51 protein-coding genes (2 of these 51 running past the window's edge) are annotated in these 57671 nt (G+C 72.0%); 27 read left to right on the forward strand and 24 right to left on the reverse strand.

The window, feature by feature from the left end; translation table 11 throughout:
• The 5 genes from nuoL to ABGB21_RS02970 form a co-directional block, all read left to right on the forward strand.
• A protein-coding gene (gene nuoL / locus ABGB21_RS02950) for an NADH-quinone oxidoreductase subunit L (protein WP_347656508.1) crosses the window boundary here: on the forward strand, positions 1–289 show its 3' end. 1628 nt of this gene lie to the left of the window's left edge; the window shows 289 of its 1917 coding nt (coding positions 1629–1917); the start codon falls outside the window, past its left edge; its stop codon occupies positions 287–289.
• A gap of 82 nt (positions 290–371) precedes the next feature.
• Positions 372–1907: an NADH-quinone oxidoreductase subunit M gene (locus ABGB21_RS02955; RefSeq protein ID WP_347656510.1), complete on the forward strand. Its 1536-nt coding sequence runs from the start codon at positions 372–374 to the stop codon at positions 1905–1907.
• A 61-nt stretch (positions 1908–1968) separates the two neighbouring features.
• Positions 1969–3525 (forward strand): NADH-quinone oxidoreductase subunit NuoN, encoded by a 1557-nt coding sequence (gene nuoN, locus ABGB21_RS02960; RefSeq protein ID WP_347656582.1) that lies wholly within the window; start codon positions 1969–1971, stop codon positions 3523–3525.
• Between the two features lie 68 nt (positions 3526–3593).
• A complete protein-coding gene (locus ABGB21_RS02965; protein ID WP_347656512.1) occupies positions 3594–4625 on the forward strand; it encodes a polyprenyl synthetase family protein in 1032 nt (343 codons plus the stop codon).
• Between the two features lie 59 nt (positions 4626–4684).
• Positions 4685–5461, forward strand: coding sequence for a DUF1963 domain-containing protein (locus ABGB21_RS02970; protein WP_347676243.1), 777 nt, complete (start codon positions 4685–4687; stop codon positions 5459–5461).
• Here ABGB21_RS02970 and ABGB21_RS02975 read toward each other — a convergent pair.
• Positions 5427–6635, reverse strand: a complete 1209-nt coding sequence (locus ABGB21_RS02975; protein WP_347656515.1) for an MFS transporter — start codon at positions 6633–6635, stop codon at positions 5427–5429. The genes ABGB21_RS02970 and ABGB21_RS02975 overlap by 35 nt on opposite strands.
• A gap of 152 nt (positions 6636–6787) precedes the next feature.
• Between ABGB21_RS02975 and ABGB21_RS02980 the strand changes: the two genes are divergently transcribed.
• On the forward strand, positions 6788–7570 hold the full coding sequence (locus ABGB21_RS02980; protein ID WP_347656517.1) for a helix-turn-helix domain-containing protein: 783 nt from the start codon (positions 6788–6790) through the stop codon (positions 7568–7570).
• Positions 7571–7680: 110 nt separating this feature from the next.
• Here the strand turns inward: ABGB21_RS02980 and ABGB21_RS02985 are convergent, their stop codons facing one another.
• Positions 7681–9840: a PhoX family phosphatase gene (locus ABGB21_RS02985; protein WP_347656519.1), complete on the reverse strand. Its 2160-nt coding sequence runs from the start codon at positions 9838–9840 to the stop codon at positions 7681–7683.
• Between the two features lie 290 nt (positions 9841–10130).
• On the opposite strand from ABGB21_RS02985, the gene ABGB21_RS02990 reads away from it, so the two are divergent.
• Both ABGB21_RS02990 and ABGB21_RS02995 read left to right on the forward strand, forming a co-directional pair.
• Positions 10131–10646: a sigma-70 family RNA polymerase sigma factor gene (locus ABGB21_RS02990; RefSeq protein ID WP_347656584.1), complete on the forward strand. Its 516-nt coding sequence runs from the start codon at positions 10131–10133 to the stop codon at positions 10644–10646.
• Positions 10643–11335, forward strand: a complete 693-nt coding sequence (locus tag ABGB21_RS02995) for a zf-HC2 domain-containing protein (protein WP_347656521.1) — start codon at positions 10643–10645, stop codon at positions 11333–11335. Before ABGB21_RS02990 ends, ABGB21_RS02995 begins: the two co-directional genes overlap by 4 nt.
• Before the next feature lie 331 nt (positions 11336–11666).
• Here the strand turns inward: ABGB21_RS02995 and ABGB21_RS03000 are convergent, their stop codons facing one another.
• The 4 genes from ABGB21_RS03000 to ABGB21_RS03015 form a co-directional block, all read right to left on the reverse strand.
• On the reverse strand, positions 11667–12269 hold the full coding sequence (locus ABGB21_RS03000) for a DoxX family protein (RefSeq protein WP_347656523.1): 603 nt from the start codon (positions 12267–12269) through the stop codon (positions 11667–11669).
• Positions 12270–12482: 213 nt separating this feature from the next.
• The gene (locus tag ABGB21_RS03005) at positions 12483–12980 is read right to left on the reverse strand and encodes a GNAT family N-acetyltransferase (RefSeq protein ID WP_347656525.1); all 498 of its coding nucleotides are present in this window, start codon (positions 12978–12980) and stop codon (positions 12483–12485) included.
• Between the two features lie 97 nt (positions 12981–13077).
• Positions 13078–14688 carry a glycosyltransferase gene (locus ABGB21_RS03010; RefSeq protein WP_347656527.1) on the reverse strand — a complete coding sequence of 537 codons (1611 nt, stop codon included), beginning with the start codon at positions 14686–14688 and terminating at the stop codon, positions 13078–13080.
• Positions 14685–16178, reverse strand: a complete 1494-nt coding sequence (locus tag ABGB21_RS03015; protein ID WP_347676245.1) for a glycosyltransferase family 4 protein — start codon at positions 16176–16178, stop codon at positions 14685–14687. The genes ABGB21_RS03010 and ABGB21_RS03015 overlap by 4 nt, the downstream gene beginning before the upstream one ends.
• Positions 16179–16568: 390 nt before the next feature.
• On the opposite strand from ABGB21_RS03015, the gene ABGB21_RS03020 reads away from it, so the two are divergent.
• The 3 genes from ABGB21_RS03020 (at position 16569) to ABGB21_RS03030 (ending at position 19580) form a co-directional block, all read left to right on the forward strand.
• The gene (locus ABGB21_RS03020; protein WP_347656531.1) at positions 16569–17603 is read left to right on the forward strand and encodes a glycosyltransferase family 2 protein; all 1035 of its coding nucleotides are present in this window, start codon (positions 16569–16571) and stop codon (positions 17601–17603) included.
• Complete coding sequence (locus tag ABGB21_RS03025; protein WP_347656532.1) at positions 17593–18729, forward strand: glycosyltransferase; 1137 nt, start codon at positions 17593–17595, stop codon at positions 18727–18729. The genes ABGB21_RS03020 and ABGB21_RS03025 overlap by 11 nt, the downstream gene beginning before the upstream one ends.
• 107 nt (positions 18730–18836) lie before the next feature.
• Entirely contained in the window at positions 18837–19580 is a 744-nt protein-coding gene (locus ABGB21_RS03030; RefSeq protein WP_347676247.1) for a hypothetical protein, read from the forward strand.
• Positions 19581–19604: 24 nt separating this feature from the next.
• On the opposite strand, the gene rarD is transcribed toward ABGB21_RS03030, so the two are convergent.
• The 4 genes from rarD to eccE form a co-directional block, all read right to left on the reverse strand.
• The gene (gene rarD / locus ABGB21_RS03035) at positions 19605–20537 is read right to left on the reverse strand and encodes an EamA family transporter RarD (RefSeq protein ID WP_347656534.1); all 933 of its coding nucleotides are present in this window, start codon (positions 20535–20537) and stop codon (positions 19605–19607) included.
• Entirely contained in the window at positions 20534–21028 is a 495-nt protein-coding gene (locus ABGB21_RS03040; RefSeq protein WP_347676249.1) for a GNAT family N-acetyltransferase, read from the reverse strand. Before ABGB21_RS03040 ends, rarD begins: the two co-directional genes overlap by 4 nt.
• Before the next feature lie 112 nt (positions 21029–21140).
• Positions 21141–21527 carry a phage holin family protein gene (locus ABGB21_RS03045; RefSeq protein WP_347656536.1) on the reverse strand — a complete coding sequence of 129 codons (387 nt, stop codon included), beginning with the start codon at positions 21525–21527 and terminating at the stop codon, positions 21141–21143.
• A gap of 235 nt (positions 21528–21762) precedes the next feature.
• Positions 21763–23634, reverse strand: a complete 1872-nt coding sequence (eccE, locus tag ABGB21_RS03050) for a type VII secretion protein EccE (protein ID WP_347676251.1) — start codon at positions 23632–23634, stop codon at positions 21763–21765.
• A 100-nt stretch (positions 23635–23734) separates the two neighbouring features.
• On the opposite strand from eccE, the gene eccB reads away from it, so the two are divergent.
• The 3 genes from eccB (at position 23735) to ABGB21_RS03065 (ending at position 26008) form a co-directional block, all read left to right on the forward strand.
• On the forward strand, positions 23735–25129 hold the full coding sequence (gene eccB, locus ABGB21_RS03055; RefSeq protein ID WP_347676253.1) for a type VII secretion protein EccB: 1395 nt from the start codon (positions 23735–23737) through the stop codon (positions 25127–25129).
• 243 nt (positions 25130–25372) lie between these two features.
• The gene (locus tag ABGB21_RS03060) at positions 25373–25690 is read left to right on the forward strand and encodes a WXG100 family type VII secretion target (protein WP_347656539.1); all 318 of its coding nucleotides are present in this window, start codon (positions 25373–25375) and stop codon (positions 25688–25690) included.
• Between the two features lie 24 nt (positions 25691–25714).
• The gene (locus ABGB21_RS03065; protein WP_347656540.1) at positions 25715–26008 is read left to right on the forward strand and encodes a WXG100 family type VII secretion target; all 294 of its coding nucleotides are present in this window, start codon (positions 25715–25717) and stop codon (positions 26006–26008) included.
• A 262-nt stretch (positions 26009–26270) separates the two neighbouring features.
• Here the strand turns inward: ABGB21_RS03065 and mycP are convergent, their stop codons facing one another.
• A complete protein-coding gene (mycP, locus tag ABGB21_RS03070; RefSeq protein ID WP_347656541.1) occupies positions 26271–27503 on the reverse strand; it encodes a type VII secretion-associated serine protease mycosin in 1233 nt (410 codons plus the stop codon).
• A 215-nt stretch (positions 27504–27718) separates the two neighbouring features.
• Between mycP and ABGB21_RS03075 the strand changes: the two genes are divergently transcribed.
• Both ABGB21_RS03075 and ABGB21_RS03080 read left to right on the forward strand, forming a co-directional pair.
• Complete coding sequence (locus tag ABGB21_RS03075) at positions 27719–30268, forward strand: SseB family protein (RefSeq protein ID WP_347656542.1); 2550 nt, start codon at positions 27719–27721, stop codon at positions 30266–30268.
• On the forward strand, positions 30265–30630 hold the full coding sequence (locus tag ABGB21_RS03080) for a hypothetical protein (protein WP_347656586.1): 366 nt from the start codon (positions 30265–30267) through the stop codon (positions 30628–30630). The genes ABGB21_RS03075 and ABGB21_RS03080 overlap by 4 nt, the downstream gene beginning before the upstream one ends.
• A gap of 19 nt (positions 30631–30649) precedes the next feature.
• On the opposite strand, the gene ABGB21_RS03085 is transcribed toward ABGB21_RS03080, so the two are convergent.
• From ABGB21_RS03085 to ABGB21_RS03095, 3 genes are all read right to left on the reverse strand, one after another.
• On the reverse strand, positions 30650–31594 hold the full coding sequence (locus ABGB21_RS03085) for an alpha/beta hydrolase (protein ID WP_347656543.1): 945 nt from the start codon (positions 31592–31594) through the stop codon (positions 30650–30652).
• A 257-nt stretch (positions 31595–31851) separates the two neighbouring features.
• Positions 31852–32541 carry an HD domain-containing protein gene (locus tag ABGB21_RS03090; RefSeq protein ID WP_347656544.1) on the reverse strand — a complete coding sequence of 230 codons (690 nt, stop codon included), beginning with the start codon at positions 32539–32541 and terminating at the stop codon, positions 31852–31854.
• Positions 32542–32615: 74 nt separating this feature from the next.
• Positions 32616–33347 carry a hypothetical protein gene (locus ABGB21_RS03095; protein WP_347656545.1) on the reverse strand — a complete coding sequence of 244 codons (732 nt, stop codon included), beginning with the start codon at positions 33345–33347 and terminating at the stop codon, positions 32616–32618.
• Positions 33348–33386: 39 nt separating this feature from the next.
• Here ABGB21_RS03095 and ABGB21_RS03100 point away from each other — a divergent pair, with 39 nt between their 5' ends.
• The gene (locus ABGB21_RS03100) at positions 33387–34013 is read left to right on the forward strand and encodes a helix-turn-helix domain-containing protein (RefSeq protein ID WP_347656546.1); all 627 of its coding nucleotides are present in this window, start codon (positions 33387–33389) and stop codon (positions 34011–34013) included.
• A gap of 96 nt (positions 34014–34109) precedes the next feature.
• A complete protein-coding gene (locus tag ABGB21_RS03105) occupies positions 34110–35321 on the forward strand; it encodes a C45 family peptidase (RefSeq protein ID WP_347656547.1) in 1212 nt (403 codons plus the stop codon).
• Positions 35322–35448: 127 nt separating this feature from the next.
• On the opposite strand, the gene ABGB21_RS03110 is transcribed toward ABGB21_RS03105, so the two are convergent.
• Entirely contained in the window at positions 35449–37761 is a 2313-nt protein-coding gene (locus ABGB21_RS03110; protein ID WP_347676256.1) for an immune inhibitor A domain-containing protein, read from the reverse strand.
• Positions 37762–38205: 444 nt separating this feature from the next.
• Positions 38206–40170, reverse strand: coding sequence for an acetate--CoA ligase (gene acs, locus ABGB21_RS03115; protein WP_347656551.1), 1965 nt, complete (start codon positions 40168–40170; stop codon positions 38206–38208).
• Between the two features lie 248 nt (positions 40171–40418).
• Here acs and ABGB21_RS03120 point away from each other — a divergent pair, with 248 nt between their 5' ends.
• Entirely contained in the window at positions 40419–41186 is a 768-nt protein-coding gene (locus tag ABGB21_RS03120; protein ID WP_347656553.1) for an oxidoreductase, read from the forward strand.
• 13 nt (positions 41187–41199) lie between these two features.
• Here ABGB21_RS03120 and ABGB21_RS03125 read toward each other — a convergent pair whose 3' ends face one another.
• The 3 genes from ABGB21_RS03125 to ABGB21_RS03135 form a co-directional block, all read right to left on the reverse strand.
• Entirely contained in the window at positions 41200–42000 is an 801-nt protein-coding gene (locus tag ABGB21_RS03125) for an HAD-IB family hydrolase (RefSeq protein ID WP_347676258.1), read from the reverse strand.
• A gap of 826 nt (positions 42001–42826) precedes the next feature.
• Positions 42827–43789 (reverse strand): GNAT family N-acetyltransferase, encoded by a 963-nt coding sequence (locus ABGB21_RS03130; protein ID WP_347676260.1) that lies wholly within the window; start codon positions 43787–43789, stop codon positions 42827–42829.
• 21 nt (positions 43790–43810) lie between these two features.
• On the reverse strand, positions 43811–44302 hold the full coding sequence (locus ABGB21_RS03135; RefSeq protein ID WP_347652855.1) for a hypothetical protein: 492 nt from the start codon (positions 44300–44302) through the stop codon (positions 43811–43813).
• A 71-nt stretch (positions 44303–44373) separates the two neighbouring features.
• On the opposite strand from ABGB21_RS03135, the gene ABGB21_RS03140 reads away from it, so the two are divergent.
• Positions 44374–44928, forward strand: coding sequence for a GNAT family protein (locus ABGB21_RS03140; RefSeq protein WP_347676262.1), 555 nt, complete (start codon positions 44374–44376; stop codon positions 44926–44928).
• Between the two features lie 80 nt (positions 44929–45008).
• On the opposite strand, the gene ABGB21_RS03145 is transcribed toward ABGB21_RS03140, so the two are convergent.
• The 3 genes from ABGB21_RS03145 to ABGB21_RS03155 form a co-directional block, all read right to left on the reverse strand.
• A complete protein-coding gene (locus ABGB21_RS03145; RefSeq protein WP_347676264.1) occupies positions 45009–48434 on the reverse strand; it encodes a S8 family serine peptidase in 3426 nt (1141 codons plus the stop codon).
• Positions 48435–49073: 639 nt separating this feature from the next.
• The gene (locus ABGB21_RS03150) at positions 49074–49628 is read right to left on the reverse strand and encodes a hypothetical protein (RefSeq protein WP_347676266.1); all 555 of its coding nucleotides are present in this window, start codon (positions 49626–49628) and stop codon (positions 49074–49076) included.
• Positions 49629–49802: 174 nt separating this feature from the next.
• Positions 49803–50855, reverse strand: coding sequence for an alpha/beta hydrolase (locus tag ABGB21_RS03155; RefSeq protein WP_347652851.1), 1053 nt, complete (start codon positions 50853–50855; stop codon positions 49803–49805).
• 385 nt (positions 50856–51240) lie between these two features.
• On the opposite strand from ABGB21_RS03155, the gene ssd reads away from it, so the two are divergent.
• The 7 genes from ssd to ABGB21_RS03190 all read left to right on the forward strand — a co-directional run bounded on the left by ssd (position 51241) and on the right by ABGB21_RS03190 (position 56388).
• Positions 51241–52308 carry a septum site-determining protein Ssd gene (gene ssd, locus ABGB21_RS03160; RefSeq protein ID WP_347652874.1) on the forward strand — a complete coding sequence of 356 codons (1068 nt, stop codon included), beginning with the start codon at positions 51241–51243 and terminating at the stop codon, positions 52306–52308.
• Positions 52305–53546, forward strand: coding sequence for a TadA family conjugal transfer-associated ATPase (locus ABGB21_RS03165; RefSeq protein WP_347652850.1), 1242 nt, complete (start codon positions 52305–52307; stop codon positions 53544–53546). Before ssd ends, ABGB21_RS03165 begins: the two co-directional genes overlap by 4 nt.
• Positions 53543–54385, forward strand: coding sequence for a hypothetical protein (locus ABGB21_RS03170; RefSeq protein ID WP_347652849.1), 843 nt, complete (start codon positions 53543–53545; stop codon positions 54383–54385). The genes ABGB21_RS03165 and ABGB21_RS03170 overlap by 4 nt, the downstream gene beginning before the upstream one ends.
• A gap of 203 nt (positions 54386–54588) precedes the next feature.
• On the forward strand, positions 54589–55209 hold the full coding sequence (locus ABGB21_RS03175; protein ID WP_347652873.1) for a type II secretion system F family protein: 621 nt from the start codon (positions 54589–54591) through the stop codon (positions 55207–55209).
• Between the two features lie 29 nt (positions 55210–55238).
• The gene (locus tag ABGB21_RS03180) at positions 55239–55409 is read left to right on the forward strand and encodes a DUF4244 domain-containing protein (RefSeq protein WP_347652848.1); all 171 of its coding nucleotides are present in this window, start codon (positions 55239–55241) and stop codon (positions 55407–55409) included.
• Positions 55406–55774, forward strand: a complete 369-nt coding sequence (locus ABGB21_RS03185; protein WP_347652847.1) for a TadE family type IV pilus minor pilin — start codon at positions 55406–55408, stop codon at positions 55772–55774. Before ABGB21_RS03180 ends, ABGB21_RS03185 begins: the two co-directional genes overlap by 4 nt.
• 257 nt (positions 55775–56031) lie before the next feature.
• Entirely contained in the window at positions 56032–56388 is a 357-nt protein-coding gene (locus tag ABGB21_RS03190; RefSeq protein ID WP_347652846.1) for an Rv3654c family TadE-like protein, read from the forward strand.
• 32 nt (positions 56389–56420) lie between these two features.
• Here the strand turns inward: ABGB21_RS03190 and ABGB21_RS03195 are convergent, their stop codons facing one another.
• On the reverse strand, positions 56421–57455 hold the full coding sequence (locus tag ABGB21_RS03195; protein ID WP_347652845.1) for a questin oxidase family protein: 1035 nt from the start codon (positions 57453–57455) through the stop codon (positions 56421–56423).
• A 133-nt stretch (positions 57456–57588) separates the two neighbouring features.
• A protein-coding gene (locus tag ABGB21_RS03200; protein WP_347652844.1) for a hypothetical protein crosses the window boundary here: on the reverse strand, positions 57589–57671 show its final stretch. 520 nt of this gene lie beyond the right edge of the window; 83 of the gene's 603 nt are visible here — the last part of the coding sequence; its start codon lies beyond the right edge, outside the window; the stop codon is at positions 57589–57591.

Here is a 57671-nt window from a genome sequence, read left to right on the forward strand (position 1 = left end):
GCCGGCCGGCGTACTGGTGACCGCGGCCCGGCGCAACCTGTACACCGACGCGTTCAACGTCGCGGTCTTCGAGAAGCCGGGCATCTTCCTCACCCGGGCGCTGGTCTTCCTCGACAACCGGGGCGTCGACGGGCTGGTCAACGGGCTCGCCGCCGCGGTCGGTGGCGGATCCGGCCGACTGCGCCGGCTGCAGACCGGTTTCGTCCGGTCGTACGCGACGTCCATTCTGACCGGCGCCCTGCTGGTGGTGGCGGCGTTCCTGGCCGTGCAGGCGGGGTGGTTCGCGTGACCCACCTGACCCGACCGGCCGGGCCGATCCGGCCGGCCGGAGTTTTCCGGCCGGGCACTGACGACGGAGGTAAGGCCGAATAATGTCCGACTTCCCCTTCCTCTCGGTGCTCACCGTCGCACCGCTGGTCGGCGGTCTGGTGCTGGTGTTCCTGCCGGCCAGCCGGGGTGAACTCGCCAAGCGCATCGCGCTCGGCTGGTCGCTCGCCGTCCTGGTGCTCGCGGTCTTCATGTGGTTCGCGTTCGACGCCGGCGGCGACCGGATGCAGTTGCGCGAGTCGTACTCCTGGATTCCGCGCTGGGGGGTGAACTTCACCTTCGCCGCGGACGGCATCGCCCTGGTGATGCTGGCGCTGATCGCGCTGCTCGTACCGCTGGTGATCCTGGCCTCCTGGCACGACGCGGACAACCTGAAGCGGTCGGTCCCGGTCTACTTCGCGCTGCTGCTCTTCCTGGAGAGCACGATGATCGGCGTCTTCGCCGCCGCCGACGTCTTCCTGTTCTACGTGTTCTTCGAGGTCATGCTGGTGCCGATGTACTTCCTCATCGGCAGCTACGGCGGCCACCAGCGCCAGTACGCCGCGGTGAAGTTCTTCCTCTACTCGCTGGTCGGCGGTCTGTTCATGCTGGCCGCGGTGATCGGCCTCTGGGCGGTCGGGGGCAAGACCTTCGACTGGCAGGCGCTGACCCAGATCGACATCTCCACCGGCACCGAGCGCTGGCTCTTCCTCGGCTTCTTCGTGGCGTTCGCGATCAAGGCGCCGTTCTTCCCGTTCCACACCTGGCTGCCGGACGCCGGTGGCGCCGCCCCGGCCGGCTCGGCCGCGCTGCTGGTCGGCGTGATGGACAAGGTCGGTACGTTCGGCATCCTGCGCTACTGCCTGCCGCTGTTCCCCGAGGCGTCGAAGTGGTTCGCCCCGTGGGCGATCGCCCTGGCGCTGGTCGGGATCATCTACGCGGCACTGCTCGCGGTCGGCCAGAACGACCTGAAGCGGCTGGTGTCGTACACCTCGATCGCGCACTTCGGGTTCATCGGCGTCGGCATCTTCGCCTTCACCAGCCAGGCCGGCAGCGGCGCGGTCCTCTACATGGTCAACCACGGTCTGGCCACCGGCCTGCTCTTCCTGGTGGTCGGCATGCTGGTCGCCCGGCGCGGGTCCGCGCTGATCAGCGACTTCGGTGGTGCGGGCAAGCTCGTCCCGGTGCTGGCCGGGGTGTTCTTCTTCGCCGGTCTCGCCTCGCTGGCGCTGCCCGGTACGGCGCCGTTCGTCTCCGAGTTCCTGGTGCTGATCGGGACGTACACGGTGAACAAGCCGGTAGCGATCATCGCCACCGCCGGCATCATCCTGGCCGCCGCGTACGTGCTGTGGATGGTGCAGCGCACCACCCAGGGCACCCTGAACCCGGCGTTGACCGGGGTCGAGGGGATGCGCCGGGACCTGTCGGTACGGGAGAAGGTCGTGGTCGCCCCGCTGATCGCGCTCCTGCTGGTCCTCGGCTTCTACCCGAAGCCGGTCACCGACGTCATCAACCCCGCCGTCCAGGCCACCATGGAGCAGGACCTCAACACCCAGGACCCGGCTCCGACCGTGGGCACCGTCCAGGAGGCACACCGGTGAGCCGCCTCCGCACGTCGGGTGCTGTCGTACGGCTCCCAGTCGCGAACGTAAGGAAGGTCCGATAATGGACTTCAAGCTTCCGGCGATCGACTACGCGGCACTCGCGCCGATGCTGATCCTCTTCGGGGCGTCCCTGCTCGGCGTCCTCGTCGAGGCGTTCGTCCCGCGGGCCCGGCGGCATCTGGTGCAGCTTGTCCTCGGCCTGCTCGCCGTGGTCGCCGCGGTGGTGATGGTGGTACTGAACGCCGACAAGCGGCAGGTCACCATCGGCGGCGCGGTCGCGGTCGACGGGCCGACGCTCTTCCTGCAGGGCGCGATCCTGGTGCTGGCCGGCATCTCGCTGCTGCTCATCGGGGAACGTACGGTGCAGCGGGGCGGTGCCTTCGTGGCGCACGCCGCGGTCACCGTCGGGTCGCCGGAGGACAGCCGGCAGGCCGAAAAGGAGGGCGGGCTGACCGAGGTCTACCCGCTGACCCTGTTCGCCGTCTCCGGCATGCTGCTCTTCGTCGCGGCGAACGACCTGCTGACGATGTTCATCGCCCTGGAGGCGTTCTCGCTGCCGCTCTACCTGCTCTGCGCGCTGGCCCGCCGCCGGCGGCTGCTGAGCCAGGAGGCGGCGCTGAAGTACTTCCTGCTCGGCTCGTACGCCTCGGCGTTCTTCCTGTTCGGCATGGCGCTGGTCTACGGCTACACGGTCGGGTCCGGCAACCAGGGCGGCGGGGTCGACTTCCAGACCATCCGGGACGCGGTCGGCAACTCGTCGGCCAGCCCGATCCTGCTGCTCGCCGGGCTGTCGCTGCTCGCCATCGGCCTGCTGTTCAAGATCGCGGCGGCGCCGTTCCACGTCTGGACCCCGGACGTCTACCAGGGCGCGCCGACCCCGATCACCGCCTTCATGGCGGCCTGCACCAAGGTCGCCGCGTTCGGCGGTCTGCTCCGGGTCCTCTACGTCGCGTTCTTCGGCGCGAACTGGGACTTCAAGCCGATCCTCGGCGTGATCGCCGTACTGACCATGCTGGTCGGCGCGGTGCTGGCGGTCACCCAGACCGACATCAAGCGGTTGCTCGCGTACTCGTCGGTGGCGAACGCCGGCTACCTGCTGGTCGGCGTTCTGGCGCTGTCCCGGGACGGGCTATCCAGCACGATGTTCTACCTGGTCGCGTACGGCTTCTCGGTGCTCGCCGCGTTCGGTGTGGTGACCCTGGTCCGGGACGCCGACGGCGAGGCCACCCACCTGTCCCGGTGGGCCGGGCTGGGCCGCCGCTCGCCGCTCTACGCCGGCCTGTTCACCTTTGTCCTGCTGGCCTTCGCCGGTATTCCGCTGACCAGCGGCTTCACCAGCAAGTTCGCGGTGTTCGGGGCGGCGCTGGACGCCGGACAGTCCTGGCTGGTGATCGCCGGTGTGCTGACCAGCATGATCCTCGCCTTCCCGTACCTGCGGGTGGTCGTGATGATGTGGCTCTCCGAGCCGGGTGACAACACCCCGACCGTCTCGCTGCCGGGCGGGCTGACCACCGCGGCGCTGATGATCGGTGTGCTCGCCACCCTGGTGCTCGGGGTCGCCCCGGCGCCGCTGCTGGACCTTGCCAACGGCGCCGCGGAGTTCGTGGGTCGATGACCGGTTCCCCCGCGCCCGCGACGTCACCGCCGGCATCCCCGCACCAGGTGATCGCCGAACCGTGTGGCATGGTTGAGGGCGTGGGGGGAACGGCTGACGGTTTGACGGCGCTCGGGATCGACCTCGTCGACGCACAGGTCGAGGCTTCGGTGACCCGGGTGCTCGGTGCGGTGGAGACCTCGCTGCGCGCCAATGTCACCAGCGCCGACCCGTTGGTGACCGAGGCCGCCCGGCATCTGCTGGACGCCGGCGGCAAGCGGTTCCGGCCGCTGCTGGTCGCGCTCGGCGCGCAGTTCGGGGATCCGGACGCCGCCCAGGTGGTGCCGGCGGCGGTGGTGATGGAGCTCACCCACCTGGCGACCCTCTACCACGACGACGTGATGGACGAGGCCGCGGTGCGGCGGGGCACGCCGAGCGCCAACTCGCGGTGGACGAACTCCGTCGCGATCCTGGTCGGCGACTTCCTCTTCGCCCGGGCCGCGGACATCGCCGCCGATCTCGGCACCGAGGCGGTCCGGTTGCAGGCCCGGGCCTTCGCCCGGCTGGTGCACGGCCAGATCGCCGAGACGGTCGGGCCGCGGGCCGGCGTCGACCCGGTCGCGCACTACCTGGACGTCATCGCCGAGAAGACCGGCTCGCTGATCGCCACCTCGGTACGCTTCGGCGGCATGTTCGGTGGCGCCCCGGCGGCGTACACCGAGGCGCTGGCCGGGTACGGCGAGACCATCGGCATGGCCTTCCAGCTCTCCGACGACCTGCTGGACATCGCCTCCGAGTCGGTGCAGTCGGGCAAGACCCCCGGCACCGACCTGCGGGAGGGGGTGCCCACCCTGCCGGTGTTGTACGCGCTCGCCGCCGACGACGGCGACGCCGCCTCGGTGCGGCTGCGGGAGATCCTCGCCCAGGGCCCGGTCACCGACGACGCGCTGCACGCCGAGGCGCTCGGCCTGCTGCGGGAGTCGCCGGCGATGAAACGCTCCTGGGAGACGGTCCGCAGCTACACCGAGGAAGCCCGCGCCCGGCTCGCCCCGCTGCCGGACGGTGCCCCACGGCGGGCCCTGGAAAGCCTCTGTGACTACATGGCCGACCGCACCAGCTGAGGTGTGAGGACGGGCCCCCTGCCGACGCCGGGGCGGGAGCGCCGTGCTGGGATGTCGGCGTGGATCTCCGAAGCGCACTGGACCGGCTCCGGAACGCCTGCGTCGCACGGTTCGGCGAACCGGCGGGCGTACGGCTGGCCGCGCTGGCCCGGCCCGGATTCGACCTGCGGCCGGCGACCGGCGACAACACCACCGGTCGGTGCGCGTTCGGCGGGCCGGCGCTGCTCGACCCGGGCACCCCGTGGCCGGAGTACGACGGCTTCCCGTTGAGCCTGCTCGCCGTGCTGGACACCGACGCGTTGGCGGACTGGCTCGGCGAACACCTGCCCCGACGGGTCGGGCTGCTGAACATCTTCGGGCTCGAACCGGCGAAGGGTGTGCCGTACCCGCCGGGGATGGACTTCGACGATCCGCGCTGGCTGCGGGTCGTGCCGGCCGACCCGGCGCGGGCCGTGCCGGTGCCGACCCCGGCGGGGGACGCCGCCCTCTTCGACCGGGTGCCGATCCGCGCGGTACCGCTGCTGACCATGCCGGACGTGTGGGGCGAGGCGGTACAGCGCATCGACTTCGGCGACGAACACCCGGTCGCGGTGGCCGACGCGATCGAGGAGTTCTACACCTCCTGTCCGGAGCTGGGCGAGGCGTCGGGCGCCTCGACGTTCGGGTGGCCGGTCGGCGAACTCGGCTCGGTCGGGAGCTGGCAGGACGACCACACCCATCTGTTGAAGCTCTGCGACGGTCCGTCCGAGATCCCGACGCTGTACTTCTCGATCCCCACCGAGGCGTTCCGGGCGGGTGACTTCAGCCGGGCGGTGGTGACGCAGGAGGTGTATTGACCCTCCCTCCCGTTCGCCGGCCGAGCAGCATGAGGGTGGCGGCCAGCAGCATCGCCGCCGCGGCGGTGAGCCACATCGTCGGGTAGTCGAGGTGGCCGGCGATCGTGCCGAGCCCGAGCGGGCCGAGGCAGCCGCCGGCGTACACCCCGGTCTGGGTGATCGAGGTGGCGGCGGCCGGTGCCTGCGGGTGGAGCCGGACCACCGCGAAGTTCAGCAGTCCGGGCCAGGCCCAGCCGATGCCGAAGCCGAGGGTGACGCCGACGACGAGCGGCACGGTTCCGGCGAGGGTGAGCAGGGCCAGCCCGCCGGCGCCGACGACCAGCATGCCGGCGATGACCGCGACGTGGCCGCCGGCGCGGCGGTCGGCCCACCAGCCGGTGCCGACCCGGCCGAGCAGGCAGAGCGCGCCGCCGAGGGTGAGCACCAGGCCGGCGACCGCGGGGGAGAGGCCCCGGGCCACCGCCGAGTCGACGACAAAGGTGCCGAGGGCGTTGGCGGAGGCGGCGGCGAGGGTGGCGGCGGCGCCGAGGAGGACCAGCGCCCCGGTGGGCCGACCGCCCCGCTGCCGGGTCGCCCGGGCGACCGGCCTCCGGTCGACGGGTACCAGCGGCAGGGTGGCCACGGCCAGCCCGGCGGCCAGGACAAACGCCCAGCGCCAGCCGACGGTCAGCGCCACGGCTGGTACGGCGGCACCGGCGAGCAGGGTGGCGGTCGGGATGGCGGACTGTTTGATGCCGAAGGAGAGGCCCTGCCGGCCGGGCGGTACGCCCCGGGCCAGTGCCGTGTTGCTGGCGAGTTGGCCGAGCGCGTTCGCGCCGGCGCCGATCGCGAGCAGGCCGACCAGGGTGGCGTAGGAGCGGGCCAGGACGGCGATCGCGAGGGTGGTGGTCGCGGCGAGCAGGATGCCGGCCCGGGCGACCAGGACCGGGCCGTACCGCTCGACGAGGGCGCCGGACGGGACGGAGGCGAGCGCGCTGACGCCGAAGTAGACGGCGACGGCGAGGCCGAGCCCGGCCGGCGAGAACCTGAGTTCGGCACCGAGTTGTACGGCGAGCCCACCGACCAGGAAGACCGGCAGGACGCAGGCGATGGTGGTGGCGGTGGCGCCGAGGACGGTGCGGGTGGGGTGGGCGAAGGGGGCGGGAGGCGGAGAAGTGAGAGGTAATTCGGCCATTTGCGACGAGCCTACGCGAGCCGCCCGTATGAACCGATCGTGTCGGTCGGTGCACGCACGGTCGCTGTAGATCTGGCATCCTCGATCCGAACGGGCATTTCGTTGGCGCCCGGTTTTTCATATTCTGTAAGTCCCCGGCGGCGGAGGTGGTTGTGCGCGACCCCTTGGCGGAACCTTCGGACCTGATCCGCAGCGTGTCGCGCGCCCTGCGCGTGCTTGAGGCGGTCGGACGGGCACCGAAGGGTCTGACCGTGAAGCAGATTGCCCGGCGTTGCGAGTTGACGGTCGCGACCACGTACCACCTGGTGCGCACACTCGCGTACGAGGGCTACGTGATCAGACGCGAGGACGGCACGTACATCGTCGGATTGGAGGTGGCCGACCGGTACCGCGAACTGGTGACCGCGTTCCGGGGGCCACCGGCGGTCGGCGAGTCGCTCCGGCGGGCCGCCTCGGAGACCGGGTACAGCCACTACCTGGGTCGGTTCGTCGGCGGGCAGGTGGCGGTCACCGCACTCGCCGAAGGGCCCCGGTCGCCGTACCTGGAGGACCTGGTGCCCGGCTTCGACGAGGGCGCCCACGCGACCGCGCTCGGCAAGGCGCTGCTCGCCACCCTCACCCCCGAACAGCGGTTCCGCTACCTGCGGGAGTACGGGATGCGGCCGTTCACCCAGCAGACCCTGACCGCCGCCGACGCCTTCGAGGCCGACCTGGCCGCCGGGGAACGCCGGGGGATGCAGCTGGAGCTGGGCCAGTTCCGGTCCGGGGTCGCCTGTGCGGCCGTACTGGTGGCGCCGGACAAGGACATGGAGCGGCGGACGGTGTTGGCCTGCGCGCTACCGGCGGCCGAGATGATGACCTCGGCCCGGGTGGTCCGGGCGAAGCTGCTCGCGGTGGCCCGCGCCGTCGCCGACGGCCTCGCCACCGAGCTCTGACCCGCCGCCGGCCGGCGCGACCGGAGTGGGCCGGATCCGGGTACGACAACGGCCTCCGGCCACCCGCCGCGACGGGGTGACCGGAGGCCGGAGGTACGGGTCGGGGTGGGTCAGCTGCCGACCACACCGCCGTCGAGCCGCCAGGTGACCACCACGCCCGGCTTGGCGAAGTCCCCGTCCGGCCAGTTCGAGGCGGGGTTCTCCAGCGAGGCGCCGGTGATCTCACCCGGGTGCTGGACCGCCACGAAGACCGAACGGTTGTCCGTGGTGATGAACGGTCCGCACGTCTCGGCACCGACCGGCACGGTGAGGAACTGCTTCAGGTGGCCGCGCTCCGGACCCTCGACCGCGGTGGCGAAGAGCCCGTCGTTGCTGCCCAACGCGTTGCCGTCGGTGGAGATCCAGAGGTTGCCGGAGCCGTCGAACGCCACGTTGTCCGGGCACGAGATCGGCGACACCTTCGTCTTGTCGTAGCCGGCGAAGAACGTCGACGGGTCGGTCGGGTCGCCGCAGACGATCGGCACCGACCAGGCGAACGTCTCCGCGGTGTTGTCGCCCCGGTCCTCGACCAGCTCCAGCACGTGCCCGTGCTTGTTGTTGGTCCGCGGGTTCGCCTCGTCCGGCTTCGGGTTGCTGCCGACACCCCGGTTGGTGTTGTTGGTCAGCGCCACGTACACCTTGCCGGTCAGGTGGCTCGGCTCGACGTCCTCCGGGCGGTCCATCTTGGTGGCCCCGACCGCGTCACCGGCGAGCCGGGTGAAGGTGAGCACGTCCGCCGCGGTCATCCCCGGGACGTACGACGTGCTGCCCCGGACCAGCTTGATCCACCTGCCGCGGCCGTTGAAGGCGCCGTCGGCCGGCACCTTGCCCGAACCGTCGATCTCGTCGGCGCTGGTCTGGTCGAGTTTGGCGACGTACAGGGTGCCGGACTCGAGCAGGCTCAGGTTGTTCTGTCGGGCGGCCCGGGAGTCGCCCTTCATGAACTTGCGGTCCGAGACGAACTTGTACAGGTAGTCGAACCGCTCGTCGTCGCCCATGTACGCCACGACGTGCCCGTCGCGCGCCACGATGACGTTCGCGCCCTCGTGCTTGAACCGGCCCAGCGCGGTGTGCTTGCGCGGGGTGCTCTCCGGGTCGAACGGGTCGACCTCGACGATCCAGCCGAACCGGTGCGCCTCGTTCGGGTGCTTCGCCAGGTCGAAGCGCTCGTCGGCCCGCTCCCACTTCCGGCTGTCGGCGGGGTACCGGGCGGTGGTGCTGATCCCGTACCGGGCCAGCTTCGGCTTCAGTGTCTCCGGGACGCCGTCGCCGCCGACGAAGTACTGGTTGAAGTTCTCCTCACCGGACAGGACCGTGCCCCACGGGGTGATCCCGCCGGCGCAGTTGTTCAGGGTGCCGATCGCGGTCCGGCCCTGCGGGTCGGCCTTGGTCCGCAGCCACGCCGAGCCGGCTGCCGGGCCGGTGAATCCGAAGCGCGTCTCGTGCGCGGTGATCCGCCGGTTGTACGGCAGTCGGCCCTTCCGGACCGGCTTCCACTGCCCGGTGTCGTCGACCCGCTCCAGCTCCACCACGCTGAGCCCGTGCGCCGCCATCGCGGTCCGGATCTGCTCGACGCTCATCGCGTCGAAGGTGGTGAAGTTCGGGAACATCAGGTTCTCGTTGGTGTACTCGTGGTTCACCACCAGCAGCGCCCGCTCGCCCCGACGGTCCAGCGGCAGTACGCCGACGAAGTCGTTGTTGTAGCCGAACTGCTGCGACTGCCGGGACGGGCTCTGCCGGTGCACGTCGAGGCGGGGTGCGCCGGGCAGCACCGGGTCACCCCAGCGGATCACCACCGAGTGGTCGTACCCGTTCGGCACGACCAGGGTGTCGAGCTTGTTCGGCGGGATCGGCTTGAAGGTGAGCGCCCCGTTGCCGGAGCCGTGCCGGGACGGGGTGAAGCTGTCCACCTCCGGCACCACCGGGATGGCGCCGCCCGGGGTGGCGCCGCCCGGGGTGGCGTTGCCGGGGGCGGCCAGCGCGGGCGAGCCGGCCAGCGCGCCGGCGGCGGCACCGCCGAAGCCGAGCACCAGGGCACCGACCGCGCCGGCCCGGACCACGCCCCGCCGGGTCACCTCACCGTTCACGACGTCCCCGAAGTACGGGTTGTCCGACTCGTTCGGCACCGGGTGGTCGCAGGCGTTGCCGCAGCGGTACATGCAGGTCATGGCGCTGCGGCTGCCGTGGCCGGCCGGGCCGAGCAGGGGAAGCAGGCGGGGTCTCTCGCTCATCGTTTTCGAGCCTCTCTGCTGATCGGGGGGAATCCACCCGGCCGGAGTCGGGGAAACGCGGGCGGATGTCAGCCGGACGCTAGGAGGGCGGCGTGATCGCAGCCCGGCCCGCGGGTGAAGCGGAAGTGAACAAGGTCCCAGTCCGCGCAGGTTCGGCCGTTCGGTGTTGAACCGCTCGGCCGTAGGGTCCGTGGGAACGGGCGGGGGCGGGTTGTGCCCGGGCCGGCGTCGGTTCGGGGCACAACAGCCGGGGCCGGTTCTGCCGGGCGGCGCGGAGGCGAGGTGACACCATCGGCGACCAGGACGCGGAGTTGCTGCGCGCCATGCACTCCGAGCACGCCGAGGCGCTGCTCGGGCACGCGCTGCGGCTGATGAACGGTGACCGCCAGCGGGCCGAGGACCTGGTGCAGGAGACCCTGCTCCGGGCCTGGCGCCATCCGGAGGCGATGGACCCCGGCCGTGGCCCGGTCCGGGCCTGGCTGTTCACCATCGCCCGCAACCTCGCCATCGACGCCTGGCGCAAACGCGGCTCCCGGGTCGGCGAGGTGGTCACCGACGATCTTCCCGAGCCGCCGCCGGTGGTCGACGAGGCCGACCGCGCGGTGGAGGCCTGGACGGTCGCGGAGGCGCTCAACCGACTCTCCGCGTCGCACCGGGAGGTGCTGGTGGAGTGCTTCTACCAGGGCCGTTCGGTGACCGAGGCGGCCGCCCGGCTGGGCATCCCGCCCGGCACCGTCAAGTCGCGGACGCACTACGCGCTGCGATCTCTACGTTTGATACTGGCCGAGATGGGGGTGACCGGGTGATGCGGTGCGAACACGCCCATGACGATGGCGCGTACGTGCTCGGTGCCCTCTCGCCCACCGAACGCGCCGCCTACGAACGGCATCTCGCCGTCTGCCCGCCCTGCCGGGAGGCGGTCGCCGAGATCGCCGTCCTGCCGGGGTTGCTGGGTCGGTTGGACCCGGCCAACCTCGACCGGATCGCCACCCCGCCGAACCAGGAGGAGCAGCTGCCGAAGCTGCTCGACGCGGCCCGGGAGCGGCGCCGTCGGGACCGACGTCTCACCCGGTTCCGGGTCGCCGGGGTGGTGGCGGCCGCAGCCGCACTGGCCGCGCTGGCCGGGTTCGGTGCGGCCGGGCCGCTGACCGGCGGTGGCTCCGGCACCGGCGTCGAGGTGCGGATGGTGGCGATGGAACCGGTGCGGGGCGGGGTTCCGGTCACCGCCGAGATCGGCTTCGACGGGACCCGGTGGGGCACCGTGGTGACGATGCGCTGCCAGTACGCCGAGACGGCCGACTACACGAAGGCGTACACCTTCCGGCTGGTGGCGCACGGACCGAACGGCGAGACCGAGCAGGTCGGCTCCTGGCTCGCCGCCCCCGGCGACGACGCCACCTTCACCGGGGTGACCCGGTTCACCCGCTCCGAACTGGTCCGGCTGGAACTGCTCCGGTACGACAACACCCCGCTGCTCGCCTACGACGTGCCCTAGCCGGGACGTCGTACCAGCGGGTCGACCTCGCCCCTGGGGAAGGGACCGGGCTGCTCCGGTGGACGATCCGGAGTTGCTGCTGCCCGGCGAGTTCGGGGCCGCCACCCGGCTGTCATGGTCGGCAGCCTCCAGTACGACGTGATGGCCGGTGCCCCGGCCTCTACGGCCGACACGCTGCACCGGCTCGCCCCGACGTACGACGAACTCGCCACCGCGCTCGGCTGAGCCGGCGAACTGGCCGAACACAGAGTTTCGGCGGACCGCGGGGGGTTGCGGTCCGCCGAAGCGGCTGGGGAGTCGCGGGCCGGCCACCTGGGCGGCCCGGCCGTGTTCAGATCATCCAGCGGTGCCGCTGTACGAAGGGCAGTCGCGCCCACACTCGACCCAGTCCCCAGGTGTGTCCGGAGTACGTCGCGGCGAGGACGATCGCCGCGACCGCGTAGACGATGTGGTAGTCGACCAGCGGGTTGGTGGAGCCGGTCGGCTCGCCGGTGCTGGTGTGCTGGGCGAGCGGGAACTCGGCGAACCACATCAGCACCATGATCAGCGCGCCGGAGACGGCGGCGACCCGCAGCCCGATGCCGGCGATCAGCGCGACGCCGACCGCGAGCATGCCGACCATGAACAGCGTGTTGGCCCACCAGGTGCCGGCGACGGCGTGCGCGACCGACTCGAACGGTCCGACCGAGACCGAGGCGAGGAAGCCCTTGGTCGGTGATCCGCCGTTGATCCACGCCTTCGCGGCCGGGGTCGAGTAGCCGAGGCCGAACGTCTTGTCGAGGAAGGCCCAGAGGAAGACGAAGCCGGTCGAGATGCGGAGCACGGCGAGGGCCCGGGCGCCGGTGTGGCTGAGCATCGCGCCGGGGGAGACGGCCCGCTCCAGCGGGGTCGACACCGTGTCGGTCGGGGGGTGGGTGCTGTGTCGGGTGGTCATCGTTGCCTCCGGGTCACCGTCGTTCTGACACCACCTACTCTCCGCCGGTCGACGCCGTGGCACCCGGGGCGCAGCGCCCCTGTGTCCGGGACCAAGGTCCCGTCCCGGGCCGGGACCTCCGGTCCTGCCGGGGCACGGTCAGCGGACGGAACAGGCTGGCTCGGGCACGGTCAGCGGACGGGACAGCTGGCTCGGGCACGGTCAGCGGACGGACTACCGGGCCGGGGCGCCGCTGAGTTCGCGGCCGTAGCAGACCTCGACGTAGGGGCCGGTGCGGTAGGCCGGGATCTCGACGTAGCCGTGCCGGAGGTAGAGGGCGCGGGCGTCGGTCAGGTCGAGTCGGGTGTTGAGCACCATCCGGCGGGCACCGGCGAGTCGGGCCTGCTCCTCCAGCACCGCCAGCAGCAGCGCACCGCCGCCCCGGCCGCGGAAGGCGGGACGGACGTAGACCCGGGTCAGTTCGGCGCGTTCGGCGTCCAGCATCAGGAACCCGCCGCAGGCGGCGGGTTGGCCGGCGTACCGGCCGACGACGAACTGGCCGGTCGGCGGGGTGAGCAGTGGGGCGTCGTCACCGGCCAGGCCCTGCTCGACCTCGGCCTCGGTGGCGGGCCGCAGCCAGTAGCTGCCGGCCACGTCGGCGTAGTAGTCGCGGCGCAGTCGGGTCGCGTCGGGAGTGTCGACGGCTTCCGGGGTCAGGGTCCAGGTGGTCACCCGGTTTTCTACCCCGGACCGGAGCGGTTGACCAGCGGGTTTCCGTCCGCTGATCGGACCGACGACGTCGGGCGCCGTCCGTCGGCACGCACGCCGGTCAGCGGCGGCGGAGCGTATGGCGGAGCTTTTGGTTGAGCCGGGCGGTGACCCGGCCGGGGGTCACCGGCACGACGGAGATCATCAGCCGGCCGGACTCGTCCCGGACCGGGGTCAGCACGTAGAGACGGGCGCCGCGTCGGCGTACCAGCGGTACCGCCCCGGCGAGCCGGGTCGCCCGCAGCGCGGCGGCGCCGCCGGCACCGTTCGCGCTGTTCGCGCCGAGCGCCCGCGCCGGGTCGAAGGTGCCGATCTGGGCGGAGACGATCCGTCGCCGTCCGGTCGGGCCGGTGCCGTCGAGCAGGTCCGCGGCGCGGAACCGGATCCGTAGCCGGGTGCCGGCCGGGCCGCCGGCGGTGACCACGGTCTGCGCCGGGATCTCCTCGGCGCTCACCGTCAGACCGCCGGTCCCGCCGGTCGCCAGTTCCGGCAGCGGGGTGTACGCGTGCAGCGTCAGCACCCGCTCGCCCCGCTCGTCGCTCTCCCAGCCCAGTTGGGTGACGTCGAGTTTCGCCGGCCACTCCGGCACGGCGGTCACCTCGAAGCAGCTGTCCGGCAGGCCCCGCGCCGGATCCCGGAAACCGGGGTACGCCGCGTACCGGCGGTCCCCCTCGACCACCGTCGACGGCACGCCGACCTCGGCGTCCTGCCGGATCACCGCGAGCAGGTCGTCGAGCTGGCCGTCCCGGGTCAGCGCCAGCCGGATCCGGGTCTCCGCGCCGAGCTGCTGGTTGATGTCGTCGGTGAGGTACGCCCCGACCAGTCGCCCGATCCGGGTGTGGATGGCCTGCTGGGTGTCCCGGTCCAGGCGGAGCAGGTCGTCCTCGACGAGTCGGGCGATCTCGTGGTCGAACCGGCGGGCCATCACCGCGTCCCGCTGGCTGCCCGGACCGATCAGGTCGGCGATGAACTCCATCAGGGTCTCGACGGTGCCCAACCGATCGAGGTGCCGACTCAGGTAGGTGATGTTGGTGGCGCTGAACCGGCGTACCGCGTAGTAGAACTCGTAGTCGGCGAGGACCGAGATGCGGTTGGCCCGGTAGCAGGCCTCCAGGGTGAACGGCAGGTCGCTGGCGATCCGCAGGTCCTCCCGGTAGCGGATGCCGTGCCGGTCCAGCAGCTCCCGACGGAACAGCTTGGTGTTGGCCAGCGACCGCGGCAGCGGAGAGTCGAAGAGGCTGAGGTCGGGCTCGTTACGGGCGAAGATGTCCTGGTAGATGTGCCGGCTGTTGACCCCGACGACCTTGCCGAGCACGACGTCCGAGCCGTACTCGTCGGCGGCGGTCACCAACCGTGCCAACGCTTCCGGGCCGAGGTGGTCGTCGGCGCCGACGAAGAAGACGTACCGGCCGGTGGCGGCGTCGAGTCCCCGGTTGAACGGGCGGGCCGGGCCGCCGGAGTTCTCCTGGTGGATGACGGTGAAGACGTCCGGGTAGCGGGCGGCGAACCGGTCGAGTTCCCGGCCGCCGCGGTCGGTCGACCCGTCGTCGACCGCGACGACCTGCAGCCGGTCCAGACCGATCGTCTGCCCCACCAGCGATTCCAGGCAGCGGGTCAGGTACGGCATGGTGTTGTAGACCGCCACCACGACGCTGACGTCCGGTGTCCTCATCGGAGGTTCGCCTGCCCGGCGGGCGTCGGCGTGACCGGCTCCGTCGCGAGCAGGTCGCGGTAGAGCGTGTCGAGCCGGCGGGCCTGGGCCGCCCAGGTCCAGCCGGGCAGCGGCGAGTCCGGCCCGTTGTAGGCCGCCCGGTAGCGCCCCGGGGCGGCGAGCACCGCTCGGACCGCCCGGACCAGGTCGGCCACGTCCCGGGCCCGGAAGACCTCACCCTGGCCGGTGGCCCGGACCGTCTCCGCCATCGTCCGTACGTCGCTGACCACGATCGGCAGTCGGGCGTGCGCGTACTCGAAGAACTTGGTGATCAGGGCGATCTCGTGGTTGGGCCAGTGGTGCAGCGGGATCAGCCCGACGTCGGCGGAGGAGAGGAACGGCACCACCTGCCACGGCGACACGTACCGCTGGACGTGTACCCGGTCCGCGACGCCGAGCCGGCCGGCGGCGGCGGTCAGCTGGCGGACGTACGGCGCCTGCGGGTCGCCGACGACCAGGGCCAGGTGCACCCCGCCCAGTCGGGGCAGCGCCTCGACGACGGTGTCCAGGCCGCGTTGGACCGCCGCCGAACCGGCGTAGACCAGCAGTGGGGTGGATCCGTCGAGCCCGCAGAGCCGCCGCAGGTCCGGTGCCGCCGCCCCCGGCTCATCCCCGGTCGGCTCGCCGGTGGACGGGTCACCCTCGCCGTCGACGGCGGGGGCGTTGAGGATGACGCCGGGGCGGGCGGGCAGGTGGTACTCCCGGTGCAGGAGGTCGGCGAGGCCCTCGGAGACGGTCACCACCGCGTCGGCGTACGGGGCGTACTCGCGTTCGTAGCCGAGGTGGGCGGGGAGCCAGCGGGCGTTGTCCCGGCGGGGCCGCGCCCCCGGCAGGAACTCGTGCGCGTCCCAGACCAGCCGGACCGGCCGGCCCGCGCCCCGGGCCCGCTCCCGCGCCCGGGCGCCGACACCGAGCATCCGGAAGTCGTGGGCGTGGATCAGGTCCGGGGCGAGGGCGTCGACGACCGGGCCGAAGGCCCGCTCGTAGTTCCACAGCCCCGGTTCGAGGCGCCGCCACGCCCCGTCCCCCTGCACCGCCCGCCAGAGCCGGACCTGGGCGTGTTCCAGCGGTCGACGGGCCAGCCGGGCGGCCCGCAGCGGCAGGCCGCCCCGGGCGAGCAGCCACTCGCGCGGCGTACGCCGAACCGGCCGGGTGGCCGCCGCCCCACCGGCCGGGACGCCGTCGCTCGTCGGGCCGTCGCTCGTCGGGGTGGTGGCGGGGGCCGGGCGGGCGCCGGGCATCGGCAGCAGCCGGACCAGCGCCGGGCCGAGCTGCCAGCGCTGTTCCCGGTCGGTCGGGGAGCAGCCGAGCAGTGTCACGTCCCAACCGGCCTCGGCCGCCGAACGGGCGGTCTTCTGGACCCGGGAGTCGCCCTCCACACCGTTGTCGACGAGCATGACGACGCGGCCACGGGCGCCGCGCACCGCCGCCGTACCGTCATTGGTTCCCATGATTCTCCGATTCCCGGGATACCGACCGAAATCTCCGGCGAGTGTACGGCAACCCATTGAGCGGTGAACCCGGGTGCGCCGGTCCGGCGGACAACTCCGACACGTCATCGTGGAGCCGTGCACCGGTCGTCCGGGCGACATGTTCGCTGTGGACAATATCCGCAGCCCAGCGCCGCTCATGTCACCGAATGGACACCCTCCGGCAGGCTTCTGCTTCCGCGATGTACGGCTATTCGCCGCACAGAATCAACCTTCACGTCGCGGCCGGCCAATAGTGTTTCGGCAGCATTACGCAGCCCTCTCTCGACGCGTAACGGACTGCGCCGGTCGTCGTACGGGGCCGGTCAGGAAATGCACCCCTCGAATTCATGTCGGAGTTGGCAGGTCTTCATGTCCGCTACACCCACCGTCAGCGTGGTGATCCCCACCCGGTCCCGGCCGGAGCTGGTGACCCGCGCGGTCCGCAGCGTGCTCGCCCAGACCGTCGACGACATCGAGGTCATCGTCGTGGTCGACGGACCCGACGACCTGACCCGGGCGGCACTGGTGGCCCTCGACGACCCCCGGGTGCGGGTGGTCGAACTGCCCGAGTCGCAGGGCGCGCCGAACGCCCGCAACGTGGGCGTGGCCGAGGCGCGGGCGCCGTGGACGGCGCTGCTCGACGACGACGACGAGTGGCTGCCGGAGAAGCTCGCTGTGCAGCTCGAACTCGCCAAGGGCGCCCGGGTGCCGACGCCGATCGTGGCCAGCCGACTGGTCAACCGTACGCCGCGGGCCGAGTTTGTCATCCCGCGTCGGCTGCCGGCCGCCGACGAGCCGCTGAGCGAGTACCTGACGGTCCGGCGCGGCCTGTTCCACGGCGACGGCTTCATCCAGACCTCGACGATCCTGGCCCCGACCGAGCTGCTGCGCCGGGTGCCGTTCACCGTCGGACTGCGGCGTCTGCAGGAACTCGACTGGACGCTGCGGGCGCTCAGCCACCCCGACGTCGACCTGGTCATCGCCGCCGAACCGCTGGTCGTCTGGTACCAGGACGAGAACCGGCCACGGATCAGCGACGGACTCTCCTGGGAGCACCAGCTGGAGTGGCTGCGCCGCACCCGGCCACTGCTGACGCCGAAGGCGTACGCTGCGCTCACGATGAGCGTGATCAGTTCGATGGCGGCGCCGACCCGCAGCCCGAAGGCGTTCCGGACCCTGCTCGGCGAGGCCCGCCGGCACGGCCGCCCGGGGCTCATCGACTACCTGACCTTCGCGCAGATCTGGATGATCCCGCCGCAGCTGCGGCGTACCCTGCGGGACCTGGTGCTCGACCGTCGTCGCACCGCCGGGGAGACCGCCGCGGTCGGCACCTCGACCGCCGGCACGGAACCGAGGGCGGGTGACTGGCGTCCGGTGGGCGGAGCGGAGCGTGATGTCCGCTGACCGGACCCTGGTGATCTGGCGGAGTCACCTGCTCGCCGGCTCCGAGACCTTCGTCCGCAACCACGGTGCCGCGTTGACCCGGTGGCGCCCGGTCTACCTGGGCGCGGTCCGGGTCGACTCGGCGGTCGCCGCCGACAGCGACGTTCTCGTCTACCCGGACCGGGTGCGGGACCGGGGGGCTTTTCTCCAGCTCAAGCTGACCGGTGAGTCGCCGCGACTGCGGCACCGGCTGGCCGCGCTGCGTCCCGCCGTGGTGCACGCCCACTTCGGCAACGACGGCTGGCTGGTCAGCGGATCCGCCGGCCGGCTCGGCGTGCCGCTGGTGGTCACCCTGCACGGGTACGACGTGACCCGGCTGCCCGGCGAGCCCGGCTGGCGGGGTGCCCGCTACCGGCGGAACCTGCGGCAGATGTTCGACCGGGCCAGCGTCGTCCTCGCCGTCTCCGGACACATCCGGGAGCGGGCGGTCGCGCTCGGCGCCGACCCGGCGAAGGTACGGGTACACCACACCGGCGTTCCGGTCCCGCCACCACCGGCACCGACGGCGAAGCGGTGGGACCTGCTCTTCGTCGGCCGGTTCGTGGCGAAGAAGGGCATCGACGACCTGGTCGAGGCGGCGGCCCGGCTCGACGTACCCCGACCCCGGCTGTTGTTCGTCGGCACCGGGCCGCTGGAGCAGCCGATCCGGGAGCGGGCCGCCGCGCTCGGGCTGGACGCCACCTTCCTCGGCGCCCAGACCCCGGCGGAGGTACGCCGCCACATGACCGAGTCGAAGATCTTCGTCTCGCCCTCGAAGACCGCACCGAACGGCGAGTCGGAGGGACTGCCGACGACGATCCTGGAGGCGGCGAGCCTCGGCGTGCCGGTCGTGTCGACGTACCACAGCGGGATTCCGGAGGCGGTGCGGCACGAGGAGACCGGCCTGCTCGGGCCGGAGGGGGACCGGCCGGCGTTGGCCGCCAACCTCCGGCGGCTGCTCGCCGACGACGAGTTGCGGACCCGGCTGGGCGAGCAGGCCCGCCGGCACGTGGTGGCGCACTTCGACCTGGCCACCCAGACCGCCCGCCTCGAGGAGCTGTACGACAGCCTGGGCAGCCGCTCCGCGGCCGGCCTCGACCGGCGCTGAGCGTCCCGGTGGCGGTTATCCGGTTGACCGGTCGACTCGGCGCCCGGTAGACACCTGCATCTGCGGCCCGGTCCGGGTCGTGGACGTGGTTCAGCTGGGAGAACGTGATGATCAGGATGTACACCGCCGTGGAGCGGCCGGACCTCTGGGCGCGTGGGATCAACTCCCGGGAGGTGTGGCCGGAGTACAACATGCACGGCAACGTGGCCGACGTGTACTGGGACCATCTCGACAAGGAGCTCGCCGACTTCCAGTTCGTGCTGCACGACGACGAGACCGACGAGGTGCTGGCCGAGGGGCACACCGGGCCGTTCGGCTGGGACGGCGACGACAGCACGTTGCCGGCCGGCTTCGACCCGGCGCTTGAACTGATCTTCGCCGAGCGCCGGTCCGGCGCGCCGGTGAACACCCTCTGCGCGCTGGCCGCCGAAATCCCGCGCGGCAACCGCAGCCGTGGTCTGGCGGCCGAACTGCTGGCCGGGATGCGGACCATCGCGCAGCGGCAGGGGCTCACCCACCTGGTCGCACCGGTCCGCCCCTCCTGGAAGGAGCGCTACCCGCTCACCCCGATCGAGCGGTACGTCCAGTGGCGTCGCGAGGACGGGCAACTGCTCGACCCGTGGATGCGGGTGCATGAGCGGCTCGGTGCCCGGGTCGCCGGCCCGCTGCCGGAGTCGTTCGGGATCACCGCCCCGATCGCCGACTGGGAGTCCTGGACCGGGCTGGTCTTCCCGGACTCCGGCGACTACGTCTTCCCGGAGTGCCTGGCCCCGGTGTCGATCGACCGGGAGACCGGCGTCGGGTCGTACTGGGAGCCGAACGTCTGGATGGTCCACCCGCCGGTGCGGTAGCGGCGCGGACCGGAGCCGGCCGGGTCAGCGGGCGGCGGTGGCGGCGGCCGGCTCCGGGGTGGCGGCGAGCAGCGCGGCGCGGGACCGCCGGACCTGCCGGATCCCGTCCACCGTGAAGACCACCAGGGCGAGCCAGACCAGGGCGAAGCCGGCCAGCCGGGCCGGTGGCATCGGCTCGTGGAAGACGAGTACGCCGAAGATCAGCTGGATGACCGGGGCGAGGTACTGCAGGATCCCGAGCGAGGTCAGGGTGAGCCGGTTCGCCGCCCCGGCGAAGAGCAGCAGCGGGATCGCGGTCGCCGCCCCGGCCAGCATCAGCAGTACGGTGTGCCCGGCCGAGACGTGCCCGAAGGTGGACTCGGCGTGCCAGACCAGCCAGCCGAGGTAGCCGAGCGCGGGCAGCGCCAGGACGGCCGACTCGACGAACATCCCCTCGGCGGCCGGCAGCCCGAGCCGCTTCTTCACCAGGCTGTATCCGCCGAAGCTCGCGGCCAGGGTCAACGCCAGGTACGGCGGCCGGCCGTAGTCGACGGTCAGCACCACGACCGCGCCGCCGCCGATGCCGAGCGCGGCCCACTGTGCGGCCCGCAGCCGCTCACCGAGGGCGAAAACCCCGAGCAGGACCACGACCAGCGGGTTGATGAAGTAGCCGAGTGCGGTCTCCACCACTCGCTCGGAGTTGACGCCGTAGATGTAGGTGCCCCAGTTGATCCCGATCAGGGCGGCGGCGAGCACGATGCCGGCGAACGCGGCCGGCCGGCGGCGCAGGCCGAGCAGGAAGCGCCAGTTGCGGGCGGCGGCCAGCAGCAGGGCGACGAAGAGCACCGACCAGACGACCCGGTGGGCCAGGATCTCGATCGGGCCGGCCGGCTTGAGCAGCCGGATGTAGAGCGGGAAGAACCCCCACAGGGTGTACGCCCCGAGCCCGTAGAGATAGCCGCGTCGTGCCTGGTTCACCGGTCCACCGTAAGGGGCTCGGTGGGATTGGAGCCCTTTCCGGTGAGGGGTGTCACCTGCTGGGGGAAACACTCCATCCACCGCTCGGGGCTGACCAGCGGTTGGAAGCCGAGCGGCGCGTACACCCCGTGCGCGTCGTTGGTGGCGAGCAGGATCCGGCGCAGCCCCAGCCCGGTCAACTCGTCCCGGGCCGTGCCGACCAACCAGCGGGCCAGCCCACGCCCCCGCTCTGCCCGGTCCACGTAGACGTCGCAGAGCCAGGCGAAGGTGGCGCCGTCGGTGACCACCCGGCCGAACGCCACCTGGACGCCGTCGCCGGGGCGGTACACCCCGTACACCCGGGATCCCTCGACCGCCCTGAGCGTCACGTCCCGCGGCCGGCCGATCGCCCAGTACGCGTCGGTGGCGAGCCAGTGGTGCACCCGGTCGACGTCGAGCCGGCCCGGGTCGTCGCAGAGTTGGTAACCGTCGTCGCGGGTCAGGTTCAGCACGTCAGCGACGGTAACGTCGACCTGCCCGGCCGCCCCGGGCCAATTCCCGACCAGTGGTCGGCGCCCGGCGGCTCGGCGCTGGCCACGCCAATCCGCCGGGCGGCCCGGTGGATCAGTCGCGGTCGAGGACCAGGCCGAGCAGCCAGGTGACCAGGCTGACGAAGAGCGCGCCGAGCACCGCCGCCGGCCAGAACCCGTCCACCTCGAACGGCAGCCCGAGCTGCCCGGCGATCCACCCGGTGAGCATGAACAGCAGCGCGTTCACCACCAGCGCGATCAGGCCCAGGGTCAGCACGTACAGGCCGCAGCCGAGGGTCTTGATGATCGGCTGCAGGATCGCGTTGACGACGCCGAAGATGACCGCCACCAGGAGCAGCGTGCCGACCGCGCCGGAGATCGAGTCGGTGTCCAGGGTGATGCCCGGGATGATCAGCGTCGCCAGCCAGAAGGCCACGGCGGTGCTGACCAGCCGGATCAGAGGACCCTTCAGAAAATCCATGCGGGCGATGGTGTCACGAAATCCCCCTATCGGACGAGTCGGTCGAATGGCTGGTCCGTCCGTCCGGGCGCGGTTCGACTCGCCGCCGGGGCACCCCGTGTGGTGCACAGTACGAGCCAGTCGCGGCCACGCTCGTCCGGCTCTCCGGCCTCCGGTGGCTCGTCGCCGGGCCGGTAGAGCAGTCTGGGCAGGGAGCGGTAGAACGGCAGGTCACGCGACCCGGGCCCGTACCGGCTCAGAACCGGGAGGGTGGGCCGATGAGCTGCTGTTCGATCGGGGTGGCGGAGAGCAGCGCCCAGCGCAGCACCCGCCGGTTGATCACCCCGACCATGTCGGCCTGGATCCGGGTCAACCAGCTCGCCGAGTCGCCGAGCCCGAGCGCCAGACCGGCCAACTGGGCCTCGTGCGGCCGTAGCGGTTGCAGCACCACCCGGTCGGCCCGGGACACCGCGAGCACGTCGACCGGGGCCAGTTCGTCGCGTACCACCAGACTGGCCTGCCAGCCCGGCCCGGGCTGGGAGTCGGCGGCGACCGGCCCGACGTCGACGACGACCAGCAGTGGCTGGAGTTGACTGCCGGGCGGGCCGCCGACCGGCCGCCCCGGCGGGATCAGCGCGATCGGCGACCCCGGTCCGCTGGCTCCCCGGACGAACGGCTCCCAGGCCCGCGGCCGGGCGGTCTGCACGACGATCCGGGCACCGAGCGCCATCGCCCGCAACGCGATGAGCTGCGCGGCGCGTACCCCGCCGATCAGCACCACCCGGGTGGTCTCGGCGCGGAACAGCCGGGCGAGCACCGCCGACCCGTGCCGGTTGGCACCGATCATCAGGCCGGCCAGACCGATCGGCAGCTCCAGGGCGTCCACAGCGGACGCCGCCATCGTGGTGTCCGGGTTCGTCGCCATCGGCCCGGCCCCGAGCACACCCAGCGGCAGGGTGGCGGCGACGCCGTCGAGCTGTTCCCCGTCCAGCCGGCGGGCGCGGGCGTGCTGGGTCTGGAGCAGCCGACGCAGCCCCTGGACGGCGGTCGCCAACGCCGGGGCGGTGGTGGCGGCGAGTCGTACCGTCACGTCCACCCGGACCGTCTCGGAGCCGCCGCCCACCCACGGGCCGGCGCTGACCGAGACCGTGGTCGCGGTGGCCGGCAGGGCCATCAGCTGGGGAATGAACCGGCGTCCGGTCTCGGTCCGCAGGTCGGGCCAGCGGCGCAGCCGGAAGGTGGTCTGCACCAGACCACCGAGCTGCACGCCCTGCCAGCTCTCCCGGCCGGCCTGCACGCCGTCGTGGTGGGACAGTTCGGCGAGTACGTCGAGTGCCGCCCGTTCGCCCAGCGCCCGGCTCGGCACCGGCTTGAGCCGGCGACTCACCTTGCGGACCGCGCTGGACAGGGCGCGTCGCAGGTCCTCGTCGGACCAGCCGTCGGCGCGCAGCACCCGGACCGCCAGCAGGACCCGCTCGTGGCCGAGGAGCCGTCCGTCGGTGAGCTGCCGGTACGAGTTCGCCGGGGTGCCTCCGCCGGCGCTCAGCGTCGGTGCGGGCGCCCCGGCGATCAGCAGCTGGATCCGGGTCGGCGGGGTCTCCGGGCTGGCCGCCGGCAGCAGGCTGGCCGGAGAGAGCAGCGTCTGCGGGGTGTCGGTCAGCATCCCGACCTGGTCGCCGAGCTCCAGTACGGCGGTCAGGCCGTAGGCGTCACTGACGATGGCGGCGGCGTCCCCGGCCAGTTCGGCGGGGACCACCGTGGCACCGGGACTGACCAGGTCGAGCAGTGCCTCCGGCGGAGCCGACGCCCGGAGGGTGCGCTGGCGGCCGGAGTAGCGCAGACCGATGCCGATCCACTCGAACAGCCAGCGGCGGCGCAGCCGGATCCAGGTCAGCAGCACCAGGACGAGGGCGACCAGGACAGCACCGGTGACCGCCAGCGCCCCGTGGCCGACAGCGGCGATGACCAGGGCCGCCGCGACCTGCAACGTGACGATCTGCCCGGCCCGTACGCCGAGCGGGCCGGACCGGGTCGGAGTGGACGCCGCCGGTAGCGGTGCCGGTGCCGACCGGTCCAGCCGGTTGCCGCCGGCCGGCCGGGTCCTGTTGTCTGCCGCAGTTACCGTCACCGCGATAGCCTCCCCTGGATGGGCGTCGCCGGTGGGCGTGCCCCCCGCGATTCGCTCAGGGGCCTATCGTATGGGCCGGACAACCGGAGAGGGGGCCCGCATGCCGTCACGGCAGGACCAGTTGCACTCGTACCAGTTCATGGTCCAGCGGGTGGTGGGCGCGCTGGTGATGCGCGAGACTGATCCCGCGCAGTCGCCGTTCCGGCGGGCGGCCGGTGCCACCCTGGCCAGCATGCTGGTCGCGCTGATCGCGGTCGGTGGCGCCGTGCTGTACGGCCTGTTCGTCGGCGGTGGGGCCACCAAGTGGAAAGAACCGAACGTGGTCATCGTCGAGAAGGAGTCGGGCGCCCAGTACGTCTACCTCGACGGCAAACTGCGGCCGGTGGTCAACTACACCTCCGCACTGCTGATCGTCGGCAAGGGCAGCCAGGCCAAGACGGTGTCGGTGTCGCGCAAGTCGTTGGAGGGCGCGACCCGGGGTGCCCCGGTCGGCATCCCCAACGCCCCCGACTCGCTCGCTCCCCGGAACCGGCTGATCACGAAGGAGTGGACGGTCTGCTCCGGGCCGCGGTCCGGCGCCCAGGCGGCACAGTCGGCGCTACTGATCGGCAGGACCGCGCCCGGCGGTACGCCGATGGGCGACGACGCCCTGCTGGCCCTGCACCCCAGTGGATCCCTCTATCTCGTCTGGCACAACCGCCGGCACCTGATCCGGGACAAGCAGTTGGTCGTCAGTGCGCTCGGCCTGAACGGCCACCGGCAGGTGCCGGTGGCGCCGGCCCTGCTCAACGCGTTGCCCGCCGGGGCGGACCTGGCCCAGGTGTCGGTCGCCGGCGCCGGTCAGCCGTCCCAGGTGGTGGCGGACGCCCGGGTCGGGGACGTCTTCTACGTCGAGCCGCCGGGTGGTGTCCGGCAGTACATGGTGGTCAAGACCGACGGTCTGGCCACCATCACCGAGCTGCAGTCCAGCCTGCTGGTCGCCGGGCTCGGGCAGCAGGGTGACCCGGAGCGGATGTCCCAGGGCACGTACGCGAACACCACCAAGTCCGACGACCTGCTCCCGCCCGACGAGGGCGCGCCACCGGCCACGATTCCGAAGATCGTGGCGTCGGAGAGCAGCGTGGTCTGTGCCGACGTCCAGGACGACAGCGGGGTCAAGCAGGTCAGGGTCGGTGCCGATCTGCCGGACCTGGCGAACACGACCGAGACCACCGCCCGGTCGCCGCAGGGCGCCGGACTCGCCGACCACGTCCTGGTGACGCCGGGCAGCGGTGTGGTGGTCGAGGCGGCCGCCTCGCCGGGCGCGACCGGTGGCGCCATCTCGGTCGTCACCGACCTGGGACAGCGGCACGCGGTGGCGAACGCGGACGTGCTGGGCAGTCTGGGGTACGGCGGTGTCCGGCCGGTGCGGATGCCGGCGAGTCTGGTTTCGCTGGTGCCGACCGGTCCCGCGCTGAACCCGGAGGCGGCCCGTAACACGCCGGGGCAGCAATAAACGATGGTGCTCGAATAGGCTGTTCAGCGACGATGTCGGCGGGATCGAGCAGCGTGACGGCACGGGTTGTTCACCCGGTGGGCCCGAAGGGGTACCCAAGAGTTGCTCCCGCCCGCTACCGTCAGCTACAGAACTGAGTGCCGTGCCCGGGCCGGACGCCGGACCGGGTGGGCATGAGCCGGAGGGTCCGCAGTGGACTCCTCGGAAGAGGAAACGAGTCAAGGGAGCGGGGTGACGTCGGGGGTGTCCCAGACGCAGGCAGAAGCCGCAGTGATGCAGCAGACCGCCCAGAAGTTCGAGCAGGTGGACCAGTCGCTGCAGAGCATGCTCAGCGGTCTGATGAACCAGCTCGAGGTGCTGAACAGCGCGTGGCGCGGTGCTGGTGGCCGCTCGTTCGAGCAGGTCAAGCAGCAGTGGGCGCAGCACCAGGAACAGATGCACCGTGCGCTTCGCGAAACCGCGGGCGCGATCCGTACGTCCGGCCAGCAGTACGACGCGTCGGACAGCGAGGCGTCCAGCCGGATGTCCGCCACCAACTCCGGCATCACGCTGCCGCTCTGATCTCACTGGGGAGGGATGATTCCGATGAATGACGGCGTACTTGTCGTCCAATTCCCCGCGTTGCAGCAGGCAAGCGCGGACATCCAGAAGGCGATCAACACGCTCGACTCGCAGCTCGACCAGCTGGAGAGCGACGCGGCGCCGCTCGTCTCCACCTGGGAGGGTGAGGCGCAGCAGGCGTACCAGGTGCGCCAGGCCAAGTGGCGCCAGTCGCAGCAGGAGCTGTCCAGCATGCTGCGCGACATCAAGATGGCGCTCGACGAGTCCGCGCAGGACTACCTGAGCACCGAGAAGAAGAACACCAGCCTGTTCCAGTAAGGGACAGCGGCGGTACGAACCGTCCGAGGATGCCCCGGGGGCGCACGTCCAGCGCCGCACCCCCGGGGCACCTGTTGTTCCGGGGTCCGGAAGCTTGTTCCAGGGCCGGAAAGCGACGCCCGGACCGGAAGCTTGTGCCAGGGCCCGGAAGCGACGCCCGGACCGGCCGACCGACCCGGCGGACGAAGCCGGGTGGCCGGACGGCACCCCGGCCGGCCCCCCGGGCTCCGCGAGCTACGCGGGTTCGGCCGATGCCGGCCAGCTACGCAGGGTCGGCCGACGCCGCGGCGTCGGCGGGTTGCGCCGGGTCGGCCGGCCGCCAACCACGGCGGATGCCCCGCGGCACCACCACCGCCAGCAACAGCGCCAATCCGGCGACCGTGCCGGCCAGTCCGGCGACCCAGAGCGCCCGCTCCTGGGCGACCGACCGTCGCTGTGCCCGGGCCACCTCGGCCGGGTCCTCTTGGTGCGGAGGCAGCCCGGCGGCCACCGGTCGCGCGGCCGGCGGCGGGGTGTCGGTGACCGCCCGGTACGGGTTCAGTACCCCCGCGCCGAAGGTGTCCCGGTCGCCACCCGCCGGGTCCGCCGTCGCCACCAGCCGCTCGGCGACCTGCTTGGCGGTGAGGTTCGGCAGGTACTCCCGGACCAGCGCGGCGGTGGCCGCCACGTACGGGGTGGCGAAGCTGGTGCCGTTGTCGATCTTGTGGCCGCGTTCCGGTGTCGCCACGATCACGTTGCCACCCGGGGCGACGAGATCGACCCAGTCACCACGCTGCGAGAAGGGCGAGATCTGGCCGTCCTCGCCGATCGACCCGACGCCGATCACCCCGTCGTAGGCAGCCGGATACGGACGGGGGTTGCCCTTGTCGAAGTCGTTGCCGGCGGCGGCCACCACCACCACGTCGTTCTCCAGCGCGGACGCGATCGCGGCGCGGATCAGCGGGTCGTCACGGTGGAAGGTGACCGAGAGGTTGATCACGTCAGCGCCGTTCTGCACCGCCCATCCGATGGCGGCGGCGAACTCGGCCGGGGTGGCCGTCTCGCCTCTCTCCTCGCCGTCGACCTGGCGTCGTTCGCTGACCCGTACCGGAAGGATGTCGACGTCCGGAGCGAGGCCCCGCAGGCCCATCCCGTCGGTCGGCTTCGCCGCGATGATGCTCGCCACGCCGGTGCCGTGCCCCACACAGTCCCGGCTGCCGTCGAGGCCGGGGACCAGATAGTCCCGGCCCACCTCGACCCTGCCCCGCAGCTGGGGATTCGTCTTGTCGACCCCGGAGTCCATCACCGCGACCGTGACCCCTCGGCCGGTGGCCAGCGGGGCCAGGCGTTCCGGCGAGTAGCGTTTCTGGGCCCAGGGCACGACGCTGCTCGGCCGGGGCGGCTGCTCGTTGCCGTCACAGCCCGGCAGGGTGCGTAGCGCCGTCGGGGGCAGGGGGGCCGCGACGGCCGGCCCGGCGGAGAGCAGCGGTACCGACACCGCGATGACAGCGCCCACCAGGGTGAGTCGTATTCTCCGGCCAGGCATCACTTGCCTCCGAATCGGTTCGGTCCGCCACTGGGTCGGTACGCCGTCGGTTCGGGTCCGCCCACCGGATGCTATCGGTGGATCGCCGAGCGCGGGATCCACCGCCAGCCAACCATTGTGATCATGTACCTACCTTGTAGGTTGTACGCGACGCTGATGGCCTGTTCGGCGAAGTGGAGGTGGCCGTGACGGAATGGGAGGCGGCCACCGATACCGAGGCCGCGATGCGGGACGCGCTCCGGGCAGGTGACCAGGAGCTCTACTTTCGGATGCTCGCCCGGACCGAGCTGCTGCTGCCGGTCTCCGCCGACGCGCTCGCCGGTCGGGCCCCGATGGGGTGGGGGACCTGGACCACCGGTGGCCGTACGCACGTACTTGCCTTCACCTCGGCCACCTCGTTGCAGACGTGTCTGGCCGAGAGTGCCGGATCGTTCCGACGGTTGGCATATCCGGAGTTGGCGGGTGGTTGGCCGAACCCGGAATGGTGGCTGGCCGTCAACCCGGGGCTGCCGATCGAGGGATACCTGCCCGCCTGGTTCGTCTCCCAGCTCGGCCGCGGGGACGTCCGGCTGCCGGGCCGGACCCGGGCCCGGCTGGAGCAGGTCGAGCGGGTCGCCCGCGCCCGGGCCACCGCGTCGGTCCCCCGGCGTACGCCCGGTGGCGGGCCGACGGTCGCGGATCGCCCGGTCGGTCCGGCCAACCCGTTCCCGGAACCGCCCCAGTCCACGCAGCCACTCCGGGCGTCGGAGCCGCAGCGGCCGTTCCGTCCGGCGGAGGTGCCGCACGCCCGGCCCGCGCCGCGGCGGCCGTTCCGCCCAGCGGAGGTGCCGCCCTCCCCGCCGCCGTCGGAGGCGCCGCCGCAGTCGTTCGGTCCGGCGGAGTCGCTGTACGCCCCGCCGCCGTCGGAGGCGCCGTCGCAGTCGTTCGGTCCACCGGCGGTGCCGCGGTCGTTCCGCCGGCCGGATCCGGCACCGACCCTGGTCGACCCGGCCTCCACAGCCGCGACCCAGCAGCCCACCACCGTGCCGGTGATCGCCCCGAGGACGGATTCCGGCGACTGGAGCAGCCCGCAGAGTCCGGCGGAACCCACGGTCGGCTGGATGACGCCGGTGCGTCGTCCCCACCCCACCGAACCGGCAGGTGCCGGAGACGGCGTACCGACGCCGCCCCCGCCGACCCCGACGCCGTTCGAGTCGTCTCCCGCTGTCACGTTCGCCGGTTCCGCCGAGCAGGTCGGCGAACCGACGGCGGCACCGGAGCGGTCGCCCGACCTGTCACTCTTCACTCCGGTCTCCCGGCGGCCCGTCGAGGACGTCGACCCGGCCCGGTCCGCCCAGGCACGACCGGACAGCGGTGCGGAGCAGCCCGACCAGGCGTGGCCGGCCAGCGGTGCGGAGCAGCTCACCCAGGCCTGGTCGGTCGGCGGCGTGGAGCAGGCCGTCCCGGAGTGGTCCACCGCCCGGTCGGAGCAGCTCACCCAGGCCTGGTCGATCGGGGAGACCGAGCAGGCGACGCAGCCGTGGTCGGCCGCCGACCCACCGGCGGTCCCGCCGAGCCCCATGGCAGAGCCGAGCCCCGCGCCGGCGGCGAGCCCGGTGGCGGGACCGGTGGCGGGACCGAGCCTGGTGCCGGCGGCGAACGGCACGGTGCTGCCAGCGTCGGAGACCGGACACCCGGCAGCCGCCGGGCCGGATCCCGCGGACCCGCCGAGCGGCGGCGCGACCGCCCCGGAGGCGCCGTCGGCCCGTCGGCTGCCCGTCGACTTCGTGCCTGCCAACGACGTCGAGCGGAGCCTGCTCGACGCGGCGGGCGGCGGCAGCACCGACACGTTCCTCTCCACCCTGCTGCTCGCCAAGGTGCTGCTCCCGGTCGCCTACACGTCGGCGGACGGCAGCCGACCCGGCGACGACGGGTTCGAGTGGCGTACCGAGACGCTCGACGGTGAGTCGTACGTGGTGGTCTTCACCTCGCCCGAGCGGCTCGTAGACCACCTACCGACCCCGACCCAGACGGTCGAGGTGAAGTTCGTCCAGCTCATCCGGCGTTGGCCGGACGAGGCGTGGTCGTTCGCCGTCAACCCGGGGACACCGGTCGGGGCCAAGCTGCCGGGCAGCGAGATCGTCGCCCTGGCGAACTGGGCCGCCGAGGTCGGGCTCGGCGACGACCCCGAGGCGGCCGAGTCGACGGCGACGGCACCGGCCGAGGAGGAGACGCCCCGGTCGACGTACGCGCCGGCCCGGGAGGATCCGGGACGCCCGACCATGATGCAGAAGGCGATCGCCCCAAGCCAGCTCGCCTACTACCTCGACCGGGGCTACGACCGGGTCTCCGGCTTCGTACACCGGGCCAACGAGGTCGCCCACCTGCGTACCCCGACCAAGCTGTACGCCGCGCTCGGTCTCGGGTACCCCAACTCGCCGTTCTCCCGGGACGCCGACGAGGTGTACGTGCTGCGCTGGCCGGCGCACCGGCCCAGCCTCTACCGGATCCCGTACGGCGGGCAGAACGAGGCGGCGATGCGGGCGATGGAGGGCTGGGTCATCGAACGGCCCCCGTTCCGGGGCAACGGTTTCGCCCCCGGCGAGAGCAGCGATGTGGTGGCCGAGTTCAAGGTGGACAGCGTCCGACTGCCGCACGGTGCCGAACTGTGGCGGGTCGGCGCGGACGGCACCGAACGCCTCGTCGCCACCCTCGACTGTGACCAGCCGCGCTGGCGTCGGGCCGGGGAGGACTGATGCGGGACGGCTACGTCGCCCAGTGGCGGGGACGGGAGTACGAGGCCAGCCCGGACGGCGACGACGTACGGGTCTACCAGGCCGAGCCGGGCGAGGGGTTCAGCGAGGTCCGGGCGGGCCGCTTCGTCCGGGTGGTGCCGGCCGCCGAGGTCGACGACCTGGCGTACGTCCGGACCCGGTGCACCTGGCAGGGGCAGCCGTTCATCGTGCTGGCCCGACACGAGAACTGGCTACGTGTCGAGTACACCGGCGGACGGTGGCCGGTCGCCGAGGCGATGGGTCTGGAGCAGTTCGACTTCGGCGTCTACCAGGGCTGGGCGCCGGCGGCGGAGGTCACCGACCTGCGCGAACACCGCGCCTGAGCCGGCGGCGGGCGGCCGGTCACGACTTGGCCCAGCGGAGCACCTCGCCGAGCACCAGGTCGGTCGCCTCGACGTGCGGGAAGTGGCCGACGTCGTCGAGCAGTCGCCACTCGTACTGCGCCGAGACGTAGCGGCTGGAACCCTGGGCGGTACGCGGCAGCGACGCCTGGTCGAGCGCGCCGTGCAGCTGCAGGGTCGGGGTGACCAGCGGCTGCTGCATCAACTTGACGAACCGGTAGCCGTGCAGCCGCAGCACCGAACGGAACGCCCACCGGTAGCCCTCCATCGCACAGAAGGCCGCCTGCGGGATCTGCATCGCCTCCCGGCAGCGTTCCGCGTACGCCTCGAATCCCGGGCTGTCGACCCAGCGCGGGCCGCCCCAGCGGCGCAGGAAGTAGCCGACCAGCGCCGCGTCGTCCCGGGTCAGCACGTGTTCGTACCGGGGGATCTGGAACTTGAGCGCCGGGGTCGCGGCGGCGAACTGACCGCGCGGGTCGGCGAAGATCCCGGCCCGCAGCCGCAGCGGATGTGGTGCGGCGAGCACCACCAGGCGCCGTACCAGGCTCGGGTGGAAGGCTGCGGCGGTCCAGCCGATCATGCCACCGGCTCCCGAGCCGACCAGTACGGCCGACCGCTCGCCGAGGGCCCGGATCAGGCCGGCGACGTCGGCGGCGAGCGTGTAGCCGTCGTACCCCCGGGGTGGCTTGTCGCTGGCGCCGTACCCCCGCAGGTCGACCGCGACGGCCCGGTAGCCGGCGTCGGCGACCGCCGGCAGCATCTCGTGCCAGGCCCACCAGTGCTCCGGGAAGCCGTGCAGGAACAGCACCAGCGGCCCGGTACCGACCTCGACGACGTGGAACCGACTGCCGTTCGCCCCGACGAAGCGGTGGGTCCACGGTCCCTCGACCAGTACGCAGGACTCGTCCACCACCCGCTTCCGGCCACCCGTGCTCCGCTCGCTCATGTTCGACAGCCTAGGCCCAACCCTGGTCGACGCCGCCGGTGTGACCGATGGTTCAGGGAATCGTCGGGGAATTCACCCCAGGTCGGGGCGGTCGGGCCAGGGTTCGCGCGGCTCCCACGTCGATGTCTGCGCCGCCGGTCACCGGCCGGCGAGATCGGTGCCACCTGGCCGGGGGGAACGATCCGGCCGGGTCCCTCCGGCCCCGGCCGGACCATTTCCGCGACCTCGAGGTCCTCGCGAAGTCGGTTACGGCGCGGCTACCGTGACAGGTGACGATCGGCGTCCCGCTGGTACCCGTCGTAGTCGTTCCAATGTGGGGACTGGGTCATCAGTTCTTCCCAGCTCGGCCAGATCGCCCTGGTCTCTTGGCGAACGAGTTCGCCCGGCATGCTGAACGGCGGGGCTTTCTGTGGCTTGTCGAGCGCCTGGCCGACGATCGTGTCGTGGAGGACGGCGGCGGCGTGCAGCCGGGGGAGTACGGCGTGGATGCGGTCGGCGTAGCCGGCGGGTAGGGGATACGACCCGTCGGGGCCGAGGTCGAATCCGGCGCCGGCGCTCACCAGTGCGATCTCCGGACGCTTCCGGATGGCGATGTCGTAGTGCGTGTGCAGTGCGATCGCGTCCCAGACGACTGCCACCTTCTCTTGTGCCAGCCCCTGCTCGGTGAGGAAGCGGGCGGCCAGGTCGGCGCCGTCGAGGTCGAAGGGCTGGTCGCCGTTGCCATCGCGGCTGAGTCCGGCGTCGTGCAGCAGGCAGCCGACGAAGAGTAGTTCGTCGTCGTAGTCGCGGTCGGGTCGCAGACCCTGCTGTTCGCCGAGAAATCGTCCGTAGAGGTAGGTGCGCATGCTGTGGTTGAAGATGGCCGGGTCTTCGATGCTCCGGACGAAGCGAAGCGTGCTTGCCGCGACATCGGTGCGCGGGAACGGCAGTTGTCCGTATTGATCCATCAGGTCACCCTCTCCGGGGGTATGGCGTTGTTTGTTCGGTCCTTGGAGGTGCGTTCACGGAAGGGACTTCCGAGTCATCCGGTCGCCGGTCGGGGATCCACCCGCCGAGATCGTGGGACCTTGTTCGGGCGGATCAGGACGGTGCCGTAGGTGACGATCCACACCACCCACAGCAGCCAGCCGACCAGGCCGAAAAGGCCGAGCGGACCCGCTCGGTCGACGACGAGTGGCGCGAGGGTGGCCGACGTGAACAGCAGTGCCGCGGACAGCAGCCCCAACGTGCCGTGCCACCGCCGGATGAGGTTGGCGCGCCGGCCGGCGATGGAGAGCCCGATCAGGGCGAGGGCCAGGAACGTACCGTTGAGGGTGAACAGACAGTCGTGTAGCGACCACAGCAGCCCTGTCGTACCGGCGTCATCGGTGGTCGAGGACGTCAGCGCGAGACGGATGGCCACAACCGCGGCGAAGGTGGCGTTCTGCAGCACCAGACCGGCGAATCCGAGCAGTGACCAGGCCTCGCCCCGGTCACGCTCCGACTGCCACAGCACGGTTACCGCACCCGCGCCGAAGAGCGTGGCCATGATCCATGCGGCGGGGGTGAGGGCGGTGGTGAGACCCACGATGTGGGTCCGGTCGCTGAAGAACGCGTCGACCTCGTCGATGCCGGCACCGGTCTGTGGTAGGCCCGCGGGTACGGCGATCAGGTTGGCCACCACGATCATGGTGGCGAAGCCGATCGCGGCGATGCCGCTGAGCCGGTGGAAGCCGATGCTCGACGGTACTGCGAACTTGGCTTTACTTGACATGTATTCACTATAACCAACGTAAAGTGATAGGAGGCGAGCATGACCGCCGAGCCCGGCCGGCGGCGCTACGAGTCCGTACGCCGCACGACGCAGGCCCAGCAGACGCGCGCCGAAATCGCCCAGGCTGCCCGTCGACTCTTCGTCGCCCACGGTTGGGCGGGTACGACCGTCCGCGAGGTGGCCCGCGAGGCCGGCGTCTCGGTCCCGACGGTGTATGCGGCGTACGGGAACAAATCCGGCCTGGCCCGGGCGCTGGCCGACGCGGCCGACCTGTCGGCTGACGCGGCGCGGATGCTTGCCGAGCTGGAGGCCCCGACGGCGACGCCGGAGCGACAACTCGCCGCGATGGCCGGTTACGACCGACGGCTGTTCGAACGTTCGGGCGACGTCATCACGCTGGTCCGCGAAGCGGGTCGTACCGAGCCCGAGTTGGCCACCACCTACCTCGATGGCCGCAGACGGGGTGACGAGACCCGGGTACGGGTCTTCTCGTCGTGGTCGCCCGGGGTGCTCCGCCCCGGCCTGGACGTACCGACCGCCGTGGACATATACGCGGCGGTCTGCAGCATGGACGTCTACGCCGTCCTGACCGCCGAGCGCGGCTGGGCCCCGGATCGTGTCGAGCAGTGGTGGGGTGGGGCGCTGGCCCGGGAACTGCTGAGCTGAGGGAAGACGGGTGGGCACCAACCACGGCTCCAGGGCTGAGCCGGCGGTCAGGTAACGGGGATGACGGCCCGTGGGCCGGTTGACTACGGTGCTGCCATGACTGCCGCCCGCCGGATCACCCACCCCGACCTGCCGGTACCGCTGATCCGGGTGCAGGGGCCACCAGGGGAGTGCGGCATCGGGTACGGCGCCGTGGCGCGGGACCTGGTCGGCGCCAACCTCGACTTCTACCTGCGCCGGTTCTCCGACGAGGGCGGGCTGGACAGCGCGGCGGTCCGGTCCGCCGGTGCGGCGTTCCGGGAGGCCACCGTCCGGCACCATCCCCGGGTCGCCGACCTGCTGGACGGGGTCGCGGAGGGGGCCGGCGCCCGGGTCGACGAGATCTACGCGCTCAACGCCCGGACCGAACTGATCTACGGCAACCACCGGGAGACCGGTCAGACCGCGTCTGGGCAGCCCTCGGCCGGGCCGGCGACTGCGGCGCGTCCCTCGCCGGAGTCGGCCCCGGACGTCGGCGGATGCACCTCGGTCGGGGTGCTCGGTACCCACACCACCAACGGCCACCTGCTGCTCGGCCAGAACTGGGACTGGCACCCCGACCAGCGGGACGTGATGCTGCTGCTCGCCACCCGGGACGAGCGGGGGCTGACGGTGCTGACCCTCACCGAGGCCGGCATGGTGGCCAAGACCGGGTTGAACTCGGCCGGGGTCGGGGTCTGCGTGAACATGCTCGGCTGCGACCGGGACGGACTGCCCGGCGACGGCGCCGCGCCCGGGGTGCCGTACCACGTGCTGCTGCGGGCGGCGTTGGAGGGCGACAGCCTGGCGGAGGCGTTGAAGGCGGCCTGCCGGGGCACCCGGAACAGTTCGATCAACCTGCTGGTCGGGCAGGCGGCGGAGGCCGGCGGCGAACTGGTCGACCTGGAGCTGGTGCCCGGGGACGCGGGCTGGTCGCATCCGGTCGACGGGCTGATCACCCACGCCAATCACCTGGAGACCGGGCTGCCGGTCTACGACACGATGAAGGACTGGGGTGGCTCGTCGCTGTTCCGGTCGGCGCGGGCCCGGCGGCTGCTGACCGCGAAACTGGCCGACGGCAGGATCGGCGCGGACGACCTGATCAGGCTGTTCCGGGACCACGCCAGCCGGCCGCAGAGCATCTGCCGGCACACCGACGAGCGGTATCCGCCGGCGGAGCGTTCCGAGACGGTCTACTCCGTCCTGCTCGACCTGGACGAGCGGCGGTTCGGGATCGCCGCCGGTCCGCCCTGCGCGCACGACTACGGGTGGCTGGACCTGGAGTTCTGAGCCCGGTCCCGCCGCGGCTCTGCTGACCCGGCTCCAGCGCGGCTCTGCACCATCTGCGGCTCTGACGAGACCGGGGCCGGGAGCGCGATGCGCTCCCGGCCCCGGTTACCGACCGGTGACTACCGGATCAGTTGGTGACCTTGATGATCGCCAGGTCGGTGATGAGCCGGTTCTCCAGAATCAGCTCGATCTTGGTGCCGGTGCCGGCGACCTTGACCGAGTTCATCGGGTTCTGCGGCGACCAGTAGCGGTCCGGGTTCGAGTCGCTGAACGTCGTCACCGGGTTCAGCTTCGGCACCGTGACCGCCTGCCCGTTCAGGTGGAACGTCTGGGCGGGCTTGGTGAACTTGCTGAAGGTGGCGTCGTAGCTGCTCCGCCGGTTGGTGATGTTGCCGACGCCGGGGACCGTGATCGGGCCGGGCCGGACGTCGACCGGCAGGTTCAGACCGAAGCCCGGGTGGTCGATCGTGTCGTTGTCCTCGTACGCGTAGTTCACGTACCAGACGAGCAGGCCCTGGTGGTTCTTGAACCGTTCCACGAAGTCGGGCTTCGAGTTCTGCCACCCGAAGTTGTACGGACCGGTTTCCAGGGTCTTGTCGTACCCGTAGTAGGTCCGGTACTCCGCGATGTAGAACTGCGGACGGTCCTCGACGATCGAGCCGGTCGACCGGGTGAAGCCGCGGGTGGTCCACTCCGGCTGCTCGGTCTCGGCGTTGTCGGTCCAGACCGTGGCGCCGTTCTTGACCAGGGAGATGTTGTCCAGGAACGCGCCGGCGAGGTTCGTGCCGGTGTCGCTCTGGTACCGGTAGCGGAACTGAACGGTCTGCCCGGCGTACGCGGAAAGGTCGAGGTTCAGGTCGACCCACTGGCCGCCCGAGGAACCGTCGATACCGGTCTCGTTCTCCTCGATCAGCGGGTGGCTCAACTTGGTCCAGTTGGACCCGCCGTCGGTCGACACCTCGGCGAAGAGGTAGTCGAAGTTCTCCTCGATCTGGTACCACAGCTTGGCCGCGAGGGTAGCGCTGGTGGCCCCGGTGAGGTCGAGCGTCCTGGTCAGCGTGTTGTTCGAGTTGTCACCGGTGCCGCCCCACCACTCGCGTTCACCCTCGAACGGCGTGTTGAGCGGAATGGTGACCTCCTGGTCCGGCAGGTTCACCACGACCGCCTGGGCGAGACCGTCGGTGTCGCCGGCCGCTCCGAGCGTCGCGTACGTGGTGCCGCTGTCCCAGTCCACCGTGGAATAGTTGAGCCAGCCCAGGTACAGCTTCGACCACGGGTCCATGTAACCCGGGGTGGAGCCGATGTCCTGCTTGCCGTGGTTCAGCCAGGAGCCCGAAGCCATCAGGCTCCAGAACCCGACCCCGTTGTCGCCGCCCTGGGTGTCGTACAGGTCGGGCAGGCCCAGGTCGTGGCCGTACTCGTGGGCGAACACGCCCAGACCGCCGTTCTCCGGCTCCGTGGTGTAGTCACGGATCCAGAGCCCGGAGTCACCGATCTGCACACCACCGGCCTTGTTGAAGTCCGGGCCCGCGCTGCCGGCCAGGTCGGTGAAGGCGCCCCACCGGTGCGACCAGATGGCGTCCTCGCCCTGGGCGCCGCCGCCGGCCTCTTCGCCCTCACCGGCGTGTACCGCCTGGAAGTGGTCGATGTAGCCGTCGGCCTCGTTGAAGTTGCCGTCGCCGTCGTGGTCGTACCGGTCCCAGATGTCGAACTGGGCCAGGTACTGCTTGATCTCCGCCTGGGTCTTGCCCGCCGCGACCTGGGACTCGTACCAGGAGGTGGCGGTGTCCTTGATGAAGTTCCAGTAGCCGTCCCGCTCGGGGATCTCGTTGCTGCCGTACCGGGCCTCGTTGAACGGGACCTTGACCCACTCGCTGACGTCGCCGCCGACGGTGTAACGGCCACCGGACTGCTTCAGGTAGAAGTCGGCCATCGACTCCTTGCCCTTGGCGTACATCAGGTCGAGGTACGACTGCCGGTTGAAGTCCGACCTCCAGATGGTGCTGTTGTCGTCGGTCGGGCTGCCGTCGTAGACCCGGTCCCTCGGCGGGATCTGGTTGTGTACCGGGCCGTCGGTGCCGCCGGTCCGTGGGTCCTTCTGGTTGCCGAACTCGACCAGGATGGTGAAGATCGGGTCGACCTTCGCCGGCTGCTGGTACTCGACGAACCGGTCGGACTTGATCTGGATGACCTTCGACCCGTTACGGGTCTGCAGCTTGGCCTTGCCGGAGAGCAGGGCGGCGATGGCCTCCTTGCGGACCTGCTGGTGCTCCTCGGCGAGCGGGTCGGGCAGGTTGTCGGCCCGGTGGGCCGCACCCTGGGGCTCCCGGTCGGCCGGGGCGGGCGCCGCCGGGGCGGCGGACGCCGGAACCCCGACCGCGCCGGCGGCCAACAGCGCGGCCGTGGCGCCAGCCAGGCCGGCCGTGACTCGTCTCCTCAAAGGTCCTCCTCCTTTGTGGAAGTGTTACAGGACAGGCCGGCTCATGGCGGGCACTGTCATCAGACGCGATCCCCACCCTTGCAGATACGTGGATCCCTGTCACGGGTCAAGAATGTCGATGCCCAGCTTCCCGATCTACGTCTAATCAGGGCGAAAACGTTCTAAGGGGTGCCGATTTTTCTGCTGGTCAATGTCACGATTGTGAAACGGAAGGAACCCGATCATCCGCCCGTACGTCAATTGGCGTTCCGCACCGTCTCCCTAGCCGGCCGGTGGATGTCGGCCAGCCGGGCGGTGGACGACGGATGGCCGGCCCGAGCGGCCGACGGACCGGGACGGGCACGCCGCCACACCGGACGGTGACGACAGGCCGGGAAACCAACAACGGGCGGACCCGCTGGTCGGGTCCGCCCGTTGTGGGGGGTGTAGCGCGGCGCTCAGGCGTCAGTCCTCGTCGGACTTGCCGGTCTGCATGCCGGAGGAGATCAGCTCCATCACCGAGGAGTCCTGCAGCGTCGTGACGTCGCCGAGCGAGCGGTTCTCCGCCACGTCCCGGAGCAGCCGGCGCATGATCTTGCCGGACCGGGTCTTCGGCAGCTCCGGCACCAGCATGATCTGCCGAGGCTTGGCGATCGGCCCGAGCGTCCTGGCGACATGGTTGCGCAGCTCGGCGATGAGCGCCGGACCGGCGTCGCCGTCGGTGTCGACGTTGCCGCGCGGGATGGTGAAGGCGACGATCCCCTGCCCGGTGGTCGGGTCGGTCGCGCCGACCACCGCCGCCTCCGCCACCGACGGGTGCGAGACCAACGCCGACTCGACCTCGGTGGTCGAGATGTTGTGCCCGGACACCAACATCACGTCGTCGACCCGGCCGAGCAGCCACAGATCACCGTCGTCGTCCTTCTTGGCCCCGTCACCGGCAAAGTAGAGACCGTCGAACCGGGACCAGTACGTGTCGACGAACCGCTGGTCGTCACCCCAGATGGTGCGCAGCATCGACGGCCACGGCTCACGCAGCACCAGGAAGCCGCCGCCGCCGTTCGGCACCGACTCCGCCTGGTCGTCGACCACGTCCGCGCTGATCCCCGGCAGCGGACGCATCGCGCTGCCCGGCTTGGCCGCGGTCACCCCGGGCAGCGGGGAGATCATGATCGCCCCGGTCTCGGTCTGCCACCAGGTGTCGACAACCGGGCACTCGCCCCGGCCGATGTTCTCCCGATACCAGATCCACGCCTCCGGGTTGATCGGTTCACCGACGCTGCCGAGCAGCCGCAGCGAGGAGAGGTCGTACTGCTTCGGGATGTCGTCGCCCCACTTCATCATCGTGCGGATCAGCGTCGGCGCGGTGTAGAGGATCGTCACCTTGTGCTTCTGCACCAGCTCCCAGAACCGGCCCCGGTGCGGGGTGTCCGGGGTGCCCTCGTACATCAGCTGGGTGGCGCCGTTGGCGAGCGGGCCGTACACGATGTAGGAGTGCCCGGTGACCCAGCCGATGTCGGCGGTGCACCAGTAGACGTCGGTCTCCGGCTTCAGGTCGAAGACCGCGTGGTGGGTGTAGGCGGTCTGGGTCAGGTAGCCGCCGGTGGTGTGCAGAATCCCCTTCGGCTTCGCCGTGGTGCCGCTGGTGTAGAGGATGAACAGCGGGTGCTCGGAGTCGAACGCCTCGGCGGTGTGCGCGGTCGAGGCGGTCTCCACCGTCTCGTGCCACCAGACGTCCTTCTCCGACCAGGCGACCTCCTGCCCGGTACGACGTACCACCAGCACGTGCTCGATGCTCGGGCAGCGGGCCACGGCCTCGTCGACGGTCGCCTTGAGCGGCGACGGCTTGCCCCGGCGGTAGCCGCCGTCGGCGGTGATCACCAGCTTGGCGCTGGCGTCCTGGATCCGGTTGGTCAGCGCGTCGGCGGAGAAACCGCCGAAGACGACGCTGTGCGTGGCGCCGATCCGGGCACAGGCGAGCATCGCGACCGCCGCCTCCGGGATCATCGGCAGGTAGATCGCCACCCGGTCGCCGGCGGTCACCCCCAGCTCGGTCAGCGCGTTCGCGGCCTGGCTGGTCAGGGCCAGCAAATCGGCGTACGTGATGGTCCGGGTGTCGCCCGGCTCACCCTCCCAGTGGATCGCCACCCGGTCACCGTTGCCGGCCGCCACGTGCCGGTCCAGACAGTTGTAGGCGACGTTGAGCCGCCCACCGACGAACCACTTGGCGAACGGCGGGTTCGACCAGTCGAGAACCTGGTCCCACTCCTTCGCCCAGTGCAGCCGGCGCGCCTGCCGCTCCCAGTACGCCAACCGGTCCTCGGCCGCCTCGTCGTACGCGTCGGCGGTCACGTTCGCGGCGGCGACAAGCTCGGCCGGCGGCGGGAACTGCCGGGTTTCCTGCAACAGGTTTGCCAGAGTCTCGCTCATGGTGGGTGGCTCCTCAGGCGTCACGTAACGGGCGTTCGGTAGGAGGTTAGTCTCGGCGTACTGCCTGGTGCGAGGGGTCGGGGCGGCGCGGGCGGCGATACGCGCCGAACGGCCCCGTCCGGGCGCCCGTCGGTCCCGACGGTCCGCACACCGGACCCGCCCGGTGCTCCCGGGCTCGTCGCTGCCACGCTCGCGGGTCCGCGGCGCCCGTCGGTCCCGGGACCAGGCCCGGGCACTACCGTGGCAGGGTGACCACGGATCCGCTGCTACCGCTGCTCAGCCTGACCGACGTCGCACCCGCGGTCGACCGGGCCCGCGAGCGGGTCGACGCGGCGCTGCGGCACCGCGCGCTGCGTCGGCAGGGCGGCCAGGTCGCGGCCGAGGTCAGCCTCCGCTGCGCGGTCGCCAGCGCGGCCCTCGAGGGGTACGTCCACGAGCGTGAGCTGGTCCGCTCCGGGGTCGTCACCGACCCGGTGCTGCAGGGCGCGCTCCGGGTCGCCGGTGCGCTGCCCGGGCTCACCGACCGGTGGCCCCGAGCCCCCCGCCAGGTGCTCGCCCGGCTGCACACGCTGGCGGCCAGCGGCGTGGTGCCGGACGAGGCGCTCGGCCGGCCGGTCGACGCCGGATCCGCCGACGGGGAGGTCGCCGGACCGTCACCGGTGCTGGCCGCCCGGCTGGACGCCCTGGCCGGTCTGATCGCCGGTGGGACCCGGGTGCCGCCGGTCATCCTCGCCGCGGTCGTGCACGGTGAACTGCTCGCGCTGCGGCCGTTCGCCGGACCGTCCGGGGTGGTGGCGCGGGCCGCCGCCCGGCTCACCCTGCTCTCCACCGGGTTCGACCCGCGCGGACTGGTCGCCGTCGACCTCGGCCACCAGGACCGGGAACCCGAGTACGTCGGCGCCTCGAACGCCTTCGCCACCGGCACCCCGGACGGGGTCCGCGCCTGGCTGCGGCACTACACGACGGCGGTCGAGGTCGGCGCCGAACACCTGATCGCCATCGCCGACACGGTGTGAAGGAAGGCGAGACTCAGGTGGTGCTGGCGCGGGCCCGACGGTGCCGGCCGTACCAGGCGATGCCGATCGCGACCCCGACACCGACCCCGATCGCGGCGGCCGCGACCGGCACGGCGGGACGCTCCCGCAGCCGACGGCCGAGCGGGATCGGGTGCCGGAACTCCAGCACCGGCCAGCCGTGTTCGGTGGCCAGCTTGCGCAGCGCCCGGTCCGGGTTGACCGCGCTCGGATGGCCGACACACTCCAGCAGGGGCCGGTCGCTGACCGAGTCGGAGTAGGCGTACGACTCGGTCAGGTCGTAGCCCCGCTCGGCGGCCAGCCCCCGGACCGCCTCGACCTTGCTCGGCCCGGCGGCGTAGAACTCGACCTCGCCGCTGTACCGCCCGTCGACCACCGCCATCCGGGTGGCGATCACGTCCGGGACACCGAGCAGTTCGCCGATCGGCCGGACCATCTCCTCACCGGAGGCGGAGACGAGTACGACGTCCCGGCCGGCCGCCTGGTGTTCCTCGATCAGGGCGGCGGCCTCGGCGTACACGTAGGGGTTGATCAGTTCGTGCAGGGTCTCGGCGACGATCTGCCGGACCTGCTCGACCTGCCATCCCTTGCAGAGTGCCGCGAGATAGTCGCGGGTACGTGCCATCGTCTGCTCGTCGGTGCCGCCCAGCCGGAACATGAGCTGCGCGTACGCGGATTTGACCACGTCACGACGGCTGATCAGCCCGTCCCGGTAGAACGGTCGACCGAACGCCAAGGCACTCGACTTGGCGATGACGGTCTTGTCCAGATCGAAAAAAGCGGCGCTTCGGCCCACGGCGCAGGAGTCTAGTCTGATGGTCTATGGTCAGCGGGTGCGCGGGGTCACCTTTGGCAGGTCGTGACCGGTTACCGCCTGATCGGCAGATCAGCGCTGACGGTGATCACAGTCACACTGCGAGAGGGGACTTTCGCGCGGAGTGGAAGTTGGCGCCACTCGACGTATACAAGCCCACTCAGGCATGCTTGTATTTACGACACACTTTCATATCCTCTGTGCTCGTAGACCCTCGACGGTCGCACCCCCCGCGACCGCCGAGCGGGTTCGGCTCGACCCCCCCGGAGCCGAACCCCAGACGACCCCCGTCTCCCCCCGACGGGGGTCGTCGCTTGTCCGGCGCAAGCGCATTCATACAGGTCACGCTGTTATCGAGTACATCGGAACGGATTTGCCGGACGCGGGCGTGGCGGTACCGGCGAGCGACCGTACCGGCAGAGTCGCGGTGGCTGACCGGCTGCGTGGCCGGCGGGTGGCGCGGACGGGACCGGGGGATGTGGCGGCGCTCTGGGCTGCCTGCCGGCGGGTGTGACTACTCGTCGGCGCCCAACGTGGCTACTCATTCGGCCACTGGTCTACTGAGTTCCTGTCCGGCGCAGCGCTGCTTGTCTCCCACACCTGGGCAGAGTGCCTCAGTTGGACCGGTGCGGCCGGACGGGCCCTGGCGGACAGCGACCGCGCGGACGAGGACCTGTCTACGGTCGCTGGCCCGTTCACCGGCCATGAGCGTCCGCACCCACGAAAGGCCTTCAGAACTGCGGGGTTGATCACCGCTGCCCGAAGCTGGACGGCCCCTGCTGCCGTCTGTCAGGGACACTGAACGCGATCAGTCAGCCAGGTCGTCATCGACGAGGTATCCCACGCCGTCGCAGGTCGGGCACGGTCCGTAGGCGCTTCCCGCGCCCCTGCCCATGCCGGTGGTCTTCACCATGCCTGGAAGTCGCGCAGTGCCGCGACACTCCGGGCATCGATGGTGGACGCCTGGGGGGAGCGGAAGACCTACCTGGGAGTCCGGTCGGTAACTTCCACCAGGTCGGCCGTCGGCTGTCGGCACCTCAGCCAGGCCCGGGCCGGCCCTTGGCCGTTCCGGTGCCTCTGTGGGCTTTTGCTCCGAGCCCGGCGAATGATCCGCCATCGGCCCCCTCCGCGGATTCTGCCGTGCCGTCCACCGTACGGGCGAACCGGCCGGCGGTGTGGGGCACAGGTCTGCGCGGTCACCGACCGAGAGCAATCCTGATTCAGCGCGGACGAGGTCGAGGCGCCAGTCGTTGCTGCGCATCAGGGAGCCGCTGCCCGGCGGGTACTCGAAATCGCAGGGGCCGACAAGCGTGAAGCCAAGGCGGCGGCAGAGCGCGTTGGAGGGGACGTTCTCGACGGAGGGGAACGCGTGCAGGCTGTCTGGCGTGTCGGCCTGCCGGGCAGCCTCCCGGGCGATGGTGATCAGGGCGGCACCGGCAGCAGCGGCGATGCCCCGACCCTGGAAGGGCGGCAGCACGTTCCAACCGGTCTCGAAGATCTGCCGACCCTGCCAGTCGCGCCGGTGGTAGGCGATGCTGCCGACCATCTCGTCGCCCAGCAGGACGGCGTACATGCAGCCGCGGCCGGTTGTCGGCAGGGTGAGGTAGCGGTGGTGCCGGGCGATCAGCTTCTCTTCCGGTTCGGGGCCACCGACGTGCTGACGCATCTGCGGGGTGTTGATCCGGCGCAGCAGGTCGAGCGCCGCCTCCGACCACGGTTCGAGCCGAATGTCCATGTCGGCAGCCTGCCAAACTCCGGACCCGTCGAGCATCTTGTTTCCGCCGTGGTGCGGCTACCCGGCCTGCGGGTCGGCGGTCAACCTGACGACGAAGTGCGGCTGGTCCGGGTCGGGCGCGTGGTCGGAGTCCGCGTCCGGGTCGTCCAGTTGGACGATCTCGCAGCCGTACTCTCCGTTCGGCAGGTCGAAGACGAGGTCGCACAGGTGTGGCTCGGGCAGGCGTACATGGTCGAACTGGGCGGCCATCGTCAGCGATTCGTAGTTGACCAGGTGAAGCTGCCCGGCGGTCACCCGGATGGTCCCCGCCGTCCGACGGAAGCCCGCTGGCGCGGCTGGCCCGTCGACAACCACCTCCACGGTCCAGCTCTCCTCACCGCCGGTTTCCCACAGCAGCAGGGAACGCTGTTCCGTGGCGGCGCGGAAGTGCGCGAGCAGCGCGTCGTACGTCCAGTCCTTGTCGACAAAGCCCGGGTACGCATGATGGTCGACCAGGGCGAGGAACCCGGAGTCGTCGGTCACCCCGAACCTGTGCCGCAGCTGGGTCATGCCCGTCCTCCCGATAGCGCGGGCCGCCGTGCCGGCACGCGCCCCGGCACAACGTGGGCCAGGATGGGGGAATGTACCCGATCCGCCTCCGCGGCCAGCTGGTGGGCGTGCGTGACTTCCGGCCCGGCGACGTGGACGACGCCCTGGCGATCGACGGGGACGAGCGCGTCACCCGCTGGCTCTCGTTCGACGTACGGAACCGAATCCAGACCCTCGCGATGCTGGAGGGGGCGATCCTGCGGGCCCAGGCGGAGCCGCGTACCGAGTACTACCTGGCGGTCACCGACTCCGGTGACCGGCTTGTCGGCTTCGTCCGGCTGGCGCTCGGCGGGGTCCGGGCCGCCGAACTCGGGTACGCCGTGCACGCCGACCACTGGGGACGCGGTTACGCCACGGACGCGGCCCGTACCCTGATCGATTTTGCTTTCGACACCCTTGACCTGCACCGGATCACCGCCGCGGTCGGGCCGGAGAACGCGGCCTCGATCGCCGTCGTGCGCCGGCTCGGCATGCGGTACGAGGGACGCCTGCGGGACCACGTCCACACCAACGGCGCCTGGCGGGACTCGCTGCTCTACTCCGTCCTCGCTCCGGAGTGGCCGACGGTGCGGCCGGACCCGGGCTGAGCCGACCTGAGCCGGGCGAAGAAGGTGGTGCCGGTGCGGCCCGACGGTTGTGGGTCGGGCCGCACCGGCACCGGGGACGGTCAACCGGCGTGGTACGCCCGGATGATCGTCTGCTCGATACCGCTGCCACCGTTGCCGGCGGCCTTCACCCGCAGCGACACGGCCTGGCCGGCGGTGACCTTCGGCAACTCCACCCGGTAGTCGTCACCGTCGCGGACGACCCGGGCCGCCTGCCACGTGCCGCCGTCGTCGGCCGACGTCCAGACCTGGAACGACGTCACCTGCTGCGCCGGCACGCCCTTCGTCTGCCGTACGGCGAAGCTGGCCGTGCCGCCGGTGGCCCGGTTCGCGGTGCTCAACGGCAGGACGTAGTCGACCGCCAGCAGCGGCAGCGGCACACTCTCCACCCCGGTCGGCCCGGCGGACCGGAACGTCCAGTCGGTGGTGACCCGGGTCGAGAACGGCAGAATCAGGCTCGTGTCGACGTCCAGGGTCAGCCGGTAGTCGGCGGCGGCCTGCGGCACGGTGAAATCGGCGGCCGAGGCGTTCCGCTCGTCGACCAGGTTGCCGTTCCGGTACAGCGACAGGGTGCGCTTGACCCCGACGGTTCCGGCCTGGAGGCAGTCGGCCCGCTGGTGCCGGTCGGTGAGCATGACCAGGTCCACGTGCAGGTTGCCCCGGGTCCGGGACGGTGCGGTGGCGCAGGGGACGCCGACGTTGTCGACGATGCTGTCGACCCAGTCGGAGTGCAGCGGCTGCCGGGCCCAGACCTCGGTCTGCCGGCTGCCGGGCTGGTAGCCACGCGCCTGCTCCTGGGCGACGAGGCCGCCGTAGATCCCCTCGTGCACGTACAGGTAGCCGGGCGAGACGTAGTCGGTCCGGGTCGCCGGCAGGTCGTACGTCCGACCGAGGCCGAGGAACGTCCCGTCCTCCGCGAACGCCGTACGACGCAGCGAGGTCACCATCTCCGGCGAGTCCATCTGGTGGAACCGCTCGTCGATCCGGGCCAGCCGGCTCCGCTCCTTCGCGGTCATCCGGTACGCCGGGTCGGCCGGCACCCCGTGGGTGTACTCGTGGACCACGTCGTAGCGGTACGGGGCGGCGGCGCCGGCCGGCGAGTCCAGCCCGAAGCTCCCGTACGCCCGCATCGAACCGATGCCCGGCTCCGGCAACGCCGAGACGGAGATCTTCGCCGACTCACCGAAGCTGGAGATCTGTTGCCACCAGCTGAGGCCGTTGCGGCTGGTCTGGAGGTAGGTGAAGAAGGTGTCGACCTGCTTCGTGGCGACCCCGTCGATCGTCGCGGTCACCGGCTTCGCCTTCGCCGGGTCGAGGGTGATGGTCCGGGCGCCGGTGACGGCGACGTCGGTTTCGCCGACGATCACCCCCTCCTGCCGGTCCGCCGCGACGTCGTACGTGGTGAACGCGCCGGTGACCGCGTACCGGCCGGCCGGAACCCGCAGGGTGGTGGTTTCGGGGCCGGCGGTGAAGATCCCGCCCGCGTACAGCATCGGGTCGTCGAGGTTGGTGATCGATGTGCCGATCCAGGTGTCCACACCCTCGGTCACGCCCGGCACCGGTTTCGTCCGTACCGTCAGGTCGTAGCTGCGCGGTTCCACGTAGAAGCTGACCGGTGTGGTCGAGACCAGCCGGTGCCCGGGACCCCGGGCGGTGACGGTGGCCATGTAGTAGCCGGGCTTGGCGGCCAGCGCCGCCCGGTCCAGCCGCAGCGTCGTACCGGCGGCGACACCTCGCTTGAGGGTGATCCGGTCGGTGCCGAGCTTCGCCGTGCCACGCGGGGCGGGGCTGCCGTCGTACTTGGCGACTGTGACGTCGAGGTCCAGTTTGACCGTTCCGGGAGTGTTCTCGCCGGTCCAGCTCAGCCTCGTCTCGCTGGCGCCGGACTGCGGGTAGCGGAACGTGCCGAGGTTGACCACCGGCTGGTCGCTGACCGGGCCGGAAAGGGCCCGGGCCGCGTTGAGCCGGCCGGCGCCGACCGCGTACGGGTCGATGCCGGGCAGCGGGTCGGCGGCGCCGACGAGGGCGGCTTTGAGCTGTTCCGGGGTCCAGTCCGGGTGCCGCTGGACGAGCAGGGCGGCGGCGCCCGCCACGTGCGGGGCGGCCATCGAGGTGCCGGTGGAACCCTCGTAGTACTCGTCGATCGGGTCCTGCAGGTCGGTGCCGGCGGCCCGGGCGGCGACGATGTCCACGCCCGGCGCGACCAGTTCCGGCTTGGCCACGTTGCTGGTGACCAGCGGTCCCCGGCTGGAGAAGTAGGCCAGCTTGTCGTCGTGGTCGACCGCGCCGACGGTCAGCGCGGTGGTGGCGGAGCCGGGCGACGAGATCGGGCCGCCGCTGTTGCCGGCGGAGACGACGAACAGGGTGCCGTACTGCCGGGTCAGGTTGTCGAGGGCGAGCGAGAGCGGGTCGGTGCCGTCGTCCGGTTCCTCGCCGCCGAGGCTCATGTTGATCACGTCGGCCCGTTGGGCTGCCCACTCCATGCCGGCGATGATCTGCGAGTCGCTGCCGAAGCCGGCGTCGTCGAGAACCTTGCCGATCACCAGCTGGGCGTCCGGCGCGACACCGCGACGCTGGCCGTGCGCGGCGGCGCCGCTTCCGGCGATCGTGGAGGCCGTGTGCGTACCGTGTCCGTTGTGGTCGACGGCGTCGCCGCCCTCGACGGTGAAGTCGGCGTGGTCGACGACCCGGCCGACCAGGTCCGGGTGGGTGAAGTCGGCACCGCTGTCGAGGACCGCGACCCGGGTGCCCTTGCCGGTCCAGCCGGCGTTCCAGGCCTGCGGCGCGTCGATCTGCTCGAGGTTGCGGTCCAGGTCGCGGTCGCCGCCGCCGTGGCCGGTGCCGGGCCGGTCCTCGGCGAGTACGGTGCCCTGGCGGGCACCTTCGGCCCGGACGGTGCCGCTGGTCAGGCCGGTGGCCCGGACCCGGCGGTCGAGCCAGACCTTCGCGGCCCCGGCGAGCAGCGAGTTCGTCGCCTGCTTCGCGGTGGCCGGGCTCTTCTTGGGTACGTGGCCGGCCACCGAACCGATGCTCGGGAGCTGTCGTACGTCGCCCAGCGCGGTTACCCGGGCTGCGGTGGTGGCCGGCTGCACGATCACCGGCAGTTCGGTGGTGCTGGCGTCGTCGTAGCCGTCCGCGATCAGCGCGGTGACGTCGAAGAGGTCCGGGTCGAGGACCGAGCCGACCTGGGCCGCGATCTGGGCCGGTACGACGTGCAGGTGCCCGTCCGGGCCACAGTTCTGCCGGATCACGGTACCGGTGTCGACCGGCTGCACCGTGGCCTGCGGACAGCCCGACCCGGTGGTCCGTACGGTCACCACATCCCCGGTCAGCAGGGTGACGGTGTACGTCCGCCCACTGTCCGGGGCCGCCGAGCCGCTCCCGTTCGGGGCGGTTCCGGGCTCGGCCATCGCCGGGCCGCCCGGTACGGCGGTCAGCGTCGTGGCCGTGACGGCGACGGCCAGCAGCCATCGCGTTCTTCTGAGCATTGTGCTCCCTACCTCAGCTGGATGTCGCGCGCATGTGCGACACGAGGCGAGATCATATGTGTCCTGAGCTGGACATATGTTTCGCCGTACAGCTGTTGGCAAGGTGTGGGAACGGTGTTGTTCGTTGAGTGGCGGCTCAGACGACGGTCAGTGCCGGAAAGTGTCGAAAGGAACTCGGACCGATTTCCGGCCGGTTACCGCCGCCGAGGGGTGGGCTGTTCAGCCGACTGACCCGACGGACATCCCGGCCTGCGGTACGGTGCCGGGCGGTGGCCCGGCAGCCTCCGACCTCGGGGGTACGACGGACGGGAGCAGTGACACGGTGAACGGTGGCCCGGTGAACGGTGGCACGGTGGGCAACGACTCGGCGGGCAGCGAATCGGTGACCGGTGGCCCGGTGAACGGTGGCACCGTGTGTGACTGCGAGGTGTGTGGGGACGCGCCGGCCAGCTGCACGGTCATTACCGACGACGGCGAACTGGAGCTCTGCGCGGGCTGTGCGGAGGTGGTCGGGGACAGTGAGGGATGGCGCCCCTCCGCGCTGTCGGACGTTCCGGAGCCGTCGGATGATTCGCGCCCGTCGGACGAGTCGGACCCGTCCGCGTCCACGGCCCTGACGACGGGGTGACCCCCGGAGGGTCAGGAGCCGTGATCGGGCTTGTCGGCGCCGGGAACTGTCACACCTGACGGTGGCGCGAACTCCGTCGTACCCGAGAGCGGTGTGAACCCCGTCGTACCCGTCCGCTGCGCGGGAACCGGCGCGGCGGCATGCTCATTCCCGACCGGGCCGCTGACCGGTCGGTCGGTGACCAGCGCGCCGACCGGCTGCCCCGCGACCAGGGCGTCGAAGCCGTCGTTCGGGGTGGTGCGGGGACCCCGGCAGGAGAGCACCGCCCCGATCAGCAGGGTGAGTGCGGCGAGGTAGATCAGGGTGGCCACCCCGTTGACCACCATCGTGATGACCGAGAGGTTGAACAGGTCGAACGACTGACGACCGATGAGCGTGGGCCACAGCAGCACCCAGCCGATGTGGATCAGGGGTGTGGCGAGCATCAGTCCGCAACCGACGACCGCGAGGACAACCGCCTGGCGGGGCAGCCGTCGCCGCCACACCAGCAGCCAGACCGGCCCGGCGATCAGGATGACAACCTCCGGTACCGCCAGGAGCAGTGGCGTGGCAGTGGAAAATTCCATCGTTCCCCCGGGCTCGTCGGTTGATCGACACACCATAGTGGTCCGCCGCCGACGTGGCGCTCAGGTTTCTGCCTGCCGGCGCCCCCGGCCCGTCGCGGACCACCCGGCGTCGACCTGCGGCGCCTCGGGCCGTATCGGCGGAGCGCGCCGTGCCCGTGGGAACGGAACGTGCGGTCAGGCGCGGTGCAGGGCCCGGGCCAGCGCCAGCGCGGCGTGGGCGGTGGCCGACCGCGCCGCCTGGGTGTCGGCCAGCGAGTCGAGCATCGCCATGTCGTGGATGATCCCCTGGTAGCGCACCTGGGTGACCGGCACGCCCGCCTGGCGCAGCTTCGACGCGTACGCCTCACCCTCGTCGCGTAGCACGTCCGCCTCGTTCGTGGTGATCAACGTCGGGGGCATGCCCCGGAGCTGCTCGGGGCTGGCATTCAACGGACTGGCCAGCGGATTCGCCCGCTCGACCTGGTTCGGCAGGTACTGGTCCCAGAACCACATCATCGACTCGCGGTCCAGGTGGTAGCCGCTGCCGAACTCGCGGTACGACGGGGTGTCGAAGTTGGCGTCGGTCACCGGATAGAGCAACACCTGCTGCAGGAAACGCGGGCCGTTGCGCTGCTTGGCCAGGATCGTCAGCGCCGTCGCCAGGTTGCCACCCGCCGAGTCACCCGCGATCGCGATCCGGGCCGGGTCGAGCCCGTACTCGGCGCCCTGCGCGGCGATCCACTGTGCCACCGCGTAACACTCCTCGAGCGCGATCGGATAGCGGGCCTCGGGCGCCCGGCTGTACTCGGGGAAGACGACGGCGGAGTCCGACTGCACGGCGAGTTCCCGGATCAGCCGGTCGTGGGTGAGGGAGTCGCCGAAGACCCAGCCCGCGCCGTGCAGGTAGAGCACCACCGGAATCATCCCGCCGGTCCCCTTCGGCTGGATGATCTCCTGGGCGGCGGCCCGGATCCGGCCGCGGAGCGTACCGCCGATTCCGCCACTGGAGGTCCCGGCAGCGCCCTTCGGACGGACGATCCGGACCGGAACCTGGCCGGACGGCCCGCCGGGGACGGTGATGTCCTCGATGTCGACCTCGGGACGCGGGATGTTGGTGGACTGCAGTTTGGCCAGGTTGGCCCGGCCCTTCTCCGGGCCGAGCTGGTACGGGAACGGCGGATTCGCGGTCATCCGGGCCAGTTCCTGCGCTGCAGGTTCCAGTACCACCGTGCTGACGGACTGGGCCATGACGGCTCCTCCTCCCACAGCGTCCGCTGCGGTAGCGACTCGAGCGATCCGTTGCCCCGCTCGGGTACCCGGCCCCGGTCCCGATATGACGTGCCCACCTGCCGGTCCGCCCCGAGCTTCGGCCGTGCGGAATCTCCGTCCGGCGGTTCGTGCGGCCGTTGTCACCGATGCCTGAATGATGATGGAATGACCGGCTTTCCATAGCAGATCGGCACGCTGTCCGGAGGTTTTCCACAGCCGGGCCGGTTATCCACAGCGCCGGAAATCAGGCATCCGGCGGGCCCGGCCCGGCGGCCAGGGTTGCGGGGGTAACCGGAATCCACCGCAGGAGGACCTGATGTCACCCCGTACGCCGGTCCCGGCCGGGCCACGGCTTCCCCTGGTCATGACCTCGGACAGCACCCTGCTCGATGACCTGCTCCGGCTCGCCGCCGCCGGCGGTACCGAGGTGGAGGTGGTCCCCGACCCGGCGGCGGCCCGGGCCCGCTGGGCGGCCGCGCCGCTGGTGCTGGTCGGCGGCGACCAGGCGCAGGCGTGCCTGCGGGCCAGGTTGCCGCGCCGGCCCCGGGTTGTCGTGGTCGGCCGGACCGAACAGACGGACGTCGGCTGGGAGGTCGCGGAACTGATCGGGGCCGAACACGTCGCCCTGCTGCCGGCGGCCGAGCCGTGGTTGGTCGACCGGTTCGGTGAGGGTCTGGTGGTCGGCCGTGGCGGGGTCGGCGGCCCGGCCAGGATCGTCGCGGTGATCGGTGGCCGGGGCGGCGCCGGCGCCAGTGTGCTGGCGGGTGGGCTCGCGGTCACCGCCGCCCGGCTCGGGCTGCGTACCCTGCTCGTCGACGCCGACCCGCTCGGCGGTGGCCTCGACCTGGTGCTCGGCTGGGAGCAGGTGGAGGGGCTGCGCTGGCCGGCGCTGACCGAAGCGGACGGCCGGGTCGACGCACCGGCACTGGTCCGGGCCCTGCCCGGCCGGGGTGACCTGGTGATGCTCTCCTGGGACCGGGGGGATCCGCTCGCCCTGCCGACCGAGGCGATGGCGGCCACCATGGACGCCGGGCGGCGTGGCCGGGACGTGGTCGTGGTCGATCTGCCCCGGCAACTCGACGATCCGGCCGTCATCGCGCTGCAGTCCGCCGACCAGGCGTTCATCCTGGTGCCGGCCGAGTTGCGGGCCACCGCCGCGGCCGCCCGGGTGGCCGCGGTCGCCGGACTGCACTGCCCCAACCTCTCGGTCATCGTCCGGGGCCCGGCGCCCGGCCGACTCAAGCCCCGGGAGGTCGCCCGGGCGCTCGACCTGCCGCTGGTCGGCACCTTGCGCCCGGAGCCGGGGCTGTGCCGCAACCTGGAACGCGGCGAGGCGCCGACCGGCGACGGCCGAGGCCCCCTGGCCTCACTCTGCACCCGGATCATCACCGACCTCACCGGTGCGGTCGGGGCCCGGGCGGGCAGCCGATGACCATCCGCGCCGATCCGGGCAACGAACTCGCGGCCAGGGTCCGCCGCCGCTTTGCCGCCGACGGTACGAACGTCACCCCCGCCGCCGTCGTCGCGGCGGTCCGGGCCGAGCCGAGTGCCGCCGTGCTCGGTGACACCACCGTGCTGCGGATGGCCACCCGGGTGCACCACGACCTGGCCGGCGCCGGTCCGTTGACCCCACTGCTGGCCGACCCCGAGGTCACCGACGTACTGGTGAACGGTGCGCAGGTCTGGGTGGACCGGGGCGCCGGACTGTGCCCGGCACGGGTCCCGCTCGGCGGCCCGGACGACGTACGCCGGTTGGCACAGCGACTCGCCGCGGCCTGTGGCCGCCGATTGGACGAGGCCAGCCCGTACGTCGACGCCCGGCTGCCGGACGGCACCCGGCTGCACGCCGTGTTACCCCCGGTCGCCACCACCGGGCCCTACCTGTCCCTGCGCACCTTTCGACAGCGGCCGTTCACCCTCGACGAACTCGTCCGGCACGGCACGCTGCACCGCCCGGCCGCCGAACTGCTCGCCGCGGTGGTCGCCGCCCGGCTGGCCTATCTGGTGATCGGCGGCACCGGCTCCGGTAAGACCACCCTGTTGAACACCCTGCTCGGGCTGGTGCCGCCGACCGAACGGATCGTGCTGGTCGAGGACGCGGCCGAGTTGCGACCGGTGCACCCGCACGTGGTCGGCCTGCAGGCCCGGACGGCCAACGTGGAGGGCGCGGGTGCGGTCGGCCTTGGTGACCTGGTCCGGCAGGCGTTACGGATGCGTCCCGACCGGCTGGTGATCGGCGAGTGCCGGGGCGCGGAGATCGTCGACCTGCTCTGCGCCCTGAACACCGGACACGAGGGTGGGGCCGGCACCCTGCACGCGAACACCCCGGCGGACGTACCGGCGCGACTGGAGGCGCTGGGCCTGCTCGGTGGACTGCCCCGGGCGGCCCTGCACGCCCAGGTCACCGCCGCGCTGCAGGTGCTGCTCCAGGTCCGCAGGGGTGGCGCCGGCCGGGTGTTGGAGGCGATCTGCCTGCTGCTGCCGGCCGGGCCCGACCGGCTCGTCACCGTCGTACCGGCGTGGAGCCGGGAGCGTGGACCCGGGCCGGCGGCGCCGGCGCTGGCCACCCTGATCGCCGAGCGGGGCGTAACGGTCCCGCCGCTGCTCGCCGGCACCCGTGACCCGGGGCCGACCACGGGACGCCCCGGCATCACCCGGGGGGCGCCGTGACCGACCGATGGCTCGCCGCCGCCTGCGTGGCCGGCGTCGCGTTCCTGGTCGTCTGGTCGGGCGGCCGGGTCAGATCCCGCTATCGGACCCTCGTCGCCGCCGGTGACCGGCCCGCCGCGACATCTGCCGACGCTGCCGTCGTCAGCGTCACCGGTGGCGCCACCGGCCGCGGCAGCAGTGCCGGTGCGGGCGACGGCCGCTGGCGGCGGGCGCTCGACCGGTGGCTCGGCGCGGTCGCGGCCTGGCGGCTCGTCCTGCTCGGGGCGATCCTCGGCGGGTCGGCCGGAGCGCTCGTCGCCGGCCCGGTCGCCGCCGTGCTGCTCGGCGCCTACACCGGGCTCGCGGTACGTGGCCTGCTCCGACGGCGGTCCACCCGCCACACCCGCTGGGTACGCCGACAGCAGCTCGACGGGTTGTGCGCGCTCGCCGCCGACCTCCGGGCCGGGCTGTCTCCGGTGATGCTGCCGGCGCCAGGGGCGGACGCGGACCAGCCGGCGACCCGGTTGACCGAGCTGACCCGGGCCGCTGTGCGACTGGCGGAGCAGACCGGTGCACCCCTGGCCGACCTGGTCGAACGGATCGAGGCCGACGCGCGGGCGACGGACCGGGGCCTGGCGGCGGCCGACGCACAGGCGGCCGGAGCGCGGGCGACGGGCTGGCTGCTCGCCGTGCTGCCGCTGGGCGGGATCGCCCTGGGGTACGGCATCGGCGTCGACCCGGTACGGATCCTGCTGCACACCCCGGTCGGGGCCGGGTGTGCGGTGGCCGCCGTCGCGTTGCAACTCGGCGGTCTGGTCTGGGCGGACCGGCTCGGCGGATCGGGCCGGGCGACAGCATGACCACCGAGGCTCACGGACTGCTGGCCCTGGTCGGCGTCCTCCTGCTCACCACGGTGGCGGTGACGCCGTCCCACCGGCGGGCACGGCGCCGCCTCGCGGCACTCGGTCAGCCAGAGCCGGCCGCCGGTTCGGTGTCGGCTGTCAGCTCGGCGGCGCGCACCGGGTCGCTGCCGGCTCTCAATCCGGTGTCGCGCACCGGCGCGATGTCGACCGGCCGCAGGCGCCCGCGCCTGACGGATCCGGTCCGGCTCGTCAGCGGGCTCGCCGGGCTGACGGCCGGGGTGCTGTTCGGCGGGTGGCCCGGTGTACCGGTCGGCGTGGTGACGGCCGTCCTGCTCGACCGGTCACTGCGTCGGCTCGAACCGGCAGCCGCCCGGCGACGCCGGATGCGTGAAGCCGCCGACCTTCCCCTCGCCGCCGACCTGCTGGCCGCGGCGCTACGGGCCGGTGCACCGGTCGACCATGCGGTCTCGGCGGTCGCGCAGGCCCTCGACGGTCCCCTGGGCGGGCGGCTCGCCCAGGTCGGTCGGACCCTGCGGCTTGGCGGTGATGCCGGAGAAGCCTGGTCGGGGCTGGTCGCCGTACCCGGCGGGGAGCGGCTGGCCCGGGCAGCGGTCCGTGCCACGGCCAGCGGCGCCGCGTTGGCCGGAGCACTGACCCGGCTCGCCGACGACCTCCGGGCGGACCGGGCCACCGCCGCCGAGGCGGCGGCACGGCGGGCCGGCGTACTGATCGTGCTGCCACTCGGCCTCTGCTTCCTGCCCGCCTTCATTCTCGCCGGCCTGGTGCCGGTGATCGTCGCCGTGCTCGGCGACGTGCTGTGACCATCGTGGATAGAAAGGAAACCTGTCGCATGCTACGCAAACTGATCACCCGGCTGCGGGGCGACGCCGGGATGAACACCGCCGAGTACGCCGTGGGAACGCTGGCGGCGGTCGCCTTCGCCGGGCTGCTGCTGAAGGTCCTGACCTCGGGCAACGTCCAGGCGGCGTTGGCCGCCGTGATCGACCGGGCGTTGAAGTGACCGGGCGCCGGCTGGACGGCCGCGACCGGGGCTCGTTCACCGCCGAGCTGGCGGCCGGCCTGCCGGCGCTGCTGTTGCTACTGCTTGCCGGCCTTACCGCAGTCAACGCGGTGCTGACCAAGGGCCAGTGTGTGGACGCGGCCCGGGAGGCGGCGCTGGCCGCCTCCCGGGGCGCACCCGGCACGCCCGCCGGGCTTGCCGCCGCACCACCCGGTGCCGTCGTATCGATCACCGTCCAGGGCGACCGGGTGGTGGCGACCGTACGGGCGCCGGTTCGCGCTCTCGGCGCCCGACTGCCCCGGTTGACGGTGAGCGCATCCGCGGTGGCGGCAGTGGAGCCCGGCGCACCGGAGCCGGTGTCATGACCGGTGTCGGCGCCACCCCCGGGCACGGCTCGACCCGCCCGCCGAACCGGAACCGGGCGGCATCTCCCGGCCACCTGCGACGACCACCCCGGGCACCCGTTCGCGGGCTCGGCCCGTCCGGTGGACGCCATACCGGCCGGGGCCTCGACTGGAGTCGACGTACGAGGGCGGCGTGGAACCGACGCCGGACGGCCACCTGGAGTCGACGCCCGGCGGGTGGCTGGGAACGGCCTCCGGGGACGGGACGGAGCCGACGCGTGAAGGGGGAGCGGGGCAGCGCCAGCCTGTGGTTGCTGGTGGCCGGGTTGGTGCTGGTACTGGTCAGCATCGGCGCGTCGGGGGTCGGCGCCGCCCGGGTGGCCCGGCACCAGGCCCGGGTCGCCGCCGATCTGGGTGCGCTCGCCGGGGCCGCCCATGTCCTGGACGGGCAACCGGCGGCCTGCGCCCGGGCTGCCGCGATCGCCGCAGCGAACAGCGCCCGGATCACCACGTGTGGGCTCGACGGGTTCGACCTGCACCTCCAGGTCGAGGTGCCGGTCGAACCGCTGCCCGGACTGCGTCGGGTCGCCACCGCCTCCGCCCGCGCCGGCCCGGTACGCGGCTCGGCGCCGTAGCCCCGGCGGTCCGGTTCCGGCACCTCCGACACTCAGCCGTCGCCCAGCCGGTCCACCGCGTACAGGGCGGCGACGAGCAGAGTGTCCTCGGCACGGCGGGCGTACGCGTCGATCGCCGTGTCGGCGAACTTGATCGCGTGCGGGTCACCGGTACGTACCGCGCGCTCCACCAACTGAGCGAGATCGGGAAGCGGCCGGGGCGGGTCGGTAGGGCGCGCCTCGGCCGGCCCGTAGGCGGCGGTGACCGCGGCGGTCGCCGCCCAGGCGGCCTGCAGGCTCGGCTGCCACAGGGCTGTCGGCAGGGCGGGCAGCACCCGCAGGACGGCATTGGGGGCGGTGGCGGCGTGCACCAACATGACCGGGTTGCCGTAGCCGTGGGTGGCGTACCGGGCGACGGCGGCGCCGACGATCGCGGCGAGACGGGCCGACACCGTCTCCGCCTCGCCATCCGGTACGGCGCCGGCGGCCGACGGCCAGCCGTCCAGGTCGGCGAGTTGGGCGAGCCGGGCACGGATGCCGAACCGCTGGTCCGGCACCCGGGGCACCGCGTCCAGCGCCGACCGGGGATCAACGCCCCGGTAAGGTCCCACCCCGGGCGGGGCCAAAGGTTGCCACCGGGCGGCCCAGTAGGCGAGCCCGGCGCCGAGTTCGGCGACCCGGGCCGGGCTCTCCGCGTCGAGCAGGGCGCGGACGGCGTGCCCCACCCGGATCACCCCGTGGGTGGCACCGGCGGCGATCCCGGGCAGCAACCGCGGCCACCATCGGGTCAACACCTCCCGCCACGGATCTCCGGCCAGCTCCCGTACGAAGTAGTCCAGCCAGTCACCGGTACGGGTCGGGTCGCCGAGCGGGTCACGCCACTCGTCCCGGGCGATCGCCGCGATGCCTCGTGGTCGGATCTCCAACCGGTCCGCGTAGGACTCCAGCCAGCCGGGTACGGCGTCGGCGTGTCCGTGCCGGACCAGCACCTCCACCGCCATCGGAGCGTGGTTGGACAACCAGCCGTCCCGTTCCGGGCCACTGTCCCGGAGCCGATCGTAGGTCTCGTCGAGGATCGAATCTGCCATGCTCACGAGGGAACGACGTGAAGTTCGCTTCAAGTCAAGCCATGTGTTGCAGCCCACCAACGGATCTGCCGACCGGAACCCGCCGGGTAAACCGGCGGTCACCCGCTGGCGCCGGAGGCCCGGGTGGCTCTGGCTACCGGCCCGCCCCGAGGTTCCACCACTGGGGCAGATCCGCCCCGCACAGCGCGCAGTTGAAGTCACCGTCGCGTACCACGT

This window comes from Plantactinospora sp. B24E8, from assembly GCF_039871735.1.
GTDB lineage: Bacteria > Actinomycetota > Actinomycetes > Mycobacteriales > Micromonosporaceae > Plantactinospora.

Coding starts and splice junctions, on each gene's coding strand:
- ABGB21_RS03085 (WP_347656543.1), bottom strand. CDS start 31,594: ATGAGCGAGCGGAGCACGGGTGGCCGGAAGCGGGTGGTGGACGAGTCC.
- ABGB21_RS02955 (WP_347656510.1), top strand. CDS start 372: ATGTCCGACTTCCCCTTCCTCTCGGTGCTCACCGTCGCACCGCTGGTC.
- ABGB21_RS03155 (WP_347652851.1), bottom strand. CDS start 50,855: ATGGCCCAGTCCGTCAGCACGGTGGTACTGGAACCTGCAGCGCAGGAA.
- ABGB21_RS03020 (WP_347656531.1), top strand. CDS start 16,569: ATGTCCGCTACACCCACCGTCAGCGTGGTGATCCCCACCCGGTCCCGG.
- ABGB21_RS02975 (WP_347656515.1), bottom strand. CDS start 6,635: ATGGCCGAATTACCTCTCACTTCTCCGCCTCCCGCCCCCTTCGCCCAC.
- ABGB21_RS03030 (WP_347676247.1), top strand. CDS start 18,837: ATGATCAGGATGTACACCGCCGTGGAGCGGCCGGACCTCTGGGCGCGT.
- ABGB21_RS03135 (WP_347652855.1), bottom strand. CDS start 44,302: ATGACCCAGCTGCGGCACAGGTTCGGGGTGACCGACGACTCCGGGTTC.
- ABGB21_RS03065 (WP_347656540.1), top strand. CDS start 25,715: ATGAATGACGGCGTACTTGTCGTCCAATTCCCCGCGTTGCAGCAGGCA.
- ABGB21_RS03180 (WP_347652848.1), top strand. CDS start 55,239: ATGCTACGCAAACTGATCACCCGGCTGCGGGGCGACGCCGGGATGAAC.
- ABGB21_RS03015 (WP_347676245.1), bottom strand. CDS start 16,178: ATGGGAACCAATGACGGTACGGCGGCGGTGCGCGGCGCCCGTGGCCGC.
- ABGB21_RS03130 (WP_347676260.1), bottom strand. CDS start 43,789: ATGCTCGACGGGTCCGGAGTTTGGCAGGCTGCCGACATGGACATTCGG.
- eccB (WP_347676253.1), top strand. CDS start 23,735: ATGCCGTCACGGCAGGACCAGTTGCACTCGTACCAGTTCATGGTCCAG.
- ABGB21_RS03165 (WP_347652850.1), top strand. CDS start 52,305: ATGACCATCCGCGCCGATCCGGGCAACGAACTCGCGGCCAGGGTCCGC.
- ABGB21_RS03195 (WP_347652845.1), bottom strand. CDS start 57,455: ATGGCAGATTCGATCCTCGACGAGACCTACGATCGGCTCCGGGACAGT.
- acs (WP_347656551.1), bottom strand. CDS start 40,170: ATGAGCGAGACTCTGGCAAACCTGTTGCAGGAAACCCGGCAGTTCCCG.
- ABGB21_RS03090 (WP_347656544.1), bottom strand. CDS start 32,541: ATGGATCAATACGGACAACTGCCGTTCCCGCGCACCGATGTCGCGGCA.
- ABGB21_RS03150 (WP_347676266.1), bottom strand. CDS start 49,628: ATGGAATTTTCCACTGCCACGCCACTGCTCCTGGCGGTACCGGAGGTT.
- ABGB21_RS03105 (WP_347656547.1), top strand. CDS start 34,110: ATGACTGCCGCCCGCCGGATCACCCACCCCGACCTGCCGGTACCGCTG.
- ssd (WP_347652874.1), top strand. CDS start 51,241: ATGACCTCGGACAGCACCCTGCTCGATGACCTGCTCCGGCTCGCCGCC.
- ABGB21_RS03025 (WP_347656532.1), top strand. CDS start 17,593: ATGTCCGCTGACCGGACCCTGGTGATCTGGCGGAGTCACCTGCTCGCC.
- ABGB21_RS03045 (WP_347656536.1), bottom strand. CDS start 21,527: ATGGATTTTCTGAAGGGTCCTCTGATCCGGCTGGTCAGCACCGCCGTG.
- ABGB21_RS03095 (WP_347656545.1), bottom strand. CDS start 33,347: ATGTCAAGTAAAGCCAAGTTCGCAGTACCGTCGAGCATCGGCTTCCAC.
- ABGB21_RS03100 (WP_347656546.1), top strand. CDS start 33,387: ATGACCGCCGAGCCCGGCCGGCGGCGCTACGAGTCCGTACGCCGCACG.
- ABGB21_RS03000 (WP_347656523.1), bottom strand. CDS start 12,269: ATGACCACCCGACACAGCACCCACCCCCCGACCGACACGGTGTCGACC.
- ABGB21_RS03145 (WP_347676264.1), bottom strand. CDS start 48,434: ATGCTCAGAAGAACGCGATGGCTGCTGGCCGTCGCCGTCACGGCCACG.
- ABGB21_RS03140 (WP_347676262.1), top strand. CDS start 44,374: ATGTACCCGATCCGCCTCCGCGGCCAGCTGGTGGGCGTGCGTGACTTC.
- ABGB21_RS03010 (WP_347656527.1), bottom strand. CDS start 14,688: ATGAGGACACCGGACGTCAGCGTCGTGGTGGCGGTCTACAACACCATG.
- ABGB21_RS02985 (WP_347656519.1), bottom strand. CDS start 9,840: ATGAGCGAGAGACCCCGCCTGCTTCCCCTGCTCGGCCCGGCCGGCCAC.
- ABGB21_RS03175 (WP_347652873.1), top strand. CDS start 54,589: ATGTCGACCGGCCGCAGGCGCCCGCGCCTGACGGATCCGGTCCGGCTC.
- ABGB21_RS02965 (WP_347656512.1), top strand. CDS start 3,594: ATGGTTGAGGGCGTGGGGGGAACGGCTGACGGTTTGACGGCGCTCGGG.